Below are 56,093 nucleotides of genomic sequence, written 5' to 3' on the forward strand. Positions count from 1 at the left end.
GTCCACACAACCGTCCATGATCGACGGTGGCTGCCCTCGTTCCCACACCAGATCAGACCCCAGCTCAGCCAAGGTCAACATCCCCGGCTGGAGTATTAGGAAGGAAGCGACGCCGCCACAACACAGCACAAGGACGATCGCGCCTCCGATCAGCCCATTCCTGACTTCCTTGGAGCTCGCGCTATTCGCCTTCTTCATCACGGCAGCAACTGTCGGTCAACGACGCGCCTTCCGCGACCGACCGACGGGGCGGTTCGATGGTGATATCCGGTCGGGCAGGTCCGCCCAATTCGGTATCGGCGCAGGTCAACCCACCGCATCCGCTCGGCGCGGCTACATGGTGGAGGATCCGACCTCACTCGATCGTGGAGCTGGTTGCGGAAGGCAGGCGTGCCCTCTCTGCACGACAATCGCGGAGCAAGCCGATAAGCGGTGGCCACTGTCGGCCCGAACCACCTGAGCACGGAAGGCGATCCGGCTGACGTGCAGAACGCCCTACGGCGACATCATTGGTCCAAACGAAATCTGGCCAGCGTTTCCGCTGGCCAGAGATTTTGGGGTGGAGCTGTGGGGATTTGAACCCCAGACCCCCTCGATGCGAACGAGGTGCGCTACCAGACTGCGCCACAGCCCCCCGGTCCCTCAGGACCGCAGCTAGGCTAACAGGTCTTCCGCCCGCCCCGCGAATCACCCCTCCGCGTGGCGGCAACGCTCATTGCGAGGCGGGCCCGGGCATCCGTCAACCCGCGCACTCGCGGGGCCGCCCGCTCGTCACGCTGGATACGAAGCGCCGCGGCCGCCGGCCTCGTAAGCCCGGCCGCGCAGTCCCCCCGTACGCCGGTAGGACACCGACGCGCCGTTGACGGCGGCCGGGAGGTCGGACGGGTCGCGGTCCAGGCCCATGGCCGTACGGCGTACGGCCTCGCGCTGTGCCGCGAGCCGGCGCTGCGCCTCGCGGCGGGCGGCCGCGCGGCGGGCTTGCTCGCGCCGCACCTCGGCCTGCCGGGCCGCCAGCCATGCCGCCTCGCGTGCCTCGATCCGGCGGCGCCGGCGGTCGGCGATGGCGTGGTTGCGCAGGTGTATGAGGTAGAGGCCGAGGAGCGTGCCGGTGACGGCGAAGCTGATCCAGAATCCGGGGCCGACCGCGAGCACGCCGACCAGTTCGATCACGTTGAGCAGCAGCAGGGCGGCGAAGACCCGGCGGCGGCGGACCACGGCCGGGGTCTGCCGGCGTACCGGGCGGCGGCGGGCAGGGCGGCGGGACGGCACCACTCGCAGCCGCCGGGCGGGTGGGCCGGATACCGGCGCTCCCGAGACGGGGGCCGCCGAGGCCGGGGCCTCGGGCGCCGGGACACCGGAGACCGGCGTGGGATCACCCGTTAGGGTCCGCGACGTAACCAGATACTGGCGACCGGGGTTGACCGGTCGGCGTCCGGGCACGCTGCGGAGCCGACGGTGGCGCTGCAGCACCCGAGCCGTCGACGACGCCCGCTCCGCCGCCAGGCGCTCGGTGGCGTCGTACCGGCGGACGAGGGCCGGTGCGAGGGCGAGCAACCCGGCCGCGGCGAGGACAGCGAGGAGCACCGAGGTCGGCACCCTCACCCCTCCCGTCAGCCTCAGACCGTGCCGGGCGATCAGTTCCCGGTCACGAAAAAGTCGCAATCTCCCCGAGATTACGGGCGAGAGCTGCGGAAATCGCCGCGCCGCGCCGGGCCGGTGAGCCTTCGATGATCAATTTGCTGTGGTACGCAACCGGCGCCACCGCGCCAGCAGTCCGCCCTCGCCCGCGACCTCTTCGCTGGTCATCGCGTAGCCGAGGTGATCGCGCCAGGCGCCGTCGATGTGCATGTAACGCGGGTGGTAGGCCTCTTCGCGGAACCCGAGCTTCTCCACGACCCGCCGGCTGGGCACGTTCTCCGGCCGGATGTTGATCTCCACCCGGTGCAGCCCGCCCGCCCCGAACGCGTGGTCCACGGCGAGCGCCAGCGCCGTCGGGATCACCCCGCGACCGGCGACGCGGGAATCGACCCAGTAGCCCACGTACGCGGAACCGAACGCCCGCCGCACGATGCTGCCCAGGTTGATGTGGCCGACCAGGCGCTCCTCGCCGCCGGAGCGCAGGCAGACGGCGAACGGCATGCTGTCGCCGCGCCGCGCGGCTCGCTTCATATCCCGATAGACGTAGAGGTACGCCCGCGGCGAGTTCATGTCGGCCCACGGCCCGGGCGGCGCCGACTCCCACGGGCTGAGCCACGCCTCGTTGGCGACGCGGACCTCGGACCAGGCCTGCGCGTCGCCGCGGCGATAGGGACGGAGCACCACGGGACCGTCCGCCAGGACGGCAGGCCATCCGGGCGTGGACCCCAGCATCATCGCCTCCGGTCGAGCAGCAACACGTCGACGGTCGACCCGGCCGCGGCCGCGGTGACCCGCTCGCCCAGCACCAGCAGACCGTTGGCTTCGGCCAGGCCGGAGAGAGTGTACGGCCCGCCGGCGAGCGGCTGCACCGTGTAGCCGCCGCCGCGCCGTTCCGCGACATGCGCGGGGCGGAACTCCCGCAGTCCCCCGGGCGACGAGACGGTCTCGAGCAGGTGTGCCTTGACGCTGGGCCGGAAGACTGGCTCGGAACCGGCGAGCAACTGGATGACGGGTCGGGCGAGCACCTCGAAGCCGATCAGGGCGGCACCGGGCTCACCCGGCAGGCAGACGACCGGCACCTCCTCGCCGCCGACGGTGCCGAAGCCGAGCCCAGCGCCCGGGCAGAGCGCCACGTCGGTGAACTCGACCGCGCCACGGCCGTGGTCACGGCGGGAGAGGACGCGGCGGAGCATGTCGCCTGGCCCCGTACCCGTGCCTCCGGTCGTGATGATCAGATCGGCCCGCAGCGTCTGGTCCTCGAGCAACCCCCGCAGGCTTTCCGGATCGTCGTCACAGATGCCGATTCTGTACGCGAGAGCGCCGGCCTCGACCGCGGCGGCGGTGAGCGCGTGCGAATTCGCGTCCACCACCTGTCCCGGCTGGCTGGGCCGGCCGACGTCGACGAGTTCGTCGCCGGTGGCCACCACGACCACCCGGGGGCTGGGCCGCACGACCACGTGCCCGATGCCGGACGCGGCGAACACGGCGACCATCGCGGGCGTCACATAGGAGCCGGCGGACGCCAGGACCCGGCTGACGGGCAGTTCCTCGCCGGCCCGTCGTACCCCTGATCCGCGTTTCGGCGCGTGCAGGATCTCCACCGCGGCCATGCCCTGATCGGTCCAGTGCACCGGCACGACGACGTCGGCGCCGATCGGCAGCGGCGCGCCGGCCGCCACGGAGAAGCAGGTTCCCGGGGTGAGCCGGACCGGACGCCAACTGGCCGCGCCGAGGTCACCGACGACGTTGAGCCGGACCGGACGCAGCCCGCCCTCGAACTGCCCGAAGGACGGGTGCGAGCCGATCCGCCCGGCGGCGGCAAGGTCCTCCCAGCGGGCCGCGTACCCGTCGATCGCCGCCTGGTCGAAGGCGGGATACGGGTGCGGGGCCAGCACGTCGTTGGCGAGGACGTTGCCGTGCGCCTGGGTGAGGTCGAGGTCGAGCGGAGGCAGCGCACGCAACCTGCGCAGCACGCTGCCCAGGTAGTCGGCGAGAGGCATCAGCTCGTTGGCGGCCGCCTCGGCATCGGCCGTGGCTGTCATCCCTGGGCACCGCCGATGTGCGTGGCCACGAACTCGCTCAGCCACTGACGGAACTCCGGACCCACGTCGGAGCGCTGGGCCGCGAGCTGGACCACGGCCTGGAGGTAACCCAGCGGCATCCCGGTGTCGTAGCGGTGCCCGCGGTAGATGATGCCGTGCACCGGCGTGCCGTCGGCGAGCAGCTGAGCCATCGCGTCGGTCAGCTGAATCTCGCCCCCGCTCCCGGGCTTGGTCTGGTGGATCGCCTCGAAGATGGTGGCGGGCAGGACGTAGCGCCCCACCACGGCCAGGTTGCTCGGCGCCTCCGCGGGTGACGGCTTCTCGACCAGGCCGGTGACCTTCACGACATTCTCGCCGCGCCCCGGGTCCGGCTCGACGGAAGCGATGCCGTAGCGGCTGGTCTCCTCGGGCGAGACCTCGATGAAGGCGAGGACGATGCCGCCGGTCTCGGCCTGCAGGTCCAGCATCTCCGGCAGCAACGGCTGATCCTCCGCGACGAACTCGTCACCGAGCAGCACAGCGAAGGCCTCGCCGCCGACATGCGACGCGGCCACGCCAACGGCGTGACCCAGGCCGAGCGGCTCACCCTGGCGGCACGTGTAGATGTCCGCGAGCTCGCTGGTGCGGCGAACGGCGGCAAGCCGCTCCATGTCGCCCTTCTCCTCCAGCCGCGCCTCCACGTCGGGCCGCCGATCGAAGTGGTCGACCATGGAGGTCTTGCCCCGCCCGGTCACGAGCAGCACATCGGTGATGCCCGCGGCCGCCGCCTCCTCCACGATGTACTGAAGAACCGGGCGGTCCACGACCGGCAAAAGCTCCTTGGGTACGGCCTTGGTAGCCGGAAGGAATCGGGTAGCGAGCCCCGCCGCCGGAATGACGGCCTTGACGGCTCGACGGCCGGTCGCATGCGCCTGCGTGGTCATGTGAGGGTCACCGCACCTTTGCTGAGTTCGTGCCCGGACATTCCGCGAGACTATCGGCCACGGCCCTGTCGCGGCGGTTGTGGCCCGCCGGACGCGCCCTGCACGGATTCCGGATGATCGAATTGCCCCTCGTCGACTCCGCCTGAAACTGACGCCTGCGTCACACCGGCCAGGCGGTAGGTGTCCCGCCCGGCATGCTTGGCCGCGTACAACGCGTCGTCGGCGGCCGCGAGCACCCGGTCGGCCGTATTGCCGTGCTCCGGGAAAACGGCGATCCCGATGGAGACGCTGATCGGCACTCGCTCGACGGCGGAACCGGCATCCGCGCCGGACCCACGGCCGTCGACCGAAACCGGGTCGTCGCGGACCGCGGCTCCGAGCCGCTCGGCGACGATGACCCCGCCATAAGCGTCCGTCTCGGGCAGCAACACCACGAACTCCTCACCACCCTGCCGGAACGCCACGTCGACCTCCCGAAGCGCCAGCCTGACCCGCCGGGCGAACTCGCCCAGCACGGCGTCCCCGGCGGCATGCCCGTGTGTGTCATTCACCTCTTTGAAATGGTCGAGATCCAACACCAGCACGGTGAGCATCCGCCCGAACCGGCTGGCCCGCTCGACCTCCCGCCGCAACGACTCCCGCAGGTAACGGTAGTTCCACAACCCGGTGAGCGGGTCGGTGAGGGAAAGCCGCTGTGCCTCCTCGTGCATCCGCACGTTGTGCACGGCGACCCCCGCCTGCCCGGCGAAAGTCCGCAGCATGAGCAGGTCCGCGTCGTCGAACTCATCGGTCCCGAGCCGGTCGTACAACGCAAGCACCCCGAGGGTGCCGGGATGCAGCTCCCACTCCCCCGACATCAGCGGATCACCAACGGTGGCCGGTGCGCAGATCGGCACGGCGACGTACGTCCGGCAGGCCGGCTCGTCGATCAGCCCGCCCCCGAGGCCGCAGAACCCTCGCCGAGGCTCTCCACTCGCGGCGACAGCGCCGAGAATGCCGCGTCCGCGCGGCACCCGCAGCGACGCCAGATCGTCGTCGGGCACGTCCCACCGGCCGGTGAGCCCCTCCGCGCACCGGGCGACCAGATCACCGCCAGCGGGATCGGTGAGCAGCACGATCCCGGCACGTGCGCCGCTCGCGGACAGCGCGGTCTGGAGGATGACCTGAAGGATGCGGTCCAGGTCGTGGGTGCTGGAAAGGGTGTCGCCCAGGATGGCCAGATGCCCGCGAAGCTGGTCGCGGCTGGCGGTGAGAGCCTGCACGTACGCCTGCAGCTCCCGCGTCATGCGGTTGAAGGTGCCGCCGAGCCGCCCGATCTCGTCATCCCGCCGGACCGGCACCCGCACCCCCAGCTCGCCGTCGGCAACCTTGCCGGCGGCCCAGGCGAGCTCCTCGAGAGGGCGGGTGGTGGACCGGGCGAGCCACCGCGCGACCACGATCGCGATCCCGGCGACGATCGCCACGGCGACGGCGAGCAGCCAGTAGAGCGGAATGGGCGCCCGGTCGGGCACGGAGACGACGAGCGGAAGGGGCTGACCGGGACCATCCGCGATCGCCCTCCTGGCAGGCCCCCGAGCGCCACGGTTCAGGGCGACGGCGGCGCCGCTGGTGTGGGCCAGGCGCTGAATGAAGTCCTCGTCTGCGTGCGCCACAGCGACCACGACGACGTCGTCTTGTACGGCGCTCGCAGTGATGGCTGTGATGCTTGCGGTAGGTGCGACGGCTGCGATGCTTGCGGTAGGTGCGACGGCTGTGATGCTTGCGGTAGGTGCGACGGCTGCGATGCTTGCGGTAGGTGCGACGGCTGCGATGCTTGCGGTAGGTGCGACGGCTGTGATGCTTGCGGTAGGTGCGGATTTGGCTGGCGGGCCCGCGCAATCGCGCTCTTCGGCGAGGCTTTCACCGCCTTCGAGTCGCCCCACTGCCCTGCCCTCCCACGTTTTGCCCGCTGTTGTCGCGCTCTGCCCTGCCCCGCCGCCCTGCCCTGCCCCGCTCTGATCTGGCCCGGGTTTGCTCTCCCCCGCGGTGGGCTGGCCGCTGTCGACGCTCGGGGTGTAGACCACAATCCGGACCTCGGCGGCCAGCCCGCGAGTCACCATCTGGTCCGCAGCCGACCTCCTGTCATCCGCGGGCAGCACGGCGACGGCGTCGGCTACAGCCTGAAGCTGCCCGCACAGGGCGCCCATCGCACTCCGTACCGTTGTTGCGGCATGATCGAGTCGCTCGACCGTCCGGTCCCGGCTCACCGTGGCCACGGTCATGCCCACGAAGAAGGTTCCGAGCAGGACCGGACCGAGCACGACCGCCAGGAAGGCTGTAGTGAGTCGGCCACGCAGAGTCACACGACCTCCTGGAAGTGGCCTTCTTTGGAGCGATGCTGACATAGTGCGCACCGTTTGCCGGCTTTACAAAGGGGGTGTTGCATGTCCGATTTCACCCGTCATGCGGAAAGCTGTCGTCTCGCAAAGATCGCTCTCCGAGGTCAACTCTTAGCATTGCGTAGATCAAAAACGCGTGACGCTCTCTCTGACGCGGCCGCGCGAGTCCAGAAGGCCCTCCTAGACCACGTACGCCGGCAATCACCCACAGTCATCGCCGCCTATGTCCCGATCGGCGCCGAGCCCGGCGGCCGGGACCTCCCGGAAGCACTCCGCCGCGCGGCACCGACTGCCTCGGTGCTCCTACCGGTCCTGCTGCCGGACGGCGACCTGGACTGGACGCCGTACGAGGATTCGTCCTCACTCCGCCCTGGGCCTCGCGGCCTCCTGGAGCCGACGGGACCTCGCCTAGGCACCTCGGCCGTATCCAACGCGGAACTCGTCGTCGTGCCGGCGCTCGCGATCGACCGCCGCGGCGTCCGCATGGGCCGGGGCGGCGGCTCCTACGACCGCGCCCTCGCCCGCGTCCCCGACACGGCGTTCACCGTCGCCCTGCTTCACGACGGAGAGCTGCTCGCCGAGGTTCCGACCGAGCCACACGACCGCCGCGTCCGCGCCGCGATCACACCTGCCGAGGGGCTCAGCGAGAGCCTGGACTGGACGAAATAAACTCCGATGACGGAGCATTGGCACTCGTAGTCGGCGAGTGCCAGCCATCGAGATCGACGCGGAGGACCAGTGCCCACGTACCAGTACGCATGCACCGAGTGCGGGGAGCAGCTCGAGAGGGTGCAGTCGTTTTCCGACGCGGCACTGACCGAGTGCCCCACCTGCAGCGGCAAGCTCCGCAAGGTCTTCAACTCCGTCGGCATCGTCTTCAAGGGCTCCGGCTTCTACCGCAACGACTCGCGCTCGGGTAACGGCGGCACGGACAAGCCCGCCACGACGCCGTCCTCGACCTCGTCCGACAAGAAGTCCGAGTCGTCCTCGACGTCATCCACCTCGTCGACACCAGCGTCCTCCTCTCCATCTCCCGCTCCTGCTCCTGCCGCGACGTCGCCGTCCACCGCTTCGACGTCCTCCTGAGCTCGGCGTCGCCGTCCCGAAGCGCAGAAGGACCCCCGCCTGAGCTCAACGCCTCTTGAGCCAGACACGACGTCACACTGCGCCCGGCACCATTGGCCGAGCTCAGCACCGCACCCAGCTCAGCGCTCTCGGTCGAGCTCAGCACCGCACCCAGCTCAGCGCTCTCGGCCGAGCTCAGCACCGCACCCAGCTCAGCGCTCTCGGCCGAGCTCAGCACCGAGGCCGAGTTCAGCACCGGAATCGAGCCCGGCGCCCTGATCGAGCTCGCACCGCAGCCGAACTCAGCACCGAGGCCGAACTCAGCACCGGAACCGAGCCCAAGCGCCCTGACCGAGCTGAGCACCCTGATCGAGCTCGGCTTGGTCGAGCGACCGGCATCCCGGCGTGGCCCGTCCTTTCTACCGGGCGGGCCCCCGGGTCCTCGGAGTTATCCACAACGCGGGTTTGTCCACAGGCCTCAGCCCTCGGTGCTCGGAAAATCGCTAGCTTGACGGCATGTGGCTGACATCGAACAAAACCCGCTCCGACCTCACACCGCTACGCCAGAGCCGGCGGGCAAGCATGGTCCTGCTACGCCTCACCATGCTGGCGGCGCTGTTGGTTGCCGCCGCGGCCCTGGCATGGTCCGGGCCGGCGACCTGCGGCCGTCCGCTGGACGTGCTTTCCAAGCACGCCCGCCCACCGGACGCCTCACACCAGGCACTCACATCACGAGGCTCGAGTCCCTGACTCCGGCCTCTGGCTTGCCGATGTCCCCGATGGCGCTCGGCGTCAGGCGTCAGGCGTCAGGCGTCAGGCGTCAGGCGTCTAAAGGATCTTCGCTGGTCAGCCCCAGTGCGGTGGCCGGTCCTCCAGGAGGCGGTCGTCGTTGGAGTCGGCGGCGCTGCTGTAACCCCAGCCATGTTCCGTGTCGTCGCGGGTCTGCTCCGGAATCAGCGGCGTCTCCTCGGACTCGAAGTCCACGGTGCGCTCGGCGTCGGCGTCGCGGTCGGGTTCGTCAAGGATGTCCACGGTATGAGGGTAAGCCGCGTCGCGTGCGCTGTCGGCACCCGATGGATGTAGCGTCGATGAACGTGAGCGCCCCGACCGAATCCGACGACGATGCTTTCTGGCAGCGCCCTGATGATGCGGCGTCGGGGGATCCGTTCGGCGTCGAACGTCCTGCGCCGGCTCCAGAGCCTCGGCCGCCGGCCTATGAGGGGCCGCCTCGGCCGGCTCCCGCTTCTCCGCTCTGGCGCCCTCCGGTCGTGTCCGAGTCACCGCCACCACGAAGCATGCCGGCGCAGGACTACGAGGCTTTGGACGAGTCCGAGGGTGCGGCGCGAACCGTGACCTACGGCGTGGGCTTGGTGGCGGGGGCGATAGCCCTGATCGTGCTGTGCCTGCTCTGCGCCCGAAGCATCTTCTGACGTTCGGACGCCGTCGAGCTCGCGTTCGTATGCGGATCGCGTTACCCGGGCGGCGAGCTCTCGGCCGCCACCCCACATGGCGGCCGAGACGGTGCCAGACCGACGTCGACGGCTTCCCGACCCGACCAAAAAGTCAGGAGGTGCCCCAGACCGCCTGTGCGCCTGTGTCGCCGGTCATGAAGACGTAATAGCTGGAAACCGCCGCGAGCGCCACTAGGACCACTGCCAGCAATATGTCGGCGACACGGGGTAGGCGAAGCGTGGACGACCTGAGGGTGAGGATCACCATGGCGAGGGTCACGACGGCCAAGGCGAGCGAATAGTAGAACGTCATCGTGCCGAAGCCGGCGTGCTCTTCGATCTTGGCGAGCGGCGGACCGGTCATCCCGTTCGCGACGAGGCGGTCGTGCAGCTCAGCGCCCGACTGCTTCGCCACCCACGCCGTTGCCGGGGCGGCGATGGCCAGCAGGATCGCCGCCCAGCCGACCTTGGCCCGCCACCGAGGCACGAGCGCGTAAACCACTGCCGCCAGGGCCAGGAGCGGCACGAACACGACCGCCGCGTGGATCACGAGGGCATGGACGGGCAGGCCGTTTATCTGGTCGAACACGGTCAGCCTCCTTGAATGTTAAACAATCATGGGCGCAAGCCTAGGGCCAACTCGAGCCAGAAACATCCCTGCTCCCGCTTACACTCGCCAGATCCATCTGGTTCATCGACACGGCCACGCGCTCGGCGCCAACGTCAAAAGTCGAAGTCGACCCAGTCGCACCGCGAACGCCTCGGATTGACGGTGCGCCATACGGCAGGGTGGACCCGGACGGCTGGGTGGACCCCGGACGGCTGGGTCGACCCCGGACGGCTGGGTGGACCCCGGACGGCTGGGTCGACCCCGGACGGCTGGGTCGACCCCGGACGGCTAAGCGACCCCCGCCGGCTGACCGGCCCCCGACCGCCACTACCCGACGCTGCCGGAAGACGTCCGACCGGATCCTGCCCGGCACGCACCGACTCTGAACCTGTTCAACTTCACCCTCTTCATGGCACGCTGGAGGCATGACGACGGAAGACAGCCTCGTGCAGGCTGCCACCGGCACCCTTCGGCCCCCAGGGCGAGGCGGGCATTCTGCCGACCTCGGGCTATTCGGGCCCGGCTCGGTCACCTGGAAGCTGCACCGGGAACCGATCGTCATTCTCGGCGGCCTTCGCTCCCTCTACCTGCAGGCCCTGCATCCGCGGGCCGTCGCGGCGATCGCCCAGAATTCCGGCTATCGCGCGGACCCGTGGGGACGTTTCGAGCGCACCTCGGCGTACGTGGAAACCGTCCTTTACGGCAGCACCGCCGAGGTTGAGCGGGTGGCGAGCCGGCTTCGGCGGTTGCACGCCAGGATGACCGCGACCGATCCGCGTACGGGCGAGACGTTCCGCATCGATGAGCCCGACCTGCTTCGCTGGGTGCACGTCACCGAGGTGGAGTCGTTCCTGACCACAGCCCGGCGTGCGGGGCTCGACCTCACCGACGACGAGGTCGACCGTTACTACACCGAGCAGGTCCGCGCCGCCGAGCTGGTCGGGCTTGATCCGGCTACGGTGCCCGCGACGGCGGGTGAGGTCGCGGACTACTACGAGACGATGAGGCCTGAGTTGGGTCTGACCCGGGACAGCGCGGAGACCGCGTTGTTCCTCACCGTGCCGCCGGTGCCGACGTCCTGGGGCAGCGTTCCGCTGCGCCTCGGGCTCACTCTCGGGCCGACGCGCTGGGCTTACTTCGGGATTGCGGCGACGGCGGTCGCCCTGCTTCCGCCCTGGGCCCGCAAGATGTTCGGCGGTCTCGGCTGGCCGACGACCGACATGTCGGCGGATCTGTCCGTCCGGGGGCTCCGGCTGCTGATCAAGGCCGGTCTCGCCACCCTTCCCGAGCGATATCGCGTGGCACCCATGCGCCGCGAAGCCCTCGAACGAGCCGGCCTGACCTGAAGACACCGGCAACGAGGTGCCTGACCTGAAGACACCGGCAACGAGGTGCACTGAGCCGCCCGGCAGACGGTGGAAAACGGCCCCAAAGGGCCGCCCCAGCTCGCCGCCTACCCAACCCGTTCCAGATGCTCGACGGCCGCCCACGGCTCCTTGCCCTGCACGTCCACACCGGCCGGGCACGTGCGCCGAAAATCGCACCATCCACACAACGTTCCTGGATTCGTCGGGAACTCCGCGTCCGGGTCCGCCCCGGCGGCGACCGCCTTCTCCGCCGCCATGATGTCGTGGGCCGTGTCCTCCGCCCGGGTGATCTGGCGGGCCAGGGATTCCTCGGTGTGCTCGTGGGCCGCCACCGTGCCGCTGGGCAGGTGGTGGAGCTCGACGCGGCGGCACGGGCGGCGGAACACGCGCTGGGCCGCGTACGCATAAAGGGCCAGGGCCTGGGATCCGCGGGCGTCGTCGGCGTCGAGGCCGGAGCGGCCGGTCTTGTAGTCGACGATCACGGCCTCGCCGGCGCGACTGTCGATGCGGTCGGCGCGGCCGTTGAACGCGAGCACGCCGGTCTTCGTCGCCACCACGCGCTCCACGCCCAGCGGTTCCTCCTCCGGGTCGAGGCCGGCGACGTAGGTGTCGAGCCACTCGAGCGACTTGCGATAGGCGACCCGTTCCTGGTCGACATCGCGATAGCCCTCGCGGACCCAGGTGGCCTTGAGCAGGGTCGGCAGGGCGGCGGTGTCGCGTCGCGCGGTCGGCAAGGCGTACCAATTCTTGAGGGCCGTGTGCACGCTCGCGCCGAGCGAGTTGTGGGCCCAGGGTGGGCCCTTCTGCGGGCTGGGCCGGTCGACGTAGGTGTAGCGGTAGCGCCGTGGGCAGTCGGCGTAGGTGCCGAGCTTGCTGGGCGTGCAGACGAAGAGGCGCTCGGGCATGCCGGCGAACCCCAACTGCTCGGGCACGGCGGCTGATCGCTGCGAGATCCTGGGCACCGCTCAATCCTGCCAGGAACGTCTGACAAAACCGCCGCCCGGGCGGGGGACCTCAGGCGTACAGCTTGACGAAGGCCGCCACGGCGTCCGCGACGAGTTGCACCGCGATGGCGGCCAGCAGCAGGCCGGCGATCCGGGTCAGCACCTCGATGCCCGCCGGCCGCAGCAGCTTGACGATCCCGCCGGAGAATCTGAGCACCAGCCACACCGACAACATGACCGCGAGGATCGCGAGGCCGATCATCGTGTAGTCCGCGGCACCGTCCGCTCGCTTCACGAACAGCATCGTCGCCACGATCGCGCCGGGGCCGGCGAGCAGCGGGGTGCCGATCGGCACCAGCGCCACATTGGCCGTTCCGCCCTGGTCAGAGGACTCGTCGACCTTGCCCGTGAGCAGTTGCAACGCTACGAGCAGGAGCAGCAGGCCGCCCGCGCCCTGCAGTGCGGGAAGCTGGACGTGCAGATAGTCGAGCAGCGTCTGCCCCGCAACCGCGAAGACGACGATGACGCCGAGCGCGAGCAGCACCGCCTGGGTGCCCGCGCGGGTGCGCTCCTTGGTCGGCAGCGTGCCGGTCAGGGCCAGGAAGACGGGCACCATGCCCGGAGGGTCGACGATCACCAGGAGGGTCACGAAGGCCTCGCCGAACAACTTCAGATCCACGCGATCAACCTAGGCGGCGCGGCGCGAGGCCGCCCCGAACTGCGAGAACCGTCACCCCAGGATGGGGACTCCGGTCGCGGCGGCCACGATTTTTTCGTACGCGGCAAGCTCCGTCGTGAACGCCCCGAGCCGCACGGTCTTGTGCGTACCGTGAAAGTCTGACGATCCTGTGACGACGAGGCCGAGCTCGCCGGCGAGCGCCCGCACGTGCTCGCGTTGCTCCGGCGTGTGGTCCTCGTGGTCGGCTTCGAGTCCGAAGAGGCCCGCCTCGGCCAGGTCCACGATCAGTCTGTCCGGCACGATCCGGCCCCGGACCGTGGCGTTCGGGTGGGCGAAGACGGTCACGCCGCCCGCGGCCCGCACCGCCCGCACGGCTTCGAAAACATCAAGATCGGCTTTGGGTACGAAGTAACGCGAGCCCAACCAGCGGGAGGCGAACGCCTCGCTGGTCGTCCGGACCAGACCGGCACGGATCAGCGCCTGGGCAATGTGTGGCCGCCCCACCGAGCCGCCGGCCGCGTAGCCGCTGACCTCGGGCCAGCTGATGTCCACGCCGTCGGCACGCAGCAGGTTGACGATCTTCTCGGCCCGCTGCTCGCGGTCGGTGCGCAACCGCGCGAGGTCGGCGGCGAGCCGCGGCTCCGCCGGATCGAACAGGTACGCGAGGAGGTGCAGCGGGATCGCCGGATCCACTCCGTACCAGCGGCAGGAGAGCTCGGCGCCGCGTACCAAAGTCAGGCCCGCGGGCCGCGCCGTCGCGGCCTGCGCCCACCCGCCCGTGGTGTCGTGATCAGTGATGGCCATCACGTCGAGGCCGGCTTCGAGCCCGGCACGAACCAGTTCGGCCGGGGTCAGTGTGCCGTCACTGGCGGTCGAATGGCAGTGCAGGTCGATTCTGGTCACGCGACAGACGCTAGCGGGTGGGGCCTGCGGATTCGGTACGGACGTCAGGCGTCGTCGCCCGCGTCACCATCCTTGCCCAGCCGGGCCTCGACCGCCTGCGGCTCGTACATCTCCTCCACCACCCGCAGGTAGAGCTCATTGGGGTTGGGCAGGTGCTTGACCTCGCGCAGCGCCTGATCCTGGCCCGCCGACTCGAGCACGAACGTGCCGTAGCTGAGCATGCGGCCGAGCGCGGATTGTTCATATTTCATGTCGGTGACCCGGAGCAGCGGCATCATCGCGACCCGACGGGTGATGATGCCGTTGACCACCATCACCCGCTTGTTGGTGAGGATGAAGCGGTCGAAATACCAGTCGCCGACCTTCCACGCGACCCAGCCCATCACGCCCAGCCAGATCAACACCGCCGCCGTGACCAGGCCGTCGATCTCCTGACGGGTGAGGAATCCGGCGAGGTAGCCGAGCAGGAGCGTGGCACCGATGCCGATCAGCAGCGGGGTGGACAGGTGGATCCAGTGCCGCTTCCACTCGCCGCGGTAGCGCTCGGTCGGGAAGAGATAGCGGGAGACCAGTGTGGTCGGTTCGTCCTCGAGGGGCAGCACGCGCCGGGGTCCACCCGGGACGCCCGCGCCGTCGCCTCCGAGGCCCTCCAGCTCCTCCTGGGTGAAGACAGGAGCCTCGTACTCGCCGGGATCGCGGTAGCGCTCCTGCTCCCGGGTCTCGTACTCGTCACCGAAGGCCGCGCTCGGCGAGTAGCCGGCGTCCGCCGAGTAGCCAGCGCTGGGCGAGAAGCCCGGACCGTCCGCTGAGGCCCTGCCCCGGGCATACTCCGGACCGTCGTCGGAGAAGGCGGGATCGTTGTAGCCGAAATTCTCGTCGTCGTCCTGAGGGCGGCGCGCACCCTCACCATCAGGTTGCCGCGGCTCACCAGGACCCATGCGCCGATGTTAAGCGACGAGGTTGGTGAAGAACGTTCCGAAACCGCGGGCGATGTCTCCGATGGTGGAACCGAGCGACTCGAAGACGGCGGCGGCCGAGTTCGGGTTGAACGCAATGAAGAAGATCAAGAATGCGATGCCAAGCCAGGTGAGAACCTTCTTGATCATGGCGGGCCTGCTCCTCCGTTGCGGGTACGGTCGACGCCGCGGCAACACTCACGGTATCAGTTTCGCTGCTCAGTGTGAACAATGTGGCCGAAAAGCCGATACCGTTCCCGCAGGTCAACCGGAAAACGTCAGACCCGGCCGTGCAGGTACGGCGACGGCGCTCCGTACACGAGCTCGGGTGGAATCCCGTCCGAGAGATCGTGGAGCACGACATGCTCGGCGAGGAAGTAGCCCGCGCTTGCCGGCCACGCTACCGCATAGAGCCACATTCCTTTGGCCTCACTCACATAGGCGCTCCGGTCCTCCGGGGACTTGACACACCACAGTGGAGTCGGATGCCCACCAGCCTTGATCTTGGCATGCGGGCCGGGCCGCCCACCTCCGTCACCGAGCGCCTCGGCGATCAGATAGCCCGGATCGATCCCGGGAATGCCGGCGAAGCGCGTGCCGAGCCCCACCCCGGGCTGCTCGGCGATGAGCACGAGGTCGGCCGGGCCGCCGCCGAGCGGGTCCGGGCCACTGCAGGAGAGGGCGGTCGCACTGACGCCGGACCGGTCGTCACCCGCCCAGCCGACGCCGGTCACCATCCAGCCCGTCGGCAGCGGCCAGGGACACCACAGAGGCATACGCTCGACGGAACGGACCGGCTGACGCACGGCACTCTCGAGGATCTCCGGCCCGATATGGTCGGCCACGTGGAACGGGTGGACGTCGCCACAGTTGTCGCAGCGCCATTCACTGTGCATCAGGTCCGGCGGCCGGACCTGAGCAGCACAACGGGGGCAACTCACCGTGACACCCACCCTCTAAAGGTGCGGGTCGGGGCGGCCCCCGTCAAGCGGATCGGCAGAACCCGAACGGATGGGCAGGCCCGGCCGGCGCCGCCCGGGAAAGGCTGCCGCCCTGGCCATGACGGCTCGCCCACCCTGGCCGAGACGGTTCCCCCCGCCGGAAGGGGCAGCCGCGCGACTTGATCAACGTGGTGCGGGTTGGTCAGTCCGGCGAAGTTCCGCCTGGGTCAGCTTGGGGTCCGTCTGGATCGGCTTGGCGAAGGTCCGTCTGGATCAGGTTGGGGCCCGCCCGGATCGGCTGGGCGAAGGTCCGCCCGGATCGGCTGGGCGAAGGTCCGCCCGGATCAGGTTGGCGAGGAGCCCGCACGGGTCAGCTTGGCGGGGGTTCCGCGTGCGCCCGTACCCATGAATGCATCGCGATGCCGCTCGCTACGCCGGCATTGATCGAGCGCGTGGACCCGTACTGTGCGATTGAAAAGAGGGCGCCGCACGCAGCGCGGGCGGCGTCGGAAAGCCCGGGGCCCTCCTGGCCGAAGAGAAGAATGCATTCTTTCGGAAGGGTGACCGTCTCCATCGGGCGGGATCCCGGCAGATTGTCGATCCCGATGATCGGCAGTCCCGCGTCGGCCGCCCAGTGCGCGAAGCTTTCGATCGTCGGATGGTGGCGGACGTGCTGGTACCGGTCGGTGACCATCGCCCCCCGCCGGTTCCATCGCCGCTGGCCGACGATGTGCACCTCGGCCGCGAGGAAGGCGTTGGCGTTGCGGACCACCGTTCCGATGTTGAAGTCGTGCTGCCAGTTCTCGATCGCGACGTGGAACCCGTGCCGGCGGCGGTCGAGGTCGGCGACGACCGCCTCGCGGCGCCAGTAGCGGTACCGGTCGACGACGTTGCGCCGGTCGCCCTGCTCGAGGAGCTCGGGGTCGTAGCGTTCGTCGTCGGGCCACGGGCCCGGCCAGGGCCCGACGCCGACCTCGAGGGGAGGCTCACCCCCGGCCTGTGGCACAGGAACGCCGCTTTCCGTGATCACCTCGTCGGCCGCCATGGTGGAGGACGGTAGCGGCGCGGGTCGGGGCTTTGTCGGTCGACCCGGCGCGTTGATCAGCCGCGACTTCAGGCATGCTGGTCGGCCCTGGGGGAAGATCTGGTCGCCGGGATCACATGCGGGGCCGGCAATGTCACGGCTCGCTTGATCCAACTGGCAGGAGACGCAATGAGCGGCGGGGCCCTCCCCGGCACCCGCCGCCCACGCTCTGTTGAGAAAGAGTTTGCCTTACCGTCCGTGCACATGTGAAGAGTTTTCAGAGTGACTCAGGTCACAGTAAACTTTGTTACCTGTTCTTGGGCGTAGTGATCTGTTTGTTATGCCACTGAGGTAACAGGGCCGACGTCTCTTGATTCGCACACAGTGGACCTGCGCCAATTCGCAACATATGAAAACGCTGTCCCTACTTTCGGTTACGATCGGCGTAGCGCGTCCGCCGACGGGCCCGAAAATCGTGCCTCAGACCACGTGCATCCCGGCCCTCGTGCGGGAATTGCCGAGGTGGACGATCGGTTGAATGGCCACGTAGCCCCAATCCCGTGGACGGAGAGATCATGGCGACCGTTGCATTGACCGCGGAGAACTTCGACGAGGTGACCGGCAAGGAAGGCATCGTGCTGGTCGACTTCTGGGCAAGCTGGTGCGGGCCGTGTGTGCGCTTCGCCCCGACGTACGAGCGCTCCTCGGAGAAGCACCCGGACATCACTTTCGGCAAGGTCGACACCGAGGCGCAGCAGGAGCTCGCCGCGAAGTTCGACATTCGCTCGATTCCTACGATCATGGCCGTACGCGATGGCGTGATGGTCTTCTCGCAGCCGGGCGCGCTTCCCGAGTCGGCACTCGAGTCCCTGATCGAGCAGGTCGAGAAGCTCGACATGGAGGACGTCCGCAAGCAACTCGCCACGACGGCCACCGAGTAGCGAGTCGCCTTCGCTCGCGGCGCGACCTGCGCCGGGCTCCTGAGCGAAGCGTGCCCCGCCGCACCATTGAGCAGCGCCGAAGCGCCGCGGATCAGTTGATTCGCGGCGCTTTCCGCGTTCCGGTCGTACCTCTGTCCACAGGCGGGTGAGCCGGCTAGACAGTCGAGTCGTACATGTGTTCGAATCTTCGGCATGCGATGGTCCCACCTGTCGGCACCGACCGGCGACGCTTCGCTCCTGGACGCAGCGCCAGCGGCCTCACCCCTGCCGCTGGCGCTGCCCGGAGCGACCGTCCGCACCTTCGACACCCCCGGCTTCGCCGGCATGACGTTCTATGAGATCCGGGCAAAGTCGATCATCAACCGGGTGACGGGAGCCTCCCGCGTACCGTTCCAGTGGACCGTCAATCCCTATCGCGGCTGTTCACACGCCTGCTCCTACTGCCTGAGCGGCGACACGCCGATCCTGATGGCCGACGGATCGACGCGGCCATTGTCGCAACTCCGGGTGGGCGACGCGGTGCTCGGCACGATGGGTGCCGGGCCGCATCGACGGTACGTGTCGACGACCGTCCTCGCCCAGTGGCCGACGTCGAAGCCCGCGTTCCGGGTCACGCTCGCGGACGGCACCCGTCTCGTGGCCAGCGGCGACCATCAGTTCCTCACCGACCGGGGATGGCGGCACGTCAGCCCGGCAGAGCCGCATCAGCCCGCCCTGGCCGTCGGCGACCGCATGTCCGGCGTGGGCCACTTCGCCGACCCGCCCAAGGAGTCACCCGGATACAAGGCCGGCTACCTCTGCGGGCTGGTCCGCGGCGACGCGAGCGCCGCCGACGGTCCGCGCGAGGGCGACGCGTGGATCCGCGGCGATGCCTATCTCGACGACATTCCCCTGCACGAGGCGCTGCGCTGGCCGGAAGCGGCCTCCAGCGACTGGCATCGGGGCTTTCTCGCCGGCGCGTTCGGTGCCACCGGTTCGGCGGACCGCCTGGCCATCGTCTTCACCAGCCGCGACCATGGCTTCCTCGACCGGGTGACCGACGCGCTCACCCATCTCGGCCTGCCCAGCCGGCGCCCACCCCACCCGCAGCTCGGTGGCGTCCACTCGGTCGAGGTGGCCCGCGATCTCTGGGCTGCTCTGCGGTTCCGGCACGTCACGGGGGTCTGCGAGGCGCCGCTGGACGCGTCCGGGGTCGGCGTGCGAAGCGATGCCCAGCTGACGGTGGCCGACATCGAGGAGCTCGGGCTGACGCTGCCGCTCTACGACATCACCACCGGCACCGGAGACTTCATCGCCGACGGCGTGGTGAGCCACAACTGCTTCGCCCGAAACACGCACACCTACCTCGACCTGGACGCCGGCCACGACTTCGACTCCAAGGTGGTCGTCAAGGTGAACGCCGGAGAACTGGTGCGCCGCGAGCTGGCCGCCCCACGCTGGACCGGCGAGCCCATCGCCATGGGGACCAACGTGGACGTCTACCAGCGGGCGGAGGGCCGCTATCGCCTGATGCCGCAGATTCTGGCGGCGCTGCGCGACTTCGCCAACCCGTTCTCCATCCTGACGAAGGGCACCCTGATCCTGCGCGACCTTGACCTGCTCCGACAGGCGGCCGAGGTCACCACAGTGGGTCTAGCGTTCTCCGTCGGCTTCCTCAACGAGGCCATGTGGCGGGCCGTCGAGCCCGGCACGCCCAGCCCGCGACGCCGGCTCGACGCGGTGCGCCGCCTGACCGACGCCGGATTCTCGGTGAGTGTCCTGATGGCACCGATCCTTCCCGGCCTCACCGACACCGACGAGTCCGTGGAGGAGACAGTCCAGGCAATCGCGGCGGCGGGCGCGACCAGCGTGACTCCGCTCCCACTCCACCTGCGGCCAGGCGCCCGCGAGTGGTACGCCGCCTGGCTGACCCGCGAACACCCCGACCTGGCACCCCGCTACCGAGAGCTCTTCCGCGGCGGCTCCTACCTGCCACAGTCAACGCAGAACGAGATCGCCGCCCGCGTGCGGCTCGCGGCCCGTCGCTATGGCCTGCACCGCGCGAGCCCACAGGAAGCACGGCAGGTCACGGTCGCGGACGAGACCGACACCACCCTGGACGCGGCGACGAGCAAGGAGGAGCCTCGCCAGCTCACGTTGCTGTGAAGCTCCGGTGGCACGCCGCGTTCCCCTCGAGATTTCCGTGGTCAACGGTCCGCGCGTCGATAGAGTCGGGACATGAGGAGTGCACAGCAGATCCTGGCGGAGGCCGACGTCATCGCCGTCGTAGGCGCGTCGCGCGAACCCCGCAAGCCATCGCATTCCGTGCCGCTCCAGATGCTCCACTACGGCTGGAAGATCATCCCCGTCAACCCGTTCGTCGACGAGGTATTCGGCATCAAGACCGTTCCGACCCTGGCCGACCTGCCCGAGCCCGTCGACCTGGTCGACATCTTCCGCCCCGCTGCCGACGCCGTCGAGATCGTCCGCCAAGCCGCGGCCATCAAGGCGCCCGCGGTGTGGCTCCAGACGGGCATCGTCTCCGCCGAGGCCCGCCGCATCGCCGCCGAAGCCGGCATGGACTACGTCGAAGACCTCTGCCTCGCAGTCGAGCGCGCGGTCGGCAACCTCACCAAGCTGCGGTAGGAGGGTTTGTAGGCCTCCGGCGGCTGTAGCGTCTGCCTGCGCCTCAGCGGGCCCTGACGCGGTTGCCTGCGCTCCCCAGCCCCGACATGTGGCTTTTCTGCGCGTCAGCAGCCCTGACGTGTGGCTTGCCCGCTTCAACGGCCCGACGGGTGGCCTGCCCCGCCTCAACGGCCCGACGGGTGGCCTGGCCGCGCCTCAACGGTCCCGTCGTGCGCCTGCTCACCGCGCCCGCCTGCGCCTCGCCGCCTCGTGGGAGTGCGCCTTAAACAGGCCCGCCTTAGCAGTCCCGCCGTAACAACCCCCGCCGGGCGCCGGCCTACCACGCCTCCACGGCCCGACGCGCGCCTCCCCACGCCTCAGCAACCCATGTGCGCCCGCCCACGCCTCCGCAGCCCCGTGCGCCCGCCCGCGCCTCAGTAGCGCCCGCATGCCCGCCCGCGCCTCCGCAACCCTGTGCGCCCGCCCGCGCCTCAGTAGCCCGGACGCGCGGCTGGCCGTGCTCCCCCGCACCGACGCGCGGCTGTCTGGGCTCCCCCGCACCGACGCGCGGCTGTCTGGGCTCCCCCGCACCGACGCGCGGCTGTCTGGGCTCCCCCGCACCAACGTGCTGCTGGGCCTTCGCTGTGCGACCCTGAAAAGTGCGATCGTCGTGGCCGCAGGGCTGGATGGGCCGCCGACGGCTCGAGACGGGGCGCGACATGGGGCCGGACGGCCAGACACGCGGCAAGGGATGAGCCTGGTCACCTCGCCGGCGAGTACGGTGCCGGGTGAACTAGGAGGCTCTCTAATGACTTACCCACCGCCCGGTGGCACGCCGGACCCGTACCAGCCGCAGCAGCCCTACGGCCAGCAGCCGCCGTACGACCCCACTGCGCCGTACTCGCAGGACCCGTACGCGGCCCCGGCCAGCGGAGCGCCGTCGAGTGGGCAACCGTATGGGCAGCCGCCGCCGTATGGGGCGCCTTCCAGCGGGCAGCCCTACGGGCAACAGCCGTACGGGCAGCCGGGTTACGGCCAGCCGTACGCGCAGAACCCGTACGGCGCGATTCCGGCGCCGACCAACACGATGGCGATCCTCAGCCTGGTGTTCGCCTTTGTCTTCTCTCCCGCCGGCATCGTCATGGGCCACGTGGCCAAGAAGCAGATATCTCAAACCAACGAGAGCGGAGACGGGCTAGCTACCGCGGGGCTCTGGCTGAGCTACATCTTCACCGCCGGCTATGTGCTCATCTGCAGCATCTACGTCATCGCCGGGATCGCCGTCATGAGTGCGGGCGCACAGGGCTAGTGACGCATCGACGCCCGGTGGACGAGGGTCCACCGGGCGGGTACCACGCGGCCCGGACCCGGACCAGCGCTTAAGCGGCAGCGCGGCGTCGAGCACGCCGCGCTCCCAAATCGCCACCGCGCGCCTTCGACCGCCTGCGACTTCCACCGCCCGCGACTTCCACCGCTGCGCCTCCGACCGCCCGCCCGCGGCTTCTACCGCCGGTCACTTCCAGCGCTGCGCCTTCGACCGCCCGCAGCTTCCACCGCCCGCGACTTCCACCGCTGCGCCTCCGACCGCCCGCCCGCGGCTTCTACCGCCCGCGACTTCCGCCGCTGCGCCTCCGACCGCCCGCCCGCGGCTTCTACCGCCGGTCACTTCCAGCGCTGCGCCTTCGACCGCCCGCAGCTTCCACCGCCTGCGGCTTCCACCGGCGGCGGTGAGGTCAGCGGAATTCTGCCTCGCGGACGCTGTTGCCGCCGTCGACCACGAGCATCTGGCCTGTGATGTACGACGCTGCCGGGGAGCACAGGAACACGATCGCCGCGGCTACCTCGTCAGGGGTGCCCGGGCGGCCGATTGGGGTGCCCAGGCCCTGCTTGATCTCGGTCACCGTCGACGCCGCCGTGTAGATGGTGCCGGGGGCTACGCAGTTCACGTTGATGCCGTCCGCCACCAGTTCCATGGCTAGGGCCCTGGTCAGGCCGACCACGCCGGCCTTGGCCGCCGCGTAGGCGGCTTCGGTGGGGAGAGCGTTGATCGGGCCCGCGGTGGCGGCGAGGTTGACGATGCGGCCCCAGCCTCGTTCCGACATTCCGCCGACGAATGCTCGGCTGCACAGGAATGCCGTGCTCAGGTTGCGGTCGATCTCCGCGCGCCACTCGTCGTACGTGAGTTGGGCGACCGGGCGGAGCACCTCCGGGCTGGTGCGGCTCGCCAAGCCGGCGTTGTTCACCAGAACCTCGACGTCGCCGAGCTGGTCCGTGATCGCGTCTGCGAGAGCGCCCACCTCCGCCTCGTCGGTCAGATCGGCGACGAAGCCGGTCACGCCGAGCTCCGTCGCGCGGTCGTGGATGCGCCGGGTCGTGGAGACGATCGCCACACGGGCGCCGAGGTCGCGCAGGCGGCGTGCGGTCGCGTACCCGATGCCGTCCGGACTGCCCGCGCCCGTGACCAGGGCGACCTTGCCGTCCAAGCGCAGTGTCACCGGGGCCTCGCCGGCCTCGGGCGCGATGTCCTCGGAGACCTCCGTCGCGGACTCCGCGGCAAGCGGCTCGGACTCGAGGGCGGGCGCGGCGGAACGGGGCCGGCGACCGGCCGCGGGGCGCGTGGCGTCCCGCCTAGACCGGCTACCAGTGGCGGAACGGGCGTCGAAGACCATGCGGCGATCCTGCCCGCTCACGCGCAGAGGGGCAAACATCCGCTCAATCGTGGCGCACATCATGTACCGCGAACGCGGCACCGATCACGGACACCGACGCGGCCATGCCACCTACCGGGTCGTCCGATCGGATCGGACCGGGTCGGTGCCGAACTCGTCCGAGCGCCCCGTCCGGCGGCGGCCGCGCCGGCAGCGGACGGGGACGGGGACGGGGGCCACGCGAACGGCGGACGGAGAGACCACGCGGACGATGACAGACGGCGGCCACGCGGGCGGCGGCCACGCGGGCGGCAGGCGGTGGGCGGCAGGCGGCACGCGGCGGCAGGCGGCACGCGGCGGCAGGCGGCACGCGGCGGCGGGCGGCGGGCGGCGGCGGGCGGCGGGCGGCGGCGGGCGGCGGGCGCGCAGCGGGGCACCGGATCGTGACGGGGCCTTCTATCCTTGGTCGGCGAACGGAGGCTTCACATGACCTACCCACCGATGCCCAACCCGGACGGCAGCCAGCCTCCGCCGCCCGACCCGCCGATTCAGGCATATCAGCCGCCGCAGCACTATGCGGCGCCCCAGCCCTACGTGCCGCCTCAGACGCACTATGAGGCGTACCCACCGACGGCCTATCAGGTGCCGCCCGCCCATGATCCCTATGCGCCGGCCGTCCCTGATCCGTACGGTTACGCGGCGCCGCAGCAGGTGCAGTACGACTACGGCTATGCCGGGAGTCCGTATGGATATTCGCAGTACGCATCCGCTCCCCGACCGACGGACGGCATGGCGATCGCCTCGCTGATCGTCTCCTGCCTTTCCCTTCTGGGACTCTGCTTCTTCTGGATCGGTGGCGCGGTCGGCGCGGTCGGCGCGATCCTCGGTCATGTCGCCCGAACGCGAATCCGGCAGTCGGGCGCGAACGGGAACGGCGTGGCTCTGGCCGGCATCATCGTCGGCTGGATCATTACGGGCATCGCGCTGATCGGCGGAATCGCGCTGATCGGACTCGTTGCCGCGGACAAGTCGGGCACCTACTGAGCCTGACCTGCCGAAGCCTGTAGCGGCCGATGACAACGATCCAGTCCCCGCGGGGTGCCGGGTGCCGCGAAGTGCCGAGGCCGGGGCCGGGAGCGCCGGGCCGGGAGCGCCGGGGCCGGGAGCGCCGGGGCCGGGAGCGCCGGGGCCAGGAACGCCGGGGCCGGGGAGCACCGCAGGGACGGCGAGCGCCCGTGCCGCGGAGCGCCAGGGGCGCCGGGGCCGCGGCGGGCCGGGGCCGGAGGGCCGCGGCGGGCCGGGAGTCAGCCTCCCTTTTGGGGTGCGGTAGGCACCCCTCGGCTCTGGAAGGGCGTCACCGGCCCTTCCTCCACGAAGATAAGCGGTGCGGTCCGTCCGTACTGGCGCGGCATCTGGTGGCGGGCGCGGTCGACGTCCTGGGTGCCGATCTCGACCCCTACGCCGTCGTGGCGGGCTGAGATCGTGGAGATGCGGACTCCCCGGCTCTTCCATAGGTCCAGGTCGGCGGCGATGTGGGCCTGCCAGCCCTGAAGCTCGCTCAGACTGTGTTCGGCGTCGCGGACGAAGACGCACGTGTCCTGTGCCGCCTGGCGGATGAAGTCATCGAATTCGGCCGACGGAACGCGGTAGACGATCGCCCGTACCCGTTCCTGATCGACCTCGAGGCCCGCATAGCTGCCGGCGTGATCGGCGCGTCCGCCGGCGTCGATGCGGGCCATGGCCGCCGCCAGGCCGGCGGGCGTCACCGGCAGCACGCGGTCGCCGATGGTCATGGTCTCCGGGGTTCGCGAGAACTCGCAGCCCGCCGTGGTCCAGCCGCCGATCAGGCCTGGCTCGTTGACCTCCGGTTCTTCACAGGCACCGGTCATGAGCACCGCTCCGAGCAGCAGACCGCCCAGCGGAGATCGAAAGCGGCGCATCGCATCTTCCCTCTCTACCGCGCGCGGCGGCAGTTCGCCAAGGGTTCAACGAGGCTCATCCGACGCCGGGACGGCACCGACCAGCAGGTTGGCGGGCTCCGAAAAGGCGCGGCCACGGCAGACAGGACGAGCCGACGACGCCAGGGCACCCCGGCGACAGGACACGCCGCAGCCCAGCACGCGGCGGCAGGACACGCGGCAGCCCAGCACGCGGCGGCAGGGCTGGCGACTGGACGGCCGCGCAACGCCCGGGAGGTGTCGCGGCTATCGGCTGGACGGCCACGCAGTGCCGGGCGGTGCCGCAGCTAGCGGCAGGGCTGGCGGCCGGACGGCCACGCCAGCGCCCGGCCGGTGGTCGCGGCTCGCGGCTGGATCGGCGACCAGCGTCAGTTGAGGCTCGGATCGGCGGCATCCGCCAGCGACGCGGACGCCCTACCGGCAATACGGGTACGCGCCCCCGCAAGAATCACCACAGCAACGCCCACCACCAGCACCGCGAGCCCGGGCAGCGCCTCGGCGCGCGGAGCCTGGCCGAGCCACGCCCACGCCAGCAGCGCCGCACCCGGCACCTCCAGCAGGATGAGCACGCTGACCGTCGTGGCGGTCACCCGGTGCAGCGCGTAGTTGAACATCGAGTGCCCGAGAAGCTGGGCGCCGATCACCAGCGCGAGGATCGCCGCCCAGGTGCGGTTGTCGTAGCCGGTCATCCGTACGCCCGCGAGCAGGCATACCCCGAGCAGCAGCGCCGCGCAGGTGCCGTAGCAGGCCCAGGTGTAGGTGGTCGTGCTCAGGCGGGCGCGGGCGCGCTCGCCGAGGGCCGTGTAGACCGCCGCCGCCATGGCTCCCAGGAGCGCGAGGAGGTCAGCGACGACCGCCTGGGTCGAGACGCCGACGTCCACGCCGGTCGCCCAGGCCACTCCGGCGACCGCCAGCAGGATGCCGACCCAGCCGAGCCGCGAGGGAGAACTGGAAGCCGAGGAGCCGGTCACCGCGGCGAGGAGGCCCTGCCAGACCGGCTGCGTCGCGACCAGGGCCGTCGCCGTGGCCACCGAGCCGAGTTGCACGCTCGGCATCCAGGTGGCGAAGTGCGCTGCCAGGGCGACGCCGGCCAGCACGCAGTACAGGCCGTCGGCACTGAGCAGGGTCCGCACCTCCGCGCGCCTGGGGCCGGCGCTGATCGGAGTGAGGGCCGCGAATGCCAGGGCGTTGCGCCAGAAGGCCACGGCCAGGGCCGGAGCGGCCGCGAAGGCGATCAACGGCGCCGAGGATGAGACCGCCACCACAGCCATGACTAAAGCCGCGACAGTGAGGTATGCGGGTGTTGCGCGCATATTTCTCCCGGGCGTCGCTTGTTGCATATCTACACGTCACAGTTTGTTGACCTCAGTTGAGCGGAAAGTGAAGCGATCGTTACGCTCACCGCCGGTACCCACCGGTCAATCCCCCTGGAGTGTGGTTCTCGATGCCCGCCTACGAAGCGGTGCTTTTCGACTTCTTCGGCACGCTGACCCGGTCCGTCAAACGTGGACCGAAGCACGCCGAGATCGCGCGAGCACTCGGATGCGACCCCGACGCCGTCCTGAGTGTCCTGGACCGTACCTTCCAGGTACGGGCTCGGGGACAGCTGGGCTCCGCCGAGGCCACCCTGCGGTGGGTCACCGAGCAGGCGGGCGGCAGCCCGCGGGCGGCGCAGCTGCAGGCCGCGGTGCCCGCCCGGATCGACGCGTTGAGGGCGGACACCGAGCTGCGCGCCGACGCGGAGAGCGTCCTCGCCGCCGTGAAGCGCCGGGGGTTGCGTACGGCGTTGATCAGCGACTGCACCCACGAGCTGCCCGCGTTCCTGCCGAGCATGCCGATCGCGCCGCTGCTGGATGTCAGCGTCTTCTCCGTCGAGGTCGGACGCTGCAAGCCGGACCCCCTCATCTATCTGGAGGCCTGCTGGCGTCTCCAGGTCGCGCCGGAGGACTGCCTGTACGTGGGTGACGGCGGCAGCCAGGAACTGACCGGAGCGGCGGCCGTGGGAATGACCCCGATCCGGCTCAGCGCGCCCGACCTCGCCGATCACCTCGTCTTCAACCACGACCACGACTTCGCCGGGCCCAGCGTGTCCTCGCTGTCGGGCATCGTCGACATTCTGGACCGCGTACCCGTGCTGAACTGACCGGGTCCCCATGCCCGGCCGGGAAACTGAGAGGATGGGCCGGTGACGACCGAGCTCGTGTCCGAGGCGATCAAGAAGGCCGGCATCGCCTGGATCAGCGTCGACGACCGGCCCGCCCTCGGCCTGTGGGTCCTGCCCCTCGACGGGACCCTCATCGTGCTGAGCGGTCCCGGCGAGCAGGCCGCGCCCGGTCTCGCCGAGGCCGCCGTCGCCCAGGTCCGCCTCCGCGGCGACACCGGCGGCCTGATCGTCATCGCCGACGCCCGCGTCGAGCGACTCGTGCCCGGCACCGAGACCTGGGACGAGATCGCTCCCCAGCTCGCCGCCAAACGCCTGAACGCCTCGGGCACGGCCGAAGAGCAGATCGCGAGGTGGGCCGAGACCGGGTGCGCGATCGTCCGCCTCACCCCGGCGGACACCCCGCCGGTGGTCGCGCCGGAGCTGCCCGCGGAATCGGGCGCGGCGCCACCGCGCGAAACCCCCGCCCGGGTCCCGGTCCGTCGCCCCTTCCGCCTTCACCGGGTACGCAAGAAGCGATAGAAGGTGTCTCGCGGCCCTAGCCGACGAACGGCGGTACCGCGATCTCCCCCTTGGCGATCGGCACCACGTGACCCGCCACGGTCGCCGACGTGACCGAGCCCGACGAGGCCGTCACCGTGCATTCCAGCAGCGAGGGCCGGTGCATCTCCAGGCCCTGACGCACCGTGTACGCCGTCGTGCCGTCGCCCGGCAGCCAGCCGTTCGCGACCAGCCACACACCCAGCCCCAGCGCGGCCGATCCGGTCGCCGGGTCCTCCGCCACCGCCACTCCGGGGCAGAACACCCGGGCGTACGCGGTGCGCGTCACGTCGTCCCACGCGAAGACGCTGATCTGGGAGACCCCGGCCCGGGCCGCCCGGCCGGCGTCCGCACCGGCCCGGTCCAGCGCGCGGCGCTCCACCGGCAGGTAGACGAACTCCAGGCCGCACCCGGCCGCCGACGGGGTGGCCGAGGCCCCCGCATAGTCGTCGGCGGCGAGCCCGGCGAGCTCCAGCAGCGTCGCGGACGAGAACTCCTCGCCCAGCGTGGGCGTACCGCCGGTCAGGGTCGCCGACCCCGCGTCCGATACCACGACGGGCAGCAGTCCCGCCCCGCATTCCTGCACGAGGTGCCCGGCCGCCGCGAGCCCACGCCGTACCGAGGTGACCGCCGCGCCGATGCTGGGGTGACCGGCGAACGGCAGTTCAGCCTCCGGGGTGAAGATCCGCGCCCGGTAGGTGGCCTCGATGTCGGAGGGCGGCAGCACGAATACCGTCTCCGAAAGGTGGAACTCGCGCGCGAGCGTCTGCATCTGGTCACCGCTGAGCGCCTCGGCGCCGTACACCACCGCCAGGGGGTTTCCCGTGAACGGGCGGTCGGTGAAGACGTCGACGATCTCGTACTCCAGGCTGGACATGCCGACGACGCTAGCCCAGGCCCGACCGTGCCGGTCCCGACGGCGCGGCCACGGCCGGCACGCCAGGCCCTAGGCTGGGCTCGTGACCATGGGGACGAGGGTTTATCTGGCGCGGCTCGCCGCTCTTCCCGTGTTCGACCCCAACGGCGACCGGGTGGGCCGGGTCCGCGACGCCGTGGTGCGGCTGCGGACCACCAACCGGCCGCCGCAGGTCGTCGGGCTGGTGGCGGAGATGGGACTGCGGCGGCGGATCTTCGTGCCGATCGGGCGGGTCACCTCGATGGACGCCGAGGCGGTCGTGCTCAGCACCGGCACGCTCAACCTGCGCCGGTTCGAGAAGCGGCCCAACGAGCTGCTGGTGCTGGAAGACATGCTGGACCGCCGGGTCACCATCGGGCCCGAGGGCGGCACCGAGCCACCGAAGACCGGGACCGTCGTCGACCTGGGCATGGACCTCAACCGCAACAACGAATGGCTGGTCACCCGCGTCGCCGTGCGCCAGCACACCGGCCGCCTCACCCGGCGCGGGCACACCTTCCAGGTCGAGTACGACCGGATCCGCGGCCTGGTCGGGGCGACCGACATGCAGGGCAGCGCCAATCTCGTCGCCCTGCTGGAACAGATGCGCCCCGCCGACATGGCGAACGCCCTGCAGGACCTCTCCGACGCCCGGCGCAACGAGGTGGCCGCGGCGCTGAGCGACCGCACCCTCGCCGACGTCCTCGAGGAGCTGCCGGAACACGACCAGGTGGAGATCCTGGTACGGCTGGACCGCGAGCGCGCCGCGGACGTCCTCGAACGCATGGACCCCGACGACGCCGCCGACCTGCTCGCCGAGTTGCCGAAGTCGGAGCAGACGGTACTGCTCGACCTGATGGAACCCGAGGAGGCGGCCCCGGTCCGGCAGCTGATGAGCTACACCCCGGGCACCGCCGGCTCGGTCATGACCTCGGAGCCGGTGATCCTGCCGCCTGACGCGACCGTGGCCGAGGCGCTGGCGCGCATCCGCGAGCCGGAGCTGTCCCCCGTCGTCGCCGCGCAGGTCTTCGTCGCACGGGCGCCGTCCGCGACGCCCAGTGGAAAATATCTGGGGATGGTCCACTTCCAGCGGCTCCTGCGGGAGCCCCCGTCCTCGATCCTGGGCGGGCTCATCGAGACCGACATCGACCCGCTACAGCCGGAGACCAACCTCACCGAGATCACCCGCCGGATGGCGACCTACGACCTGGTCGCGATGCCGGTGGTCGACAGCTCCTTCCGCCTGGTGGGCGCCGTCACGGTCGACGACGTCCTGGACCACTCCCTGCCCCGCGACTGGCGCGACCGCGACGTCACCGACGACGACCACGCCCTGAGCCTGCTGCCGGGGCTGGATCACGAGCGAAACGCCGGAGCTGACGCATGACGGTGAAGGCCAGCAGTGCATGCCAGGGGGACACAGCATGACGGAGACTCGCAGAGACCGGCTGGATCAGCCGGTCGAACCGGGCCGTGTCCGCCTACCGCGGTTCGACCCGGAGGCTTTCGGGCAGTGGTCGGAGAACATCGCCCGCTACATGGGTACGGCGAGGTTCATCGTCTACATGACCGTGGTCATCGCGGCGTGGTTCGCGTGGAACACGTTGGCGCCGAAACCGCTGCGCTTCGACCCGTACACATTCACGTTCCTGACCTTGATCTTGTCCTTGCAGGCGTCCTACGCCGCGCCGCTGATCCTGCTCGCGCAGAACAGGCAGACCGACCGTGACCGCCTCGCCATGGAGGAGGACCGGCGCCGGGCCGCGATGCAGAAGGCCGACACCGAATATCTGGCCCGGGAGATCGCCGCGCTGCGCATCGCCCTCGGCGAGGTGGCGACCCGCGACTTCCTCCGCTCCGAGCTGGCCCGACTCGCCGATGAACTGGACGAAGCCGCCCATCGGAGGCAGAAGCTGGAACGCAAGGAGTGGGAAGAAGAGCACTCCTGACACCGACGTAAGCTGGTGACCATGTCCGCACCCGCCCCCACCATCGAGGAAGCCGTTCAGGCCGCCCTCGCCACGGTCGACGATCCCGAGATCCGCCGGCCGATCACCGAGCTCGGCATGGTCAAGGGTTTCACCGTCGCCGGCGGCAAGGTCACGGTCGAGCTGCTGCTCACCGTCGCCGGCTGCCCGCTGCGGGACAAGCTGACCACCGACATCACCGCCGCGGTGACGAAGATCGCCGGCATCGACACGGTGGAGATCGACTTCGGCGTCATGACCGAGGAGCAGCGCAAGGCCCTGCAGGTCACGCTGCGCGGCGGCGGCCAGAGCGCCGAGCCGGTCATCCCCTTCGCCCAACCGGGATCCAAGACCCGGGTGTACGCGGTAGCCAGCGGCAAGGGCGGCGTCGGCAAGTCCAGCGTCACGGTGAACCTGGCCGCGGCGCTCGCCAAGCGTGGGCTGTCGGTCGGGGTCATCGACGCCGACATCTACGGCCACTCGGTGCCGCGCATGCTGGGCGTCGACGGCAAGCCCACCCGCGTCGAAGACATGATCATGCCGCCGCAGGCGCACGGCGTGAAGGTCATCTCGATCGGCATGTTCACCGCGGGGAATGCCGCCGTGGTGTGGCGCGGCCCGATGCTGCACCGGGCCCTGCAGCAGTTCCTCGCTGACGTGTTCTGGGGCGAGCTGGACGTGCTTCTGCTCGACCTGCCGCCGGGTACGGGCGATGTGGCGATCTCGCTCGCCCAGCTCCTGCCCAACGCGGAGATCCTGGTCGTCACCACGCCGCAGGCCGCGGCCGCTGAGGTTGCCGAGCGGGCGGGTGCGATCGCTCTGCAGACGCATCAGCGACTGGTCGGTGTGGTGGAGAACATGTCCTGGCTTGAGCTGCCCGACGGGTCCCGCATGGAGGTCTTCGGGGCCGGCGGGGGCTCGATGGTGGCCGAATCCTTGTCGCGGACGGTGGGGGCCTCGGTGCCGTTGCTGGGTCAGGTGCCGTTGGATACGCGGGTGCGGGAGGCGGGGGACAGTGGCACGCCTATCGTGCTCGCCGATCCTTCGGCGCCGGCGGCTAAGGCTCTTGACGCGGTGGCCGATCGGCTTGCGGTTCGGCGGGAGTCTCTTGTTGGTAAGCCTTTGGGTCTTACGGTGAACGCTCGGCGTTAGGTTGTTTGCGGGTGGTTCTGGGGGGGCTGCTACGTGGACTTCGCGCCGGGCGGTTTCGGCCGACCGGCGCGTGGGCTCGTCCAGCTTCCGCGCGGCCCGGCGGCCCCGTCCAGCTTCTGCGCGGTCCCTTAACCGCCGCCCGCCCTCGCCCAGCCTCCGCGGGCCCTTCCGACCGCCGCGCGGTCTCGGCCAACCGCCGCGCGCCCCGTCCAGACTTCCGCGCGGCCCGTCGAGCTTCCGCGCGGCCCGTCGAGCTTCCGCGCGGCCCGTCGAGCTTCCGCGCGGCCCGTCCAGCTTCCGCGCGGCCCGTCCAGCCGGCACGCTGCTGGTGTTCCTCGGCTGGGGAGTGTCGCTGGGCATGGCCGCCGCGCGGCCCCGTCGAGCCTGCGGGCGGCCCGTTCCAACCGCCGCGCGCCCCTGGCCAGCCTCCGCAGCCCTTCCGACCGCCGCGCGGCCTCGGCCAACCGCCGCGCGCCCCATCCAGCCTCCGCGCGGCCCGGCCAGCCTCCCGTGGCGTCTTCCAACCTCCGCGGGCGTTGGCGAGGAGCCGGGCTGCTCGTCGTCGGTCAACCGCCAGGCGGCGGGGTCGGCGGCGGGCCGCGTTGGCGGTTGGGGTCAGGTGGCGTCTATGTCGAAGGTGGCGGGGGGCTTGGGGGTGGGGGTTGTTGTTGCTGGGGATGGGGTGGTGAGGTGGGAGTTGAGGTCGGCGGCTTTGGCGACGTCGGTGATGTCGGATTTCACGCCGTTGAGGTCTGATTTGACGTCTTCGAAGAGGCCTTGGAGGGGCTTGCGGATCGCCGCCTCGTCTTCCTCGCTCAGGAGGTGCTTGCGGATGAAGGCCTTCGGGTGCAGGTCCTGAAGCTGGATGTCGGTGCCGAGTTCGCGGCTCAGGTCGCTCGTGGCGTTCTGGGCCATCGCCCGCAGGCCGCGCAGCATGCGCAGACCGTCGGCGATCACCTTGGGCAGGCTCTCGCCGAAGATCAGCAGGGCCAGCAGGAGGATCACCAGGATCTCCGACCAGCCTAGGTTCTCGAACACGGCGGCCTCCCCGGCCCGTGAGGGCCTTTCACTTCGCGTCGGCTGCCAAGGTTACTGAGGCGGACCGAGTGCCCGTGCCCCGGCGGTACTCGACCGCCACGGTAGATCCGGGCGCATACTTGCGAACCAGGGCAATCAGGTCCGTGCCGTCCTCCAGGACGTGCCCGTCGAGCTTGGTGATGACGTCACCGGACTTCAGTCCGGCGGTGGCCGCCGGGCCCGCGGACTGGACCGAGCGTAGCCGTGCACCCGCGGCGCCGCTGGAGCCCGTGGTGCCACCCGTGGACACCTCGGCCCCGATCACCGTGCGGCGGGCCTTGCCGGTGTCGATGATGTCCTGAGCGATGCGCTTCGCCTGGTTGATCGGGATGGCGAAGGCGAGGCCGATATTGCCGGCCTCGGTCTCGGTGCCGCCCACCGAGCGGATCACCGAGTTTACCCCGATGACCCGGCCGGCGGCGTCGACCAGCGGCCCGCCGGAGTTGCCCTGGTTGACCGCCGCGTCCGTCTGCACCGCCGCGTAGTAGCGGGTCGTGCCGCCCGGATCGCCGGCCTGGATCGTGCGATCCAGGGCACTGACGATGCCCTGGGTCACCGTGTTGTTGAGGGCGAGCGGCGAGCCGAACGCCAGCACCGGGTCGCCGACGGCGATCGAGTCCGAGTCGCCGAACTGCACCGCCGGAAGATCACCCTTCGAGACTTTGATCACTGCGATGTCGGATTCGGGGTCGCGTCCGACGAGAGTCGCGCCCGCGGTGGAGCCGTCGCTGAAGGACACGGACAGCGTGCCGTCGGCGCCCTCCACCACGTGGTCGTTGGTGATCACGTAGCCGTCCCGGGTCGCCACGAAGCCGGAGCCGATGGCGCCGGACACCCGGACCGTCACCACGCTGGGCTGCACCTGCTTCGCCACGCCGGCGAGCGAGTCGGGTGCCCGCTGGGCCGCGCCCGGAGCCGCCAGCGGGGTGCCGAGCTGCGTGCCGCCGCCGCGGCCGTTGGCGAAGAAGTATCCGAGCGCCCCGCCCACGCCGCCGGCAAGCAACGCCGTGAGCAGGCAGATCAGCAGGACAGGCACGAGCGAGCGGCGAGGCGCGTCGGGGTTGGTGACCGCCTCGGGCTGGGGGCCGGCGCTGATCGGCGCGCTCGGCATCACGACGGCGGACGGAGCGTAAGGATCACGCCACGGATCGGTCAGCGCGTCGGACCACCAGGGTGAACCACCCGCCGGGGGCGGAGCGGCCGGCGGCGGTTGAGGCTGGCGCCAGTTCCAGCCGTCGGTCACGTCGGTGCCTCCACTCATCGTCGCCGAAGCCCGGAGGCTCCCACTCCAGAATGACACGGATCCCCGTGGATCATCCGCGCAGTGGCGGCCCGAAAGGCCCACTCGCCGCTTTCCGCCGCCGAAGTCCCCGTGCGCGAAGGGTGACCATCGCTCTACGCTCATACCCGATGTGCACCGGTTCTCCTTCCGCGCATCCTTCACGGAGGTCGTCATCGTCACCGCAGCCCGCCAGCTCGGCACCCCCAGCGCGCAGTCGATGCAGTTCGCCGAGGCGTACGCCGCCGAGGACGTTGTGCTGCAAACCGCCCGAAACCTCGCCCTCGAGGTCGGGCTCGCGTCCGTCACCCCCGGCGCGGGCTCCGTGCTCTCGCTGCTCGCCGCGGCGGGCCACGCCAAGGCGGTGGTCGAGATCGGCACGGGTACGGGCGTCAGCGGCGTCTGGCTGCTGCGCGGCATGCGCCCGGACGGCGTGCTGACCACTATCGACGTCGAGAACGAGCACCAGCGGATAGCCCGGCGCATCTTCCAGGAGGCGGGTTTCGCCCCCTCCCGCACCCGGATCATCACCGGTCGCGCGCTCGACGTCCTGCCCCGGCTCGCCGACGGCGTCTACGACCTGGTCTTCGTCGACTCCGAGGCGACCGAGTTCGGCGCCTGCGCGGAGGCGGCCCTACGACTGCTGCGCCCCGGCGGCATCCTCATCATCAACGGCGCGCTGGCGGGCGGCCGGATCAGCGACCCCGCGGCCCGCGACGCGGACACGATCACCATCCGGGAGACGGTCAAGGCGATCCGAGAGGCCGAACACTGGATCCCGGCCCTGATCCCAGCCGGAGCCGGCCTCCTGGCCGCAGTCAAGCTGTAACTGTGACATGGCCTCGCTGCGCTCGGCGGGGATTGCGCCCCTGAGGGCTTGTGTTGGGGGGGCCAAAACGGACCACGGCTGCGCCTCGTCCGTTTTGGCCCCCCCAACACAAGCGGGCGCAATCCGACTTTGGTTGCGGTGTCTAGTCCCACCTGATGGTTGACGGATCCGTCCCAGGTGATGCTTGACGGATCCGTCCCAGGTGATGCTTGACGGTTGGTCTAGGTTCTTGGTGCGGTGATTGCGGCCGTGCTGGCAGGCGGTTTCACTGGTGTGGACCTGTCCCAGCCCGAGTTCGCAGTCGGCGAAGATCACATCATGAGTGAATCCAATGTTGTAGCGGTCGACCTCACCGAGCAGGAGTGGTATCTGCTGCGTCGAGGGATGGGTGAGTGGGGCGGCTCAGCCAGCCCGACGGACGAGATTGCCCGGGTGCTGGGCTTCGCCAGCGAGGAGGATCTCCTGCGTGGGGAGGGCCGTCGGTTGCGGGAAGCGCTCAAACGTGAAGAGGCGTTGAGCTGGGCGGACTGGCGTCGTGCACTGTTTGCGACCGAGGTGGTTTTCGCGAGCGCCATCGTCGGTGCCGGTTGGGATTGGTCGATCACGACGGGCCTCTCGGACGAGGAAACGATCGGGTTGCTTCGGGCGGTGCAGGGCAAGGTGTTTCGCGCGATGCGGTCGGCCTAGCATCGCGTGCCGTGCGGGGTCGGTTAGCTTTCAGGTTCCGGATCGGCCGGTCGGTGGTCCGCTGGATGGTGCGGGACCCGTCGTCGCAGGCGACGTGCAGGTCGGTGTCGGTGCGTCGATGGTGACGGTCTTGCCGGCGTGGACCCGGCCAAGGGCGACGGCCTGCCGGGCGACCATGACCACACCGGTGGCGGACACCCGGCGCTGCACCCGCACCGGTTCCGACGACGCAACCGGCGGTGGCCCGGCCGGGCGGAGCCCGCGCAGCCGGGCGACCTCGTCGGGGGTCAGCGGGTTGGGTCGGGTGCGCAACAGCTGCCGGGTTTCCGGGTCGAAGAAGCTGAGCGTGGTCGGCCCAGAATGTCACCGTCACCCCGGAACGGGCCGGGCCGAGCCAGAACTGCTCGACAAGCCGCCCACCCACCTCGACGGCCCCCAGCAGGAGCAGTTCTCCTGGGAGATCGAACGCGCGCTAGCGAACGCTAGGCAGACGACCCGGCCGGTGGCTCGGCGCACCACCGAGGCGATCACGCAATACCGGGAGTGGTCGTCGACCCCGGTGACCACCTTGGCCTCGGCGCCGTCGGGCAGGAAGATCCCGCCGACGATGTCCATCTGCCACAGTTCCATCGGCCGGTCGCGTTCCCACCGGAGGTAGTCCTTGCGGCCACGGCGGCGCTGCTTGGGCGTCATGAGCCCGTGGCGGATCAGGATCCGATAGACCGTCATCCGCGACGGCACCTCACCCGGGCAACCGCGACGGCCCAGCTCGAACGCGATCCGCGGGGAGCCCCACTTCGGGTGATGCCGGCGCAGCTCACACACCAACGCCTCTACCTCCGGCGTCGCCTGATGGTCACACCCGGCCGGGCGCCGCGAGCGGTCCTGCAGACCGGCCAGGCCCCTCGTCGGCATAGCGGCGCAGCCAGGTATGCAGGCTCTGCCGTGACACCCCGACCTTCGCGGCTACCTCGTCGGTCACGGGATCGCCCCCGAGGACCGCCCGGACGGCTTGATACCGCTGTTCCACGATCGACATTCCCACCAGTGCCAATCCCAGCCCCCAGACCGCGTGCCGCCGAAACAACACGTCGATCAAGAAGCCGAATGGTGATCATGTCAAGCATCTGGTGGGACGCGAGTGTCAAGCATGTCCCGTGACGGGACACCGACTTTGCTTGCGGTTAGTTCTGGTTACGGCAAGGTCTGGTTGCGGCTAGGTCTGGGTGCGGCTAGGTCTGGGTGGGGTGGTTCGTGGTGAGGTAGCGGAGGAGGGTTCTCACGCCCCAGCCGGTGGCGCCCTTGGTGAGGTCGGCGTGGTGGGCGTCGGACCAGGCCGGGGCGGACATGTCCAGGTGGGCCCAGTGGTCGACCCGGTCGCCGAGGAACTCGCTCAGGAACAGGGCCGCGACCACCGAGCCCGCGCCCAGCGTCGGCGAGCTGTGCCGGTCGGCGATGTCGCTGTGCAGGTACTCGGTGTAGTCCGCGGCCAGCGGGAGGCGCCACATTTGCTCGCCCGCGGCCCGGCCGGCCGCCTCGAGCTCCGCGGCGAGGGAGTCGTCGTGGCTGTAGAGGGCGGCGGTGCGCTTGCCGAGGGCGACCGCGTTGGCGCCGGTCAGGGTGGCCAGGTCGATCACGACATCGGGGTTCAGCTCGGCGACCGCATAGGCCAGGACGTCGGCGAGCACCAGCCGGCCTTCGGCGTCGGAGTTGGTGGTCTCGGTCGTGGAGCCGTCCCACTGGGTGATCACGTCGCCCGGTCGGTACGCCGAGCCGCTGACCGCGTTCTCCGCCAACGGCGCGAGGGCGGTGATGCGTACCGGAAGGCCCAGGTCCGCCGCACCCAACGTGGCGGCGACGATCGCCGCCGCGCCGCCCATGTCCTTCTTCATCAGCTTCATGCCCTCGCGCGGCTTGATCGAGATGCCGCCCGTGTCGAAGGTGATGCCCTTGCCGACCAGCACCACGTGCCGTGTCGCACCCTCCGGCCGCCAGGCCATCTCGAGCAGGCGTGGCGGGCTGGCGGAGCCCCCGCCGACGGCGAGCAGCCCGCCGAAGCCCTCCGCCTTCAACCGGTCAGGCTCGCGCACCGTGACTTCGAGCCCCGGCCGGGTCGCGGCCTCGGTCACGATCTGGTCGGCGAACCAGGCCGGGTTCTTCACCGATGGCGGCATGTTCGTCAGGTCGCGCGCCAGCCACGTCGCCGCGGCCGTCACGCGGGCGGCTTCGAGGCTTTCCGCGTACCCATCAAAGGTGTCTGTTTGGATCGTGACCTCGACGGACCGTGGGCCGTCGACGGCGCCGCTGAACCGGTATCCCGCGAGCCACAGGCCCTCGGCGAGGCCGCGCACCGCGGTCGGTGGGACGTCGGCCGGCAGCACGACGTGCAACGGCTCGCTGGCCGGCACCGCGCGGACGGCGGCCGCGCCGGCGGCCCGCCAACCTGCCTCGTCCGCGGCGCCAACCCCGACGATCACAAACTTCTCAGGGGTACGCAGCGGGCGCGGCAACAGCAGCACCGCACCGGCCCGTCCGGGGTCGTCCGCCCCACGATGCAATGCCGCGATTTCGTCGTCGCCACCTGCGAGCACGCCGGACCCGTTCGCTACGAGTACACGCGTGCCGACCTGCGCCGAGTCCACCAGGCGAATCCCGAACACCGAAGGATGACCCTTCCCGTAAGACATGGAAAGCCCGCCGGTACGGCGGTACCGTACCGGCGGGCCACGTGAAACGTCAGCCGGCGATCGCCTTCAACGCGTCACCCAGCGCGTTGGCCTCGTCCGGAGTCATCTCAACGACGAGACGGCCACCACCCTCCAGCGGGACGCGCATCACAATGCCGCGCCCTTCCTTGGTGACCTCCAGCGGACCATCGCCCGTCCGCGGCTTCATCGCCGCCATCTTGTCTCCCCTCAGACCTACATCAGGGTCGGTGGGTTACCCCACAGCCACTTGCTCTTCGAACAGCTCGGCAACGATGCCCCGTGCTCAGCCCCACGACGCGCCGTACCTCGTCTCCGACCGCCGGAGTCGCCCCCGCTGGACCGACCCGAGACCGCAGTGCTGCGGGCCCCGCCACCACGTCATGCGGCGCGGCCCACCGTGCCGATCAAACATTTTCCCTGATGAACACCGGCGATCCCAAACCCAACCCGGGCTGATGTGACAGCGTCTAGCATATCCTCTTTCGGGCTGTCACAATGTGCGGTCATGCAGGCGCGGTCGGCACTCTTCGACCTCTACGGCGACTATCTCCGCCCAAGAGGCGGCCGAGCGCCGGTCGCCGCCCTAGTCAAACTGCTCGCACCGCTGGGCATCGCGCCGCCCGCCGTGCGCACCGCGGTCTCCCGCATGGTCCGCCAGGGCTGGCTGCATCCGCTGCGCCTGGTGTCCGGACCAGGCTATCTGTTGACGCCGAAGGCCGCCCGCAGGCTCGACGAGGCGTCCGCCCGGATCTACCGGACCGGCCGCAGCAGCTGGGACGGACGCTTCGATCTGATCTTGCTCAGCGCGGCCGCGCCGCGCCGCGAGGCCCAACGGCTCACCTTCCTCGGGTACGGGATGCTGGACGACCGCGCCTGGGTCGCACCCCGCGCGGCGGAGGAGGTCGACGTGGTGCTGCTCGAGGCCGGCCTGGCCTACGAGCGGTTCAGCGCCAGCCACGCCGCGGGCTCACCGGGCGCCACCGAGGTCGTGGGACGGGCGTGGAACCTCGCGGAGATCGGGCAGGCGTACGAGAAGTTCGTCGAGACCCAGCGGCCCGTGGTGACCGCCGTCAACGCCCGCAGCTCGGACGAGGAGGCGTACGCGGCACGCTTCCAGCTCGTGCACGCCTGGCGCTCGTTCCTCTTCCGGGACCCGCAGTTGCCCCCGTCGCTGCTCCCGTCCCGCTGGCCGGGCCTGAGCGCGGCGAACTTCTTCGACAAGCACGCGGCCCGGCTGCGGCCGGCCGCCGACCGCTTCGTCGAACGGAGCCTGGCTTCGGTCTCCCGTGGAGGACGTGTGGGATTCTCTGAACCATGACAGACTCGCTGCTCGTCGACCGCACGGATGCGGTCGTCACCCTGACCCTCAACCGCCCCGACGCCATGAACGCCTTCGACGTGGACCTCAAGGAGGCGCTGCGGGAGACGCTAACGCAGCTCGAGGTCGACAAGTCGGTACGCGCGGTGGTGCTGGCGGGAGCGGGCAAGGCCTTCTGCGTCGGTCAGGACCTGCGCGAACACGCCGAAGTTCTGGCAAGTGGATCGACCGACCTGGACACCGTGCGTGCCCACTACAACCCGATCGCCCAGCGCCTGGCAAGCCTGCCCAAGCCCGTGATCGCCGCGGTGCGCGGCACGGCGGCCGGCGCGGGCGCGTCGCTGGCGCTGCTCGCCGACTTCCGCGTCGGCGGCCCGAAGACGACGTTCCTGATGGCGTTCGCCAACGTCGGCCTGGCCGGCGACACCGGCATTTCCTGGTCGCTGCCGCACATCGTGGGTCGCGCCCGCGCGCTCGAGCTGCTGCTGCTGGCCCAGCCGGTCAAGGCGCGGCAATGTTACGAATACGGCTTGCTCACCCAGCTCGTGGACGACGACGAGCAGGTGCTTCCCGCGGCGCAGGAATTCGCCGCCCGGTTGGCGGCCGGCCCGACGGTCGCCTATGCGGCGATCAAGCGCGAGCTGTCGATCGGCACGGCCGGTTCGCTGTCCGACGCGCTCGCCGCCGAGGCGCAGGCGCAGGCCATCTGCGGGGCCACCGGGGATCACAGGAACGCGGTCTCGTCGTTCGTCGCCAAGGAGAAGCCGGTCTTCGAGGGACGCTGAGCGAATCAGCGGCAGGGCCCGGCCGCCACCCGGTCGATGACTTGTGGCCGGGTCGGGGCCTGGCCGCGGCCTCGGGTCCGTGACTCGAGGCAGAGGTCCAGGGGCGAGCGGCCCCGGTTTGTGACTGGCCGCATCGGGCCGGGCGAGGCGCATCCCCGGGCTGCGACCCGCCGTCAGGGGCCCGGGCCGAGCCGTCTGAGCTCGGCTCCGGCCCGATTTTCGCGCGGGTTCATCCATTTCCGGGCATGGCCCCCGTGTTCACACCTATTTCCGGCGGTCGCAGCTCCGGAGAGTGATTCTTCCGGTACACCCCTCCTCCACGATATGAGTGTTTCGAGATGGTCGAATTCATGCGTCTAAATGTTTGACTCTTCGCAACACTTTCGTTGGGGAGGCCGGAATGGTCAGGATGCGCAGGATTCTGAGCGGGGTGGCGGCAGCGCTCACAGTGGCCACGATGGGTACCGTGTGGAACGCGTCGCCGGCGGCAGCAGCGCCGGACGGCCCGCAGCAGGTGGTTGGCGGCACCCGGGCCACCCAGGGCGAGTTCCCGTTCATGGTGCGTCTCTCGATGGGCTGCGGCGGCTCGCTCTACAGCCCGACCCTGGTGCTGACGGCTGCACACTGCGTCAACGGCACGGGCAACAACACCTCGATCACCGCGACACTCGGCGTGGTCGACCTGAACTCGACCAGCAAGATCACACGGAAGTCGAACTACGTCTACCGGGCACCGGGCTACAACGGAAGCGGCAAGGACTGGGCGCTGATCCGCCTGTCGAGCCCCGTCACGAACCTGGCGACGCTGCCGATCGCCCAGTCGAGCGCCAACGACTCCGGCACGTTCACCGTCGCCGGCTGGGGTGCGACCCGCGAGGGTGGCGGCCAGCAGCGCTACATGCGCAAGGCGACCGTGCCGTTCGTCAGCGACTCGACCTGCAACTCCAGCACCATGTACGACGGCGACATCATCCCCGCCGAGGAGATCTGCGCTGGCTACACCCAGGGCGGCGTCGACACCTGCCAGGGCGACTCGGGCGGCCCGATGTTCCGCCGGGACGCGAACAACGCCTGGATCCAGGTCGGCATCGTGAGCTGGGGCGAGGGCTGCGCCCGCCCGAACAAGCCGGGCGTGTACACCCAGGTCAGCTACTTCTCCCCGACGATCGCGTCGGCGGCGGCCAGCCTCGGCGGCTGACCGGCCGGCGGTAGGCACAGAACAGAAATCACGCGAGCCCCGGAGCTGTCGCCGCTCCGGGGCTCGCCCCTGTCCACCAGCACCCGCCGCGAACCCCGATCTCGGACGGTCAGTCGTCTTCGTCTTCTTCGGGGTCCAGGTTCGCTTCCTCGCCGAGCACGAAGGCCTGCATCGCCAGCTCATCGCCGGACGGCGAGACGAACGTGGGCAACTCGGCCGGGCCGAGCTCCAGCACATACGACCAGAACTGCCGGACCGCCTCCGCCGGCCCGGCCGCCTCGATCGGCAGGTCCAGGCTCACCAGCCACGTCTGTCTGTCCCGGTCACCGGCGAGGCGAGCGGCGAGCCGCCGGAACACCTCGGCGTCGACCTCGGCGACGGTCTCGCCGAGGGTGAGTCCCTCGGCCGGCACGGGATCGTCGAAGGAACGCCGCGTGTAGGCGACCTCGACCTCCGGCACCCCGTGTGCGCCGCGCCGACCGGGCTCCTGCCCTGCCACGACTCCGCGCGCGACGACGGCCGGGTTCTGCTCGCCGGCCACGAGCAACACGTCGTCGCCGGCCTCGGGCCGCGCGCCCGCCGACCCCGCCACCGTGAGGGTGTCGTGATGGAACAGCCGCTCGGTCGCCCATCGTTCCGCGGGAATGGTCACCACCCATTGAGCCATGAGCTCTATGACACCATGTTGCCCGCGTCGGTCGCCTCAGGGCCTCCCGGACGGCGCGAAACAGCCCGCCACGTGGTCGTCGACCATGCCGGTGGCCTGCATGAGGGCGTACGCGGTCGTGGGTCCCACGAACTTGAAACCGCGCTTCTTCAGGTCCTTGGCCATCGCCGTGGACTCCCGGGTCAGCGCCGGCACGTCCGCGCGCGTCGCGGGGCGGGGCCGTGGCGGTGGCGCGTAGGACCAGAGCAGCTCGGACAGGCCGGTGGGCAGCTCCGCGGCCACCTTGGCGTTGTGCAGGGTCGCGTCCACCTTCATGCGGTTGCGGACGATGCCGGCGTCACCCATCAGGCGATCGGCGTCGGCGGCGGTGAACGCGGCCACCGCCTCGATCGCGAAGCCGGCGAAGGCCCGCCGGAACGCCGGCCGCTTGCGCAGGATGGTGATCCACGAGAGGCCCGACTGGAACGCTTCCAGACACATGCGCTCGAAGAGGGCATCGTCGCCGTGGACCGGCCGCCCCCACTCGGTGTCGTGGTAGGCCAGGTAGTCCGCGACGCCGGCGCCCCAGGAGCATCGGGCGTGACCATCGGCCCCGACGACCAGGCCCTCCGCCAAGGCGCCGTCGACCGGGTCTTGGGCGGGAGCCGCCACGGAGGCGCCGAACGGGGAGATGTCATCGGTCATGGCGACCACCGTAGGGGCACCCTCCGACAAACTCAGGACAGCTTGCCCTCTTCCACCAGGCGGCCGAACTTCTTGAGCGCGCCCTTGAAGCCCATCTTCGATCCCGGCCAGAGCACGGGCCAGGCGAGCTTCCCGGCCGCGCCGCTGGGCAGGTGGAACCACTCGTGCATGACCACCTGAGTGCGGTCGCCGCCCATCGCCGTGCACCGCATCGAGCCGGGCCCGCGCAGCACCTTGCCGCAGTGAACGACCCGCAACTCGTAGGGGGCGTCGACCCGGACCACCCGCATCTCGTCGCGGACCACCGCGGGACCCAGGGCGGTAACGGCCTCGATGAGGCTGCCCTCGCCGCCGTCGCCCTCGACCACGCGGACCTTGGTGAACGGGATCCAGTCGCTCTGCCGCTCCCAGTTGAGGAACGCGGCGAACACCTTGGGCGCGGGCGCTCGGACTATGACGGTCGCGGTGACCTCCCCGGTGCCGGGTTGCGCGGCGTCGCCGAGGCCGCCGACCGGCCCGGTCTCGCTCATCGGCGCTCCGCCGGCTCTTCGTCCCCAGCCGGCTCGACGCGATCCGCCGGGGCCGGGGCCGAGGACTCCGCAGAAGCGGCCCCAGCCGTCCCGGCCACGGTGGGGGGCTCCCCGGACGGGACGTCGGGCTTCACGGACGAGGACGACGGCTTCGCGGGCGGGACGTCGGGCTTCACGGACGAGGACGACGGCTCCGCGGGCGGGACGTCGGGCTCAGCGACGACAGTCGGCTCAGCATCCACCGAAATGGGATCATCGGGAACCGGGCCCGGTGGCAGAGACGGCGGCGCGACGGCCGCCTCCCTGGCACGGCGCAGCACGTCGGCGTCGGCCGTCCGACCCTCGCGCAGGGCCGTGACCTCCGCTTCCAGGACCCCGATCAGTTCGCCCTTGTAGCCGATGTCGTAGGCGGCCCGCTGCAGCGCCTGGTCGACCTGGGACATCCGGTAACCGCGGAAAGCGGTGTCGAAGCGGGTCCGCACGACGTCTTCCTCGCCCAGCGGTCGGTCGCTCGGCAGCGGCAGCGCCCGGCCGTCCGGCTCCACGGGCGTCAACCCGGAGTCTCCGCCGCTCACCATCACGGTCACGCCGAAGACGATGGCCGCCACCACGAGGGCGACGACGACGAAGAGCAAAAGCTGACCCATGGGCACGATCGTGGCACGAGCGCTGCGGAGTGGCGAGCCCGCCACCCCGCCTGTGGACAAACCTCGACCGTCAGGTCCAGGTAAGGATCTTCTTCCGCCACGCGTACACGATCCCGAGCGCGAGAACCGCCACGAATATGCCCATCTCCGCCACGGTCACCACGCCGAAGCCCGGTCGATCGAAGATCACGGCCCACGGGAAGAGGAAGACCGCCTCGACGGCGAAGAGCACATACAGGTACGCGTACACGTAATAGCGAATCTGTGCCTGCGCCCAGTCGGTGCCGACCGGGTCGATGCCACTCTCGTACGCGATGCGCTTGCCCGCGGGCTCCGCCGGATTGGCCGGGCGCAGCAGCTTGTTCGCTCCGAAGGCGCCGACGAAGACGAGGACGCCGGCCGCCAGCACCAGGCCCAGCGTCGCGTACGAACCCAGATACCCGTCCACGGGCGCAGCCTAGCGAACCCCCGGACGAACCGGGGTGGCTCAGGTAAGCCAAGCCTGGCTACTGTGGTCGTCGGTCTGTGATCGGACAGCAACCCTTACCAACGGCGGTAAGGGGCGCCGACGTAGGCTGGAAGTGACTAATGCGAGCCGGCTCATCGATGTGCGTACCCGCCGGCCGGCTCCCTCAGGAGGTTGGAACGTGGCCGCTCCCGCGAAGCGTGTCGAGCAGCTGGACCGCGTTGTCATCCGGTTTGCCGGAGACTCTGGTGACGGTATGCAGCTCACCGGCGATCGGTTCACCTCGGAGACCGCTCAGCTCGGCAACGACATTTCGACGTTACCTAACTTTCCCGCGGAGATCCGCGCGCCCGCGGGCACCCTGCCGGGTGTGTCGAGTTTCCAGGTGCATTTCGCCGACTACGACATCCTCACGCCGGGCGACGCGCCGAACGTGCTGGTCGCGATGAACCCGGCCGCGCTCAAGGCCAACCTCGCCGACCTACCGGCCGGCGCGGACATCATCGTGAACACCGATGAGTTCTCCAAGCGCAACCTGGCCAAGGTCGGCTACGCGGTGAGCCCGCTCGAGGACGGCTCGCTGGAGGAGTGGTCGGTGCACCCGGTGGCGCTGACATCGATGACGGTGGCGGCGCTCGCGGACTCCGGCGTACCCAAGAAAGACGCCGAGCGTGCCAAGAACATGTTCGCTCTCGGCCTGCTGAGCTGGATGTATTCCCGGCCGTTCGAGTCGACGCTGCGCTTCCTGGAGCGCAAGTTCGCCAAGCGACCCGAGCTGGTGGCGGCCAACAAGGCGGCTTTCCAGGCCGGGTGGAACTTCGGCGAGACCACCGAGACCTTCTCGGTCCGCTACGAGGTCAAGCCCGCGAAGATGGCCCCGGGCACCTACCGCAACATCACCGGCAACGCCGCGCTCGCCCTGGGCCTGGTGGCGGCCGGTGTGCGGGCGAAGCTGCCGGTGTTCCTGGGTGCGTACCCGATCACACCGGCCTCGGACATCCTGCACGAGCTCAGCAAGCACAAGCGTTTCGGCATCACCACCATGCAGGCCGAGGACGAGATCGCCGCGATCGGCGCCGCGCTGGGCGCCTCATACGGCGGCGCGCTCGGCGTCACCACGACCTCGGGCCCCGGTGTGGCCCTCAAGGGCGAGACGATCTCCCTGGCCATCGCCCTTGAACTGCCGCTGGTGATCGTCGACGTGCAGCGGGCCGGCCCGTCCACGGGCATGCCGACCAAGACCGAGCAGGCCGACCTCAACATGGCCCTGTACGGACGCCACGGCGAGGCGCCGCTGGCCGTGATCGCGCCGAAGTCACCCTCGGACTGCTTCCACGCGGCGATCGAGGCAGCGCGCATCGCGCTGACCTACCGCACGCCGGTGATCCTGCTCTCGGACAACTACGTGGCGAACGGCTCCGAGCCGTGGCTGCTGCCCGAGGTCTCCGAGCTGCCGGATCTTCAGGTCAGCTTCGCCACCCGGCCGAACGGCGAGGACGGGCGCTTCCTGCCGTACCTGAGGGATCCGCAGACCATGGCCCGGCCGTGGGCCGTGCCCGGCACGCCGGGCCTGGAGCACCGGATCGGCGGCCTGGAGAAGGCCGACAAGACCGGTGACATCTCCTACGACCCGGCCAACCACGAGTTCATGGTCCGCACCCGCGCGGAGCGGATCGAGGCCATCGAAGTGCCCGACATCGACGTCGAGGACCCGGACGAGAACGCGCGCGTGCTCGTGCTGGGCTGGGGTTCGACCTACGGGCCGATCGGGGCCGCCTGCCGGGCGCTGCGCCAACGCGGCCTGCCCATCGCCCAGGCACACCTGCGGCACCTCGCGCCGCTGCCGGCGAATCTCGGCGAGGTGCTGAAGGCGTACGACAAGGTGATCATCCCGGAGATGAACCTGGGTCAGCTGGCCCACGTCATCCGCGCCCGATATCTCGTCGACGCCGTTCCCTTCAACCAGGTCAGCGGCCTGCCGTTCACGGCCGCCACGCTGGAGAACATGCTCGAGGACGTGGTCAAGAATGGCTAGCCCGACGATTCCGCTGAAGTTGACGGCCAAGGACTTCAAGTCCGACCAGGAGGTCCGCTGGTGCCCGGGCTGCGGTGACTACGCGATCCTCGCGGCCGTGCAGGGCTTCATGCCCGAGCTCGGCATCCCGCGGGAGAACATCGTCTTCGTCTCCGGCATCGGCTGCTCGTCACGCTTCCCGTACTACATGAACACGTACGGGATGCACTCGATCCACGGGCGCGCCCCGGCGATCGCCTCGGGCCTGTCCGCGTCCCGCCCCGACCTGTCGGTCTGGGTGGTGACCGGCGACGGCGACGCGCTCTCGATCGGCGGCAACCACCTGATCCACGCCCTGCGGCGCAACGTCAACCTCAAGATCCTGCTCTTCAACAACCGGATCTACGGGCTGACGAAGGGCCAGTACAGCCCCACGTCGGAGCTGGGCAAGATCACAAAGTCGACGCCGGCGGGCTCGGCGGACTCGCCGTTCAACCCGCTGTCGCTGGCGCTGGGGGCGGAAGCGACCTTCGTGGCCCGCACCATCGACTCGGACCGCAAGCACCTGCAGTCGGTGCTGCGCGCCGCGGCCGAGCACGAGGGCTCGGCCTTCGTGGAGATCTACCAGAACTGCAACATCTTCAACGACGGCGCCTTCGAGCTGATCAAGGACCCGTCCACCCGGGACGACCACCTCATCCGCCTCGAGCAGGGCAAGCCGATCACCTTCGGGCCGGAGGACCGCTACTCGGTCGTGCACCCCGAGGGCAGCTTCGGCCTCAAGGTGCAGGAGGGCGGCGCGCCGATCGTGCACGACGCGACCGTCGACGACCCGGCGTACGCATTCGCCCTGAGCCGGCTGTCGGGATCGGATCTCGGCACGACCCCGATCGGGGTCTTCCGCAACGTCCAGCGCCCGTCCTACGACGACCTCATCCAGAAGCAGTTGCGGGACGCCAAGGCCCAGTCGACCGGCACTCCCGAGGAGATGCTCGGCGACCTGCTCAACGCCGCGGACACCTGGACGATCATGTGACCTGGGCGAGCCTCAGTGCACCACCGCGCTGTTGGTCTCGTCGCGGATGTAGATGAGCATGTCGCCGGTGTCGATGGTCTCCGCGTGCTCGCCGCCGAGCGCGACCACCTTGCCGCGCCGGATGAGGGCCACCACCAGCGTCTTCAGCTCGCGCGGGTTCCGGCCGACCTCGTCACGCTCCGCGGAGCGCATCGCCAGCGCCATGCCCTGACCGGGCGTGAGCAGGTCCTCGACGACGTCGATCAGCGGAGGCGTCGTCGTGGTCAGCCCGAGCAGGCGGCCGGCGGTCGAGGACGAGACGATGACGTGGTGGGCACCGCTCTGTTTGAGCAGCGCCGCGTTCTCCTGCTCCCGCACCGCGGCGATGATGCGGACCTGGCCGGCGGTCAACTGCCGTACGGTCAAAGAAATGAGGACCGACGCCTCATCGCTGTCGGTGGCGATGATGACCGACTTGCAGTTCTTGACGTCGGCCTGCAACAGCACGGCCGAGCGGGTGGCGTTGCCCTCGATGGCGACCAGTCCGTTGGCCGCGGCCTGCCGCAGTGCCACCTCGCGGCTCTCCACCACGACGATCCGCGACTTGTCGTAACCGGTCTCGAGCAGTGCGCTGATTGCCGCGCGGCCCTTGGTGCCGTAGCCGCAGACGATGACGTGGTCCTTCAACTTTCGCCTCCACCGGCTCACCCGCAGGCTGTTCCGGTACTGATCGGTCAGCACCTCGAGGGTCGTTCCGACCAGGATGATCAGGAAGAGCACCCGCGCCGGGGTGATGAACAGGATGTTGACCAGCCGCGCGTCCGGCGTCACCGGGGTGATGTCGCCGTATCCGGTGGTCGACAGTGACACGACCGCGTAATAGAAGCAGTCGAGCAGGGTGAGGCCGTCCTCGTTGACGTCCCGGTATCCGTCCCGGTCGGCATAGATCGCGAAGGCGGCGAGCAGCACGAGAACAACCGCCGCCACCATCCGGACGGCGAGGGCCCGCAACGGTCCCTGCCGAACGAGGGGGAGATGAATCACTGGACGTCCGCCTGCACGTTCACACCATAGCGGCCTGATCCCATAGCGCTTTCCAGGACATCACGACCGGAACGGGCTTTCCGTCCGCGCCTCAGCTCAGGGTCTGCGCGAAGCGGGCCGAGCCATGCTCCAGATCCGGGTGCTCGACGGCCAGCGCGGCCGCCACGGCCCTGGTGAACCCCATTTCGATGCCGTCCGCATAGGCCGCATCGAACGTCGCGTCCCCCAGCCGTCGGCGCAGAGCGGTCTGCTGAGCCGACCAGAACCCGCCGAACTGCGTAGCCCGCAGCGAGCCCCGCACCGACTCCGCGCCGCCGAAAAGCACGGCTGCGGTGATCGGATCGTCGCCCAGCACGCAACGCACCGCGATGGCCGCGACGGCGTCGGCGGCCGCACCCCGGAACCCGTGCCGCAGCCGGGACCGCAGAGCAACCACCAGGTGGTCATGCGCCGCGACCAGGTCACCGCGGCGAAGCGCCACCATCCCCAACAGCCAGTCGACGGTACGCCGGCCACGTTCGTCCGGACGTCCCGCCTCGATGAGCCGCGCCCCGCCCAGCAACTCGGCCGCCTCGTCCAGGGCATTGCGGTGCCAGAGCAACTCCGCCAGCGCGATGATCGCGGACAGCGCCGCCGCCGGCACCCCGTCGCGCTCCGCGCGGGCGACGACCTCCCGGCAGATCGCCTCCGCCTCCCGGGGCCGCCCGGCCTCGATCAGCGAGACCCGGTAGCCGGCCTGCGCGCGAATGAGCAGAAACGGCTCATCGGCCTGCAGAGCCATCCGCTCCGCCCGCCCCAGAAACCGCGTCCGCTCGTCCCGGTCGGCACAGAGCCCCGCATGCACCAGATAGGCGGACGCCATCTCCGCGGGCGCGACGGGTACGGACCCGAGGCTGTCGTACAACCGGTACAGCAGGCTCCGGCCCTCCTGGGCACCGCCATGCTCCCGCCACCACGGCTCCAGCGCACCGACCAACCGCAGCCCGGCACGAGGATCGCCACCGGACACCGTCCAGCGCAGCGCCGACTCCCACTCCTTCACGTACGGGGAAAGCTCGGTCAGCGAGACCGTCCGAGGCTGCCCGTCGGTATCGACGACGACCCCGTCCAGGGTGTGCAACGACCAGTCAACATGCCGATCCCGCGCCTGCTGCTCCTCCCCGGCCGCGGCAAGCCGGCGCGCGGCGTGCGCCTTGACCTGCTCGGACATCCGGTATCGCGGCCCGGCCACCACCTCGATGAGCGACCGATCGGCAAGCTCGGAAAGCGCTCCGAAGGCGTCGTCGCCGGACCACTCGACGGTGCCTAGCTCGACCGGGCCGGCGAAGACGGCAAGGCGGCGGAGCAGGGCGGCGGCCGGTGCGCTGAGACCGCGATACGACCATTCGAGATTGCGGGTCAGGCTGTTGTGCCGGTCTCGACCCTCGCAGCCTTGAACCTCGCGGCCCCGAGCCTCGTAGCCTCCAGTCTCGTGGCCTCCAGTCTCGTGGCCTCGAGCCTCGTAGCCTCCAGTCTCGTGGCCTCCAGTCTCGTGGCCTCGAGCCTCGCTGCCGGGGTTCCCGTAGCTGGGATTCTCGTAGTTGGGACTTTCGCGGCCGGGGTCGAGGGCTGCGACCGGGTCGTCGAGGCGGGCGGCGAGTTGCGCCGCCGACAGCAGCCGCAGTCGGTCGGCGGCGAGCTCGACGGCCAGCGGATGACCGTCCAGCTTCGACGCCACCCGGCCAAGGTCGGCCGCCTCCTCATCCGCGATGGGCCGTCCACCGCGCGCCGCGACCACCCGGTCCGCGAGCAGCGCGTAGGCGTCCCCCGGCGCCATCGGCGGCAACCGCCAGACCAGCTCACCCGGCAACCCCAACGGCACGCGCGAGGTAGCGAGCACCTCCAGGCCGGGACACACGTTCAGCAACCGGCGGACCAGGTGCTTGGCCTCGCCGGGAAGCGCATCGCAGGTATCGAGGAGCAGAAGCATGCGACCATGCCGGCAACGGTCGACAATCGACTCGAGAATCGGCCGGCCCGGCTCGGTGCGCACCCCCATCGCGGCGGCCAGCGCAGCCTCGGGTCGCCCCTCGGCAAGATCGACGACCCAAACCCCCTCCGGGTACGAAGGCAGCACCTGCTCCGCAACCGCAAGCGCGATCCGCGTCTTGCCGCCACCCCCGAACCCAGCCACCGTGACTATCCGGTGCGTGCCAACCAGTTCGCGCAGCTCAGCGACGTCGTTCTGCCTGCCCACGAAGGCCGTCACAGGAGCGGGAAGATTGTGCACGGGCGCGGTCGCGGTGCGCGGAGGCGGAAAGGACCGCTCCAGGCCAGGGACAACGATCTGCAGAAGCCGCTCCGCGTCGTCGAAGCCACGAAGCCGGTGCAGGCCAAGATCGATCAGATCGATACCGGACAGGGTGTCGAAGAGGTCGCTGCCCGCCGGGGCGCTGTCCTCGATGGGCAGTCCGCCCACGGCCCCCAACGCGGATGAGGCCGCGTCGCAGGACGGGCAGGATTCGGTACCGAGCGCGCGCGTCAGCGGCCTGAAGCCGGAGGATCCGTCCCGAACCGCGCCAGCCCGAGGCCCGGAACCGTCTCGGCTCGCGCCAGGTCGAGCGCTGGATCCGTGGCAGATCGCGCTGGACCGCGAGCCGGACCCTTCGCGGGTCGCGCCAACCCACGTGCCGGACCCTTCGCCCGTCGCCCTGGACCGCGAGCCGGAACCCTCGCGGGTCGCGCCAACCCACGTGCCAGACCCTTCGCCCGTCGCCTTGGGCCACGTGCCGGACCCTTCGCGGGTCGCGGCTACCTGCGATGCGTCCCGGACCGTCCCGATCTGCGGGCCGGAGCCGCGCGTCCCCTCACGCGCCGCGCCCACCTGCGGGCCGGAGCCGCACGTCCCCTCACGCACCGCACCCACCTGCGGCCCGGAACCGCAGGATTCGGCGCGGTTGCCCGGCAGGACCGTGGGGGCGACCGGCATCAGGTCTGGGAACCAGGTGATCGTGGCAAGAGCGGTGGCCTCGGAGCACAGGATCTGGCCTCCGTGCGCGGCGGCGGCCACCCGGGCGGCCCGGTGGACCTCCGTGCTCGTGTATTCGCCGCCGACCGGCGTAGCCCATCCCGTGTGGAGTCCCATCCGGACCCGGGGAGCGGCCTCAGGACTGGGCCAGGGATATGCGGCGAGTGCGCGCTGCGATGCCACGCAGGCCGCGACCGCAGCCGCCGCATCGCCGAAAGCGACGAAGAAGGAATCACCCTCAGTGAAAAGCTCGATTCCGGAGTGATTACGCAACGCATATCGAAGCACCTCACGGTGAGCGTTCAACACGCTGCGGTACGTTTCGCCAAGCATCCGGGCCAACCGCGTCGAGCCTTCAATGTCGGTGAACACGAAGGTCACCAGCCCACTCGGCAGCTCGGTCCGTCCCGACACGGTAAGAACCTCCGCCCCCTAGGGAAGTCGCGATCTATGCTGCCGCACCGCAATCACGCGGCACATCGTAGAAACGGTCGGTAGCCGTCCTCCCGCCACGGCCGACCCCGTAAGGACGACCCCCGGAAGAGTCATTGACGCCTAAGCGCGGCGCTACGCGTGACGTAACGATGCGGTTCATGTTCGGGTCACGCGGTGAATGGTCAATTCCACCGAGCCGAACGGACGTACCCGCAAGAGTCACCCTGTGCGACATGTCGTGCGACTCCGCCAGGTGAACGCTCGACTCCGGACGGACACCACCCTCATCGGACGGTCGTTCGCCGGCGCAACCGTGCAGCTCAGAGCCACCGAACATCTACCGACATGCTCATGGGATCCACCCCGCCCGCGCACCACCCTCCCGCGAGATTGGACGCAGGCCCAACTTGGCGGCGACGCTCAACTGCCCGCCGGCATCAACCCACAGGAACCTAACGGCCCCACCCCAGCAACGGTGGCGGCCGAACCCGACCCGACGGCGACGGCCGGCGAAGGCAACAGCCCAAAACGGCCGGTCGATAGCAACACCCAGAAGTGACCGAACGAGGGCGACACGCAAGCCGCCGAACGTCCGCGGCACCCGGAAGCGACCGGACGACCGCCGCACCCGAAAGCCGCCGGACGATCGCAGCGCTCGGTAGCGGCTGGGCGTTTGCGGCCTCTCCAGCAACGGCAGTGGTCACCGTGGCGTGTCTACTCAGCGTCCGATCCGGCCGCCCTGCGGAATCCGTAACCGGAACCGAAGCCGGCATCTGCGACGGACCGGCCCTCCCCGTGCAGACATCACCGACGACGGCCGACGCCGGGTCCGCAGCCGACGCCGGACCCGCAGCGCAAGCCACAGCCCAAGCCGGGGCCGTAGCCGGAGCCGTAGCCGGAGCCCAAGCCGGAGCCGCAGCCCAAGCCGGAGCCATGGCGGGTCCGCACCTCAGCCAGGGTCTACGACCCGGCCAAAGTCGCGAGACGTCGCCAGCTCGGCAGCTACTCCTCCGCCGAGCGTCCATCACCACGCCGATCGTCACCCCACGCGGTCAGCAACCACACCCTCCGCCGCAGCATCCGCCGCCCGCCGGCGGCGACGGCATCGAGGGCATCGAGGGCACCGAGCCGCCTCGGCCGGTGAAGGCGACCGTGGAGAGGAGCTTCACGGTGTCCGCATGGCCCTGGGGGCACGTCGCCGGGGCAGAGGCCTCGGCCATTGGACGATTTAGTTCGAAGGTGTCACCGCACGCGCGGCATCGGAAGTCGTATCGCGGCATCCGCACAGGGTAGGGGCTGGATGGCATGGTTCGCTGCATCGCAGGTGCGTGGTTGTGGACGCCTGCCATCGGCCCGGGTGCATGGGCTCGGTGGTGGTCCCCGCCCGGTAGTCTCTTGCGCGTGGTAGACGGGCAAGAGACACCTTCGAAGCGTCCGGCGGCACCGCATCTCGGTGGTCCTCTCGGCAGCTCGGGTGCCGCGCCCGCGGAGGCGACCCCGGCCGCCGGGACAAAGCCATCTGAAGAGGCCAGGCCGACTCCAGACGAAGCGCCGTCCCGGAGTGAAACGCCCACCCGGACCAAGAAAGCCGCCAAGGCGACAAAGGCCGGAAAAGAAGCCGAGGGCGCGAAGACCGGCGCCGCGGGAGTCGCGCAGAGTGACCCCGTCGAGGCCGCCCCCGCAGCTCGGCTTCAAGACGCGAAGGCCGATCCCGCCGCGGCCGAGGGCATGAAGGACGCGACCCGCGCCGAGGAGGCTAAGAGCGATGCCACCTCGACCACGGATGCAGCCGCCGAACGACCGACGCCCGGAAACAAGGACGCGGAAGTAGTCGTGAAGCCTGAGGTCCGGCAGCCGAGCACGGCCGAGACCGCCCCGAATCCGCCCGAGGACAAGGCCGATGCGAAGCCCGCGAGCAACAAGACCGACCCGAAGCCCTCGAACGCCAAGATCGACCCGGAGCCCGCAAACACCAAGACCGTGCCGGAGCCCCCGGACGCCAGAACCGACGCCAAACCCGGGAACGAAAAGACCAGCCCGAAGCCCACGAACACCGACGCCGACGAGAAGCCCGCCAAGGACCGGAGCGACGCGAAGGGCGCCGGGGACCAGAGCCAGGCCAAAGGCGCCGGCGGCGAAAGCAAGGCGAAGGGCGCCGAAGGCGAGACCCAAGCCAAGGGCTCCGAGGGAGTGACCCAGGCAAAGGGCGTCGAGGGAGAGCTTCAGGCGAAGGGCGCCGGAGGCGAGATCCAGGCGAAGGACGCCGGAAGCAAGGCCGACGAGAAAGCCGCCGACGGCAAGACCCAGCCGGACGCTCCCGCGAAGACCACGAAGACGACCGATGCGGACGGCATGCCGGCGCCGTCGGCGACCGTCGCGGCCCTCGCCTCGCGCAGCCGCGCCGGCCGCACCAGCCGCGCCCTCCGGAAGGCCCACCCGGCGCGCGTGGCCCGCAACACCTCCGACTGGGCCAGGCGCCCCTCCGGCCGGCTCATCCTGCCGGCGATCGTCGCCGTGCTGTTGCTCGGCGCCGCGGGGACGGCCGGGGCTTATCTTGTGCCGAAGGCTCTGGACGCTGCGCCGACTCCCAGCGCCACACCCGCGTTCGGTGTCGATTCCGGGGAGCCCGTGGCGCCGCTGCCGAACATCAGCCTGCCGACGAGCCTGCCCGGCACCGGCACCGCGCCTACGGTCGGCGGTGGGTTGCCTGGGACGACGCCCGTCGGTGTTCCCGGCAACCGGCCCTCCGACGCGCTGGCCGGCTGGGCGCAGCAAGCGGGAACGCGGGTCAGCATTCCCGTGGTCGCCGTCCAGGCGTACGGATATGCGGAGCTGGTCGTCGCCAGAACGGCCCCGACCTGCCACCTGAGCTGGACCACGATCGCCGCCATCGCGAAGGTGGAGTCGGCGCACGGCAGCGCGAACGGCGCGGTGCTGGGCGTGGACGGCTCCGTGTCGCCACCGATCTTCGGCTTGCCGCTCGACGGCAAGGGCGGGCGGCAGCTTATCCGCGACAGCGACCAGGGCGTGCTCGACAAGGACGCCCAGTTCGACCGGGCGATGGGGCCGCTGCAGTTCATCCCCACGACCTGGAACGAGGTCTCCGCCGGCAACGCCGTCGACGCCGACAACAACGGGGTGTCGGACCCCAACGACATCGATGACGCGGCCCTCGCCACGGCCGTCTACCTGTGCAAGGGCGGTCGGGACCTGTCCAAGGCGGACGCCTGGTGGGACGCCATCTTGTCCTACAACGCCGTCCGCCCGTACGCGCAGAAGGTCTTCGACGCGGCCAACGAATACGGCGTCCGCAGCCGGTCCTGAATGGCAACCCACAGTGACGGGTCGCATACATTTGTGGACCCGGCACTTCCCTGAAGGTCGAGATACCGGCAAGCTGTACGGGTGAGGGTGCGTGAATGGGATCCCCGGTCCGCGTCGGACGCGGAGATCCGGTCGCTCGTGGAGACGCTGAACCACGTGCTGGCAGCGGACGTCCCGAACGATCCACCGTGGCAAGACGTCCAGGTCAGAGAGTATTTCGCCGAGACGATGCCGGGTGAGCGCCGGATCAGTTGGGTCGTCGAGGACGATCGGCTTCCCGACGGTGAGAGCACCATCTTCGGTCACGTCACCCTGCTCCTGCTCGGTGACATCGGCGTGCTCGAGGTGGCCGTCCACCCCAAACTGCGCCGTCGCGGTCTGGGTCAACAGCTCGTCGCCGTCGCGGCCCGGAGGGCCTATCTCGAGGGTTTCTCGTCGCTCGGTGTCGAGGCGATCGGCGACACCCCCGCGATCGCTTTCTACGAGTCTCTCGGCTTCGAGCGGGAGTATGTGGAGACCCGCAGCGTGTTGACGCTGTCCAGCGTGGATTGGAGCGCCCTCGGCACGATGGCGAACGGCATCAGCGCCGGCT

56 protein-coding genes, 1 tRNA gene and 2 pseudogenes (1 of these 59 running past the window's edge) are annotated in these 56,093 nt (G+C 70.2%); 24 read left to right on the forward strand and 35 right to left on the reverse strand.

What is annotated here, in order from left to right:
• The 7 genes from AB0M36_RS35995 to AB0M36_RS36025 form a co-directional block, all read right to left on the reverse strand.
• A partial coding sequence (locus AB0M36_RS35995) for a hypothetical protein (RefSeq protein ID WP_364166940.1) occupies positions 1-201 on the reverse strand: 201 nt, incomplete at its 3' end.
• A 359-nt stretch (positions 202-560) separates the two neighbouring features.
• Positions 561-634 (reverse strand) — tRNA-Ala (locus AB0M36_RS36000).
• Positions 635-771: 137 nt separating this feature from the next.
• Positions 772-1,602, reverse strand: coding sequence for a hypothetical protein (locus AB0M36_RS36005; RefSeq protein ID WP_364166942.1), 831 nt, complete (start codon positions 1,600-1,602; stop codon positions 772-774).
• A 129-nt stretch (positions 1,603-1,731) separates the two neighbouring features.
• Entirely contained in the window at positions 1,732-2,373 is a 642-nt protein-coding gene (locus tag AB0M36_RS36010) for a GNAT family protein (RefSeq protein ID WP_364166944.1), read from the reverse strand.
• Positions 2,370-3,680: a gephyrin-like molybdotransferase Glp gene (gene glp / locus AB0M36_RS36015; protein WP_364166946.1), complete on the reverse strand. Its 1,311-nt coding sequence runs from the start codon at positions 3,678-3,680 to the stop codon at positions 2,370-2,372. The genes AB0M36_RS36010 and glp overlap by 4 nt, the downstream gene beginning before the upstream one ends.
• Positions 3,677-4,603 carry a UTP--glucose-1-phosphate uridylyltransferase gene (locus AB0M36_RS36020; protein WP_364166948.1) on the reverse strand — a complete coding sequence of 309 codons (927 nt, stop codon included), beginning with the start codon at positions 4,601-4,603 and terminating at the stop codon, positions 3,677-3,679. Before AB0M36_RS36020 ends, glp begins: the two co-directional genes overlap by 4 nt.
• 50 nt (positions 4,604-4,653) lie before the next feature.
• Complete coding sequence (locus AB0M36_RS36025) at positions 4,654-6,945, reverse strand: diguanylate cyclase (RefSeq protein WP_364166950.1); 2,292 nt, start codon at positions 6,943-6,945, stop codon at positions 4,654-4,656.
• 81 nt (positions 6,946-7,026) lie between these two features.
• Here AB0M36_RS36025 and AB0M36_RS36030 point away from each other — a divergent pair, with 81 nt between their 5' ends.
• The 3 genes from AB0M36_RS36030 (at position 7,027) to AB0M36_RS36040 (ending at position 8,796) form a co-directional block, all read left to right on the forward strand.
• The gene (locus tag AB0M36_RS36030; RefSeq protein ID WP_364166952.1) at positions 7,027-7,650 is read left to right on the forward strand and encodes a 5-formyltetrahydrofolate cyclo-ligase; all 624 of its coding nucleotides are present in this window, start codon (positions 7,027-7,029) and stop codon (positions 7,648-7,650) included.
• 69 nt (positions 7,651-7,719) lie between these two features.
• Entirely contained in the window at positions 7,720-8,067 is a 348-nt protein-coding gene (locus AB0M36_RS36035; RefSeq protein ID WP_364166954.1) for an FmdB family zinc ribbon protein, read from the forward strand.
• A gap of 495 nt (positions 8,068-8,562) precedes the next feature.
• Positions 8,563-8,796 carry a hypothetical protein gene (locus tag AB0M36_RS36040; protein ID WP_364166956.1) on the forward strand — a complete coding sequence of 78 codons (234 nt, stop codon included), beginning with the start codon at positions 8,563-8,565 and terminating at the stop codon, positions 8,794-8,796.
• A gap of 96 nt (positions 8,797-8,892) precedes the next feature.
• On the opposite strand, the gene AB0M36_RS36045 is transcribed toward AB0M36_RS36040, so the two are convergent.
• Complete coding sequence (locus AB0M36_RS36045) at positions 8,893-9,078, reverse strand: hypothetical protein (protein WP_364166958.1); 186 nt, start codon at positions 9,076-9,078, stop codon at positions 8,893-8,895.
• A gap of 236 nt (positions 9,079-9,314) precedes the next feature.
• Between AB0M36_RS36045 and AB0M36_RS36050 the strand changes: the two genes are divergently transcribed.
• On the forward strand, positions 9,315-9,476 hold the full coding sequence (locus AB0M36_RS36050; RefSeq protein WP_364166960.1) for a hypothetical protein: 162 nt from the start codon (positions 9,315-9,317) through the stop codon (positions 9,474-9,476).
• A 133-nt stretch (positions 9,477-9,609) separates the two neighbouring features.
• Here the strand turns inward: AB0M36_RS36050 and AB0M36_RS36055 are convergent, their stop codons facing one another.
• Positions 9,610-10,086 carry a DUF2231 domain-containing protein gene (locus tag AB0M36_RS36055; RefSeq protein ID WP_364166962.1) on the reverse strand — a complete coding sequence of 159 codons (477 nt, stop codon included), beginning with the start codon at positions 10,084-10,086 and terminating at the stop codon, positions 9,610-9,612.
• Between the two features lie 446 nt (positions 10,087-10,532).
• Here AB0M36_RS36055 and AB0M36_RS36060 point away from each other — a divergent pair, with 446 nt between their 5' ends.
• Positions 10,533-11,453, forward strand: a complete 921-nt coding sequence (locus AB0M36_RS36060; RefSeq protein ID WP_364166964.1) for an oxygenase MpaB family protein — start codon at positions 10,533-10,535, stop codon at positions 11,451-11,453.
• A gap of 107 nt (positions 11,454-11,560) precedes the next feature.
• Here AB0M36_RS36060 and AB0M36_RS36065 read toward each other — a convergent pair whose 3' ends face one another.
• The 7 genes from AB0M36_RS36065 to AB0M36_RS36095 all read right to left on the reverse strand — a co-directional run bounded on the left by AB0M36_RS36065 (position 11,561) and on the right by AB0M36_RS36095 (position 16,942).
• Positions 11,561-12,379: a PD-(D/E)XK nuclease family protein gene (locus AB0M36_RS36065; protein ID WP_364167064.1), complete on the reverse strand. Its 819-nt coding sequence runs from the start codon at positions 12,377-12,379 to the stop codon at positions 11,561-11,563.
• A 109-nt stretch (positions 12,380-12,488) separates the two neighbouring features.
• Positions 12,489-13,097 carry a MarC family protein gene (locus AB0M36_RS36070; RefSeq protein WP_364166965.1) on the reverse strand — a complete coding sequence of 203 codons (609 nt, stop codon included), beginning with the start codon at positions 13,095-13,097 and terminating at the stop codon, positions 12,489-12,491.
• A 51-nt stretch (positions 13,098-13,148) separates the two neighbouring features.
• The gene (locus AB0M36_RS36075; RefSeq protein WP_364166967.1) at positions 13,149-14,000 is read right to left on the reverse strand and encodes a PHP domain-containing protein; all 852 of its coding nucleotides are present in this window, start codon (positions 13,998-14,000) and stop codon (positions 13,149-13,151) included.
• Between the two features lie 44 nt (positions 14,001-14,044).
• Positions 14,045-14,938, reverse strand: a complete 894-nt coding sequence (locus AB0M36_RS36080) for a PH domain-containing protein (protein WP_364166969.1) — start codon at positions 14,936-14,938, stop codon at positions 14,045-14,047.
• A gap of 9 nt (positions 14,939-14,947) precedes the next feature.
• The gene (locus tag AB0M36_RS36085; protein WP_023562582.1) at positions 14,948-15,106 is read right to left on the reverse strand and encodes a hypothetical protein; all 159 of its coding nucleotides are present in this window, start codon (positions 15,104-15,106) and stop codon (positions 14,948-14,950) included.
• A gap of 128 nt (positions 15,107-15,234) precedes the next feature.
• The gene (locus AB0M36_RS36090) at positions 15,235-15,909 is read right to left on the reverse strand and encodes a DUF6758 family protein (RefSeq protein WP_364166972.1); all 675 of its coding nucleotides are present in this window, start codon (positions 15,907-15,909) and stop codon (positions 15,235-15,237) included.
• Between the two features lie 358 nt (positions 15,910-16,267).
• Complete coding sequence (locus tag AB0M36_RS36095; protein ID WP_364166974.1) at positions 16,268-16,942, reverse strand: RNA methyltransferase; 675 nt, start codon at positions 16,940-16,942, stop codon at positions 16,268-16,270.
• Positions 16,943-17,496: 554 nt separating this feature from the next.
• Between AB0M36_RS36095 and trxA the strand changes: the two genes are divergently transcribed.
• The 4 genes from trxA to AB0M36_RS36115 all read left to right on the forward strand — a co-directional run bounded on the left by trxA (position 17,497) and on the right by AB0M36_RS36115 (position 21,775).
• Positions 17,497-17,862 carry a thioredoxin gene (gene trxA / locus AB0M36_RS36100; RefSeq protein WP_364166976.1) on the forward strand — a complete coding sequence of 122 codons (366 nt, stop codon included), beginning with the start codon at positions 17,497-17,499 and terminating at the stop codon, positions 17,860-17,862.
• Positions 17,863-18,054: 192 nt separating this feature from the next.
• Entirely contained in the window at positions 18,055-20,007 is a 1,953-nt protein-coding gene (locus tag AB0M36_RS36105; RefSeq protein WP_364166978.1) for an intein-containing Rv2578c family radical SAM protein, read from the forward strand.
• Between the two features lie 72 nt (positions 20,008-20,079).
• On the forward strand, positions 20,080-20,487 hold the full coding sequence (locus AB0M36_RS36110; protein ID WP_364166979.1) for a CoA-binding protein: 408 nt from the start codon (positions 20,080-20,082) through the stop codon (positions 20,485-20,487).
• A gap of 787 nt (positions 20,488-21,274) precedes the next feature.
• Positions 21,275-21,775, forward strand: a complete 501-nt coding sequence (locus AB0M36_RS36115; RefSeq protein ID WP_364166981.1) for a DUF4190 domain-containing protein — start codon at positions 21,275-21,277, stop codon at positions 21,773-21,775.
• A 424-nt stretch (positions 21,776-22,199) separates the two neighbouring features.
• On the opposite strand, the gene AB0M36_RS36120 is transcribed toward AB0M36_RS36115, so the two are convergent.
• Entirely contained in the window at positions 22,200-23,135 is a 936-nt protein-coding gene (locus AB0M36_RS36120; RefSeq protein ID WP_364167066.1) for an SDR family NAD(P)-dependent oxidoreductase, read from the reverse strand.
• Between the two features lie 480 nt (positions 23,136-23,615).
• On the opposite strand from AB0M36_RS36120, the gene AB0M36_RS36125 reads away from it, so the two are divergent.
• Positions 23,616-24,158 (forward strand): DUF4190 domain-containing protein, encoded by a 543-nt coding sequence (locus AB0M36_RS36125; protein ID WP_364166983.1) that lies wholly within the window; start codon positions 23,616-23,618, stop codon positions 24,156-24,158.
• Positions 24,159-24,418: 260 nt separating this feature from the next.
• Here the strand turns inward: AB0M36_RS36125 and AB0M36_RS36130 are convergent, their stop codons facing one another.
• Entirely contained in the window at positions 24,419-25,054 is a 636-nt protein-coding gene (locus AB0M36_RS36130) for a hypothetical protein (RefSeq protein ID WP_364166985.1), read from the reverse strand.
• A 386-nt stretch (positions 25,055-25,440) separates the two neighbouring features.
• The gene (locus AB0M36_RS36135) at positions 25,441-26,385 is read right to left on the reverse strand and encodes a DMT family transporter (RefSeq protein WP_364166987.1); all 945 of its coding nucleotides are present in this window, start codon (positions 26,383-26,385) and stop codon (positions 25,441-25,443) included.
• A 131-nt stretch (positions 26,386-26,516) separates the two neighbouring features.
• Here AB0M36_RS36135 and AB0M36_RS36140 point away from each other — a divergent pair, with 131 nt between their 5' ends.
• Positions 26,517-27,215: an HAD family hydrolase gene (locus AB0M36_RS36140; protein WP_364166989.1), complete on the forward strand. Its 699-nt coding sequence runs from the start codon at positions 26,517-26,519 to the stop codon at positions 27,213-27,215.
• A gap of 42 nt (positions 27,216-27,257) precedes the next feature.
• Positions 27,258-27,755 (forward strand): hypothetical protein, encoded by a 498-nt coding sequence (locus AB0M36_RS36145; RefSeq protein ID WP_364166991.1) that lies wholly within the window; start codon positions 27,258-27,260, stop codon positions 27,753-27,755.
• 16 nt (positions 27,756-27,771) lie between these two features.
• Here the strand turns inward: AB0M36_RS36145 and AB0M36_RS36150 are convergent, their stop codons facing one another.
• Entirely contained in the window at positions 27,772-28,650 is an 879-nt protein-coding gene (locus AB0M36_RS36150) for a PhzF family phenazine biosynthesis protein (protein WP_364166993.1), read from the reverse strand.
• A gap of 82 nt (positions 28,651-28,732) precedes the next feature.
• Between AB0M36_RS36150 and AB0M36_RS36155 the strand changes: the two genes are divergently transcribed.
• The 3 genes from AB0M36_RS36155 to AB0M36_RS36165 are packed head-to-tail and all read left to right on the forward strand — an operon-like array spanning position 28,733 to position 31,787.
• On the forward strand, positions 28,733-30,055 hold the full coding sequence (locus tag AB0M36_RS36155) for a CBS domain-containing protein (RefSeq protein ID WP_364166995.1): 1,323 nt from the start codon (positions 28,733-28,735) through the stop codon (positions 30,053-30,055).
• A gap of 37 nt (positions 30,056-30,092) precedes the next feature.
• Positions 30,093-30,617 carry a DUF1003 domain-containing protein gene (locus AB0M36_RS36160; RefSeq protein ID WP_364166997.1) on the forward strand — a complete coding sequence of 175 codons (525 nt, stop codon included), beginning with the start codon at positions 30,093-30,095 and terminating at the stop codon, positions 30,615-30,617.
• A gap of 21 nt (positions 30,618-30,638) precedes the next feature.
• Positions 30,639-31,787: an Mrp/NBP35 family ATP-binding protein gene (locus AB0M36_RS36165; RefSeq protein WP_364166999.1), complete on the forward strand. Its 1,149-nt coding sequence runs from the start codon at positions 30,639-30,641 to the stop codon at positions 31,785-31,787.
• Positions 31,788-32,402: 615 nt separating this feature from the next.
• Here AB0M36_RS36165 and AB0M36_RS36170 read toward each other — a convergent pair.
• Together AB0M36_RS36170 and AB0M36_RS36175 are read right to left on the reverse strand one after the other, a co-directional pair.
• Positions 32,403-32,825 carry a preprotein translocase subunit TatB gene (locus AB0M36_RS36170; RefSeq protein ID WP_364167001.1) on the reverse strand — a complete coding sequence of 141 codons (423 nt, stop codon included), beginning with the start codon at positions 32,823-32,825 and terminating at the stop codon, positions 32,403-32,405.
• 28 nt (positions 32,826-32,853) lie between these two features.
• Positions 32,854-34,125 carry a trypsin-like peptidase domain-containing protein gene (locus AB0M36_RS36175; RefSeq protein WP_364167003.1) on the reverse strand — a complete coding sequence of 424 codons (1,272 nt, stop codon included), beginning with the start codon at positions 34,123-34,125 and terminating at the stop codon, positions 32,854-32,856.
• 238 nt (positions 34,126-34,363) lie between these two features.
• Between AB0M36_RS36175 and AB0M36_RS36180 the strand changes: the two genes are divergently transcribed.
• Both AB0M36_RS36180 and AB0M36_RS36185 read left to right on the forward strand, forming a co-directional pair.
• On the forward strand, positions 34,364-34,972 hold the full coding sequence (locus AB0M36_RS36180; RefSeq protein WP_364167067.1) for an O-methyltransferase: 609 nt from the start codon (positions 34,364-34,366) through the stop codon (positions 34,970-34,972).
• Between the two features lie 237 nt (positions 34,973-35,209).
• The gene (locus AB0M36_RS36185; protein WP_364167004.1) at positions 35,210-35,659 is read left to right on the forward strand and encodes a hypothetical protein; all 450 of its coding nucleotides are present in this window, start codon (positions 35,210-35,212) and stop codon (positions 35,657-35,659) included.
• A gap of 30 nt (positions 35,660-35,689) precedes the next feature.
• Here the strand turns inward: AB0M36_RS36185 and AB0M36_RS36190 are convergent, their stop codons facing one another.
• From AB0M36_RS36190 to AB0M36_RS36205, 4 genes and pseudogenes are all read right to left on the reverse strand, one after another.
• Positions 35,690-35,971, reverse strand: coding sequence for a hypothetical protein (locus AB0M36_RS36190; protein ID WP_364167005.1), 282 nt, complete (start codon positions 35,969-35,971; stop codon positions 35,690-35,692).
• Between the two features lie 165 nt (positions 35,972-36,136).
• Positions 36,137-36,698: pseudogene (locus AB0M36_RS36195) on the reverse strand (helix-turn-helix domain-containing protein); the annotation flags it as partial.
• A 193-nt stretch (positions 36,699-36,891) separates the two neighbouring features.
• Positions 36,892-38,319: a leucyl aminopeptidase family protein gene (locus tag AB0M36_RS36200; RefSeq protein WP_364167006.1), complete on the reverse strand. Its 1,428-nt coding sequence runs from the start codon at positions 38,317-38,319 to the stop codon at positions 36,892-36,894.
• Between the two features lie 76 nt (positions 38,320-38,395).
• Entirely contained in the window at positions 38,396-38,563 is a 168-nt protein-coding gene (locus AB0M36_RS36205; RefSeq protein ID WP_015625691.1) for a DUF3117 domain-containing protein, read from the reverse strand.
• Between the two features lie 309 nt (positions 38,564-38,872).
• On the opposite strand from AB0M36_RS36205, the gene AB0M36_RS36210 reads away from it, so the two are divergent.
• From AB0M36_RS36210 to AB0M36_RS36220, 3 genes are all read left to right on the forward strand, one after another.
• Positions 38,873-39,685 carry a PaaX family transcriptional regulator C-terminal domain-containing protein gene (locus tag AB0M36_RS36210; protein ID WP_364167008.1) on the forward strand — a complete coding sequence of 271 codons (813 nt, stop codon included), beginning with the start codon at positions 38,873-38,875 and terminating at the stop codon, positions 39,683-39,685.
• Positions 39,682-40,470 carry an enoyl-CoA hydratase-related protein gene (locus tag AB0M36_RS36215; protein ID WP_364167010.1) on the forward strand — a complete coding sequence of 263 codons (789 nt, stop codon included), beginning with the start codon at positions 39,682-39,684 and terminating at the stop codon, positions 40,468-40,470. The genes AB0M36_RS36210 and AB0M36_RS36215 overlap by 4 nt, the downstream gene beginning before the upstream one ends.
• 400 nt (positions 40,471-40,870) lie before the next feature.
• A complete protein-coding gene (locus AB0M36_RS36220; protein ID WP_364167012.1) occupies positions 40,871-41,668 on the forward strand; it encodes a serine protease in 798 nt (265 codons plus the stop codon).
• 109 nt (positions 41,669-41,777) lie between these two features.
• Here the strand turns inward: AB0M36_RS36220 and AB0M36_RS36225 are convergent, their stop codons facing one another.
• From AB0M36_RS36225 to ndhC, 5 genes are all read right to left on the reverse strand, one after another.
• Positions 41,778-42,335 (reverse strand): hypothetical protein, encoded by a 558-nt coding sequence (locus AB0M36_RS36225; RefSeq protein WP_364167014.1) that lies wholly within the window; start codon positions 42,333-42,335, stop codon positions 41,778-41,780.
• Positions 42,336-42,371: 36 nt separating this feature from the next.
• Positions 42,372-43,019 carry a DNA-3-methyladenine glycosylase I gene (locus AB0M36_RS36230; RefSeq protein WP_364167016.1) on the reverse strand — a complete coding sequence of 216 codons (648 nt, stop codon included), beginning with the start codon at positions 43,017-43,019 and terminating at the stop codon, positions 42,372-42,374.
• 32 nt (positions 43,020-43,051) lie between these two features.
• Positions 43,052-43,549, reverse strand: a complete 498-nt coding sequence (locus AB0M36_RS36235) for an SRPBCC family protein (RefSeq protein ID WP_364167018.1) — start codon at positions 43,547-43,549, stop codon at positions 43,052-43,054.
• A complete protein-coding gene (locus AB0M36_RS36240) occupies positions 43,546-44,196 on the reverse strand; it encodes a DivIVA domain-containing protein (RefSeq protein WP_364167020.1) in 651 nt (216 codons plus the stop codon). The genes AB0M36_RS36235 and AB0M36_RS36240 overlap by 4 nt, the downstream gene beginning before the upstream one ends.
• 70 nt (positions 44,197-44,266) lie before the next feature.
• Positions 44,267-44,644: an NADH-quinone oxidoreductase subunit A gene (gene ndhC / locus AB0M36_RS36245; protein WP_364167022.1), complete on the reverse strand. Its 378-nt coding sequence runs from the start codon at positions 44,642-44,644 to the stop codon at positions 44,267-44,269.
• 199 nt (positions 44,645-44,843) lie between these two features.
• Here ndhC and AB0M36_RS36250 point away from each other — a divergent pair, with 199 nt between their 5' ends.
• Positions 44,844-46,697 (forward strand): 2-oxoacid:acceptor oxidoreductase subunit alpha, encoded by a 1,854-nt coding sequence (locus AB0M36_RS36250; RefSeq protein ID WP_364167024.1) that lies wholly within the window; start codon positions 44,844-44,846, stop codon positions 46,695-46,697.
• On the forward strand, positions 46,690-47,712 hold the full coding sequence (locus AB0M36_RS36255) for a 2-oxoacid:ferredoxin oxidoreductase subunit beta (RefSeq protein ID WP_364167026.1): 1,023 nt from the start codon (positions 46,690-46,692) through the stop codon (positions 47,710-47,712). Before AB0M36_RS36250 ends, AB0M36_RS36255 begins: the two co-directional genes overlap by 8 nt.
• 12 nt (positions 47,713-47,724) lie before the next feature.
• Here the strand turns inward: AB0M36_RS36255 and AB0M36_RS36260 are convergent, their stop codons facing one another.
• The 4 genes and pseudogenes from AB0M36_RS36260 to AB0M36_RS36275 all read right to left on the reverse strand — a co-directional run bounded on the left by AB0M36_RS36260 (position 47,725) and on the right by AB0M36_RS36275 (position 53,457).
• A complete protein-coding gene (locus AB0M36_RS36260; protein WP_364167029.1) occupies positions 47,725-48,735 on the reverse strand; it encodes a potassium channel family protein in 1,011 nt (336 codons plus the stop codon).
• A 91-nt stretch (positions 48,736-48,826) separates the two neighbouring features.
• Positions 48,827-51,193 carry an adenylate/guanylate cyclase domain-containing protein gene (locus AB0M36_RS36265; protein WP_364167069.1) on the reverse strand — a complete coding sequence of 789 codons (2,367 nt, stop codon included), beginning with the start codon at positions 51,191-51,193 and terminating at the stop codon, positions 48,827-48,829.
• Between the two features lie 543 nt (positions 51,194-51,736).
• Positions 51,737-52,156 (reverse strand): annotated as a pseudogene (locus AB0M36_RS36270) (adenylate/guanylate cyclase domain-containing protein); the annotation flags it as partial.
• 1,073 nt (positions 52,157-53,229) lie between these two features.
• Positions 53,230-53,457: a zinc ribbon domain-containing protein gene (locus AB0M36_RS36275; RefSeq protein WP_364167031.1), complete on the reverse strand. Its 228-nt coding sequence runs from the start codon at positions 53,455-53,457 to the stop codon at positions 53,230-53,232.
• A 553-nt stretch (positions 53,458-54,010) separates the two neighbouring features.
• Here AB0M36_RS36275 and AB0M36_RS36280 point away from each other — a divergent pair.
• Together AB0M36_RS36280 and AB0M36_RS36285 are read left to right on the forward strand one after the other, a co-directional pair.
• Positions 54,011-55,501 carry a murein transglycosylase gene (locus tag AB0M36_RS36280; protein ID WP_364167033.1) on the forward strand — a complete coding sequence of 497 codons (1,491 nt, stop codon included), beginning with the start codon at positions 54,011-54,013 and terminating at the stop codon, positions 55,499-55,501.
• 81 nt (positions 55,502-55,582) lie between these two features.
• Positions 55,583-56,093: the start of a GNAT family N-acetyltransferase gene (locus tag AB0M36_RS36285; protein WP_364167035.1), read on the forward strand. 512 nt of this gene lie beyond the right edge of the window; 511 of the gene's 1,023 nt are visible here — the first part of the coding sequence; its start codon is at positions 55,583-55,585; its stop codon lies off the right edge, out of view.

This window comes from Actinoplanes sp. NPDC051346 (genome assembly GCF_040682215.1).
Taxonomy (GTDB): Bacteria; Actinomycetota; Actinomycetes; order Mycobacteriales; family Micromonosporaceae; genus Actinoplanes.

Coding starts and splice junctions, on each gene's coding strand:
- AB0M36_RS36175 (WP_364167003.1), bottom strand. CDS start 34,125: ATGAGTGGAGGCACCGACGTGACCGACGGCTGGAACTGGCGCCAGCCT.
- AB0M36_RS36040 (WP_364166956.1), top strand. CDS start 8,563: ATGTGGCTGACATCGAACAAAACCCGCTCCGACCTCACACCGCTACGC.
- AB0M36_RS36095 (WP_364166974.1), bottom strand. CDS start 16,942: ATGGCGGCCGACGAGGTGATCACGGAAAGCGGCGTTCCTGTGCCACAG.
- AB0M36_RS36210 (WP_364167008.1), top strand. CDS start 38,873: ATGCAGGCGCGGTCGGCACTCTTCGACCTCTACGGCGACTATCTCCGC.
- AB0M36_RS36240 (WP_364167020.1), bottom strand. CDS start 44,196: ATGGGTCAGCTTTTGCTCTTCGTCGTCGTCGCCCTCGTGGTGGCGGCC.
- AB0M36_RS36110 (WP_364166979.1), top strand. CDS start 20,080: ATGAGGAGTGCACAGCAGATCCTGGCGGAGGCCGACGTCATCGCCGTC.
- AB0M36_RS36010 (WP_364166944.1), bottom strand. CDS start 2,373: ATGATGCTGGGGTCCACGCCCGGATGGCCTGCCGTCCTGGCGGACGGT.
- AB0M36_RS36080 (WP_364166969.1), bottom strand. CDS start 14,938: ATGGGTCCTGGTGAGCCGCGGCAACCTGATGGTGAGGGTGCGCGCCGC.
- AB0M36_RS36030 (WP_364166952.1), top strand. CDS start 7,027: ATGTCCGATTTCACCCGTCATGCGGAAAGCTGTCGTCTCGCAAAGATC.
- AB0M36_RS36255 (WP_364167026.1), top strand. CDS start 46,690: ATGGCTAGCCCGACGATTCCGCTGAAGTTGACGGCCAAGGACTTCAAG.
- AB0M36_RS36215 (WP_364167010.1), top strand. CDS start 39,682: ATGACAGACTCGCTGCTCGTCGACCGCACGGATGCGGTCGTCACCCTG.
- AB0M36_RS36160 (WP_364166997.1), top strand. CDS start 30,093: ATGACGGAGACTCGCAGAGACCGGCTGGATCAGCCGGTCGAACCGGGC.
- AB0M36_RS36135 (WP_364166987.1), bottom strand. CDS start 26,385: ATGCGCGCAACACCCGCATACCTCACTGTCGCGGCTTTAGTCATGGCT.
- trxA (WP_364166976.1), top strand. CDS start 17,497: ATGGCGACCGTTGCATTGACCGCGGAGAACTTCGACGAGGTGACCGGC.
- AB0M36_RS36150 (WP_364166993.1), bottom strand. CDS start 28,650: ATGTCCAGCCTGGAGTACGAGATCGTCGACGTCTTCACCGACCGCCCG.
- AB0M36_RS36225 (WP_364167014.1), bottom strand. CDS start 42,335: ATGGCTCAATGGGTGGTGACCATTCCCGCGGAACGATGGGCGACCGAG.
- AB0M36_RS36085 (WP_023562582.1), bottom strand. CDS start 15,106: ATGATCAAGAAGGTTCTCACCTGGCTTGGCATCGCATTCTTGATCTTC.
- AB0M36_RS36105 (WP_364166978.1), top strand. CDS start 18,055: ATGCGATGGTCCCACCTGTCGGCACCGACCGGCGACGCTTCGCTCCTG.
- AB0M36_RS36275 (WP_364167031.1), bottom strand. CDS start 53,457: ATGCCGCGATACGACTTCCGATGCCGCGCGTGCGGTGACACCTTCGAA.
- AB0M36_RS36065 (WP_364167064.1), bottom strand. CDS start 12,379: ATGCCCGAGCGCCTCTTCGTCTGCACGCCCAGCAAGCTCGGCACCTAC.
- AB0M36_RS36060 (WP_364166964.1), top strand. CDS start 10,533: ATGACGACGGAAGACAGCCTCGTGCAGGCTGCCACCGGCACCCTTCGG.
- AB0M36_RS36120 (WP_364167066.1), bottom strand. CDS start 23,135: ATGGTCTTCGACGCCCGTTCCGCCACTGGTAGCCGGTCTAGGCGGGAC.
- glp (WP_364166946.1), bottom strand. CDS start 3,680: ATGACAGCCACGGCCGATGCCGAGGCGGCCGCCAACGAGCTGATGCCT.
- AB0M36_RS36165 (WP_364166999.1), top strand. CDS start 30,639: ATGTCCGCACCCGCCCCCACCATCGAGGAAGCCGTTCAGGCCGCCCTC.
- AB0M36_RS36140 (WP_364166989.1), top strand. CDS start 26,517: ATGCCCGCCTACGAAGCGGTGCTTTTCGACTTCTTCGGCACGCTGACC.
- AB0M36_RS36115 (WP_364166981.1), top strand. CDS start 21,275: ATGACTTACCCACCGCCCGGTGGCACGCCGGACCCGTACCAGCCGCAG.
- AB0M36_RS36230 (WP_364167016.1), bottom strand. CDS start 43,019: ATGACCGATGACATCTCCCCGTTCGGCGCCTCCGTGGCGGCTCCCGCC.
- AB0M36_RS36125 (WP_364166983.1), top strand. CDS start 23,616: ATGCCCAACCCGGACGGCAGCCAGCCTCCGCCGCCCGACCCGCCGATT.
- AB0M36_RS36235 (WP_364167018.1), bottom strand. CDS start 43,549: ATGAGCGAGACCGGGCCGGTCGGCGGCCTCGGCGACGCCGCGCAACCC.
- AB0M36_RS36020 (WP_364166948.1), bottom strand. CDS start 4,603: ATGACCACGCAGGCGCATGCGACCGGCCGTCGAGCCGTCAAGGCCGTC.
- AB0M36_RS36220 (WP_364167012.1), top strand. CDS start 40,871: ATGGTCAGGATGCGCAGGATTCTGAGCGGGGTGGCGGCAGCGCTCACA.
- AB0M36_RS36180 (WP_364167067.1), top strand. CDS start 34,364: ATGCAGTTCGCCGAGGCGTACGCCGCCGAGGACGTTGTGCTGCAAACC.
- AB0M36_RS36205 (WP_015625691.1), bottom strand. CDS start 38,563: ATGGCGGCGATGAAGCCGCGGACGGGCGATGGTCCGCTGGAGGTCACC.
- AB0M36_RS36130 (WP_364166985.1), bottom strand. CDS start 25,054: ATGCGCCGCTTTCGATCTCCGCTGGGCGGTCTGCTGCTCGGAGCGGTG.